Annotated in this window: 29 protein-coding genes (1 of these 29 cut by a window edge); 24 read left to right on the forward strand and 5 right to left on the reverse strand. The window is 71.4% G+C overall.

The annotated features are described in order from the left end of the window. The first annotated feature begins 182 nt into the window (after positions 1-182). Positions 183-947: a sulfite exporter TauE/SafE family protein gene (locus Aple_RS04090; protein WP_155343076.1), complete on the forward strand. Its 765-nt coding sequence runs from the start codon at positions 183-185 to the stop codon at positions 945-947. Positions 948-1,190: 243 nt separating this feature from the next. Here Aple_RS04090 and Aple_RS04095 read toward each other — a convergent pair whose 3' ends face one another. Then, complete coding sequence (locus tag Aple_RS04095) at positions 1,191-1,379, reverse strand: hypothetical protein (protein WP_155343077.1); 189 nt, start codon at positions 1,377-1,379, stop codon at positions 1,191-1,193. Positions 1,380-1,698: 319 nt separating this feature from the next. On the opposite strand from Aple_RS04095, the gene Aple_RS04100 reads away from it, so the two are divergent. The 21 genes from Aple_RS04100 to Aple_RS04200 all read left to right on the forward strand — a co-directional run bounded on the left by Aple_RS04100 (position 1,699) and on the right by Aple_RS04200 (position 25,231). After that, positions 1,699-2,460 (forward strand): DeoR/GlpR family DNA-binding transcription regulator, encoded by a 762-nt coding sequence (locus Aple_RS04100; protein WP_155343078.1) that lies wholly within the window; start codon positions 1,699-1,701, stop codon positions 2,458-2,460. Further along, positions 2,457-3,398, forward strand: coding sequence for a 1-phosphofructokinase (gene pfkB, locus Aple_RS04105; RefSeq protein ID WP_155343079.1), 942 nt, complete (start codon positions 2,457-2,459; stop codon positions 3,396-3,398). The genes Aple_RS04100 and pfkB overlap by 4 nt, the downstream gene beginning before the upstream one ends. Before the next feature lie 64 nt (positions 3,399-3,462). Next, a complete protein-coding gene (gene mtlA / locus Aple_RS04110; protein WP_155343080.1) occupies positions 3,463-4,557 on the forward strand; it encodes a mannitol-specific PTS transporter subunit IIC in 1,095 nt (364 codons plus the stop codon). 5 nt (positions 4,558-4,562) lie between these two features. Then, the gene (locus Aple_RS04115) at positions 4,563-4,871 is read left to right on the forward strand and encodes a PTS sugar transporter subunit IIBC family protein (protein ID WP_155343081.1); all 309 of its coding nucleotides are present in this window, start codon (positions 4,563-4,565) and stop codon (positions 4,869-4,871) included. After that, positions 4,864-5,328: a PTS mannitol transporter subunit IIA gene (locus tag Aple_RS04120; RefSeq protein WP_155343082.1), complete on the forward strand. Its 465-nt coding sequence runs from the start codon at positions 4,864-4,866 to the stop codon at positions 5,326-5,328. Before Aple_RS04115 ends, Aple_RS04120 begins: the two co-directional genes overlap by 8 nt. Next, complete coding sequence (locus tag Aple_RS04125) at positions 5,328-6,368, forward strand: zinc-dependent dehydrogenase (protein WP_155343083.1); 1,041 nt, start codon at positions 5,328-5,330, stop codon at positions 6,366-6,368. Before Aple_RS04120 ends, Aple_RS04125 begins: the two co-directional genes overlap by 1 nt. Positions 6,369-6,381: 13 nt before the next feature. Further along, a complete protein-coding gene (locus Aple_RS04130) occupies positions 6,382-6,666 on the forward strand; it encodes an HPr family phosphocarrier protein (protein ID WP_155343084.1) in 285 nt (94 codons plus the stop codon). Continuing rightward, positions 6,659-8,332 (forward strand): phosphoenolpyruvate--protein phosphotransferase, encoded by a 1,674-nt coding sequence (ptsP, locus tag Aple_RS04135; protein ID WP_155343085.1) that lies wholly within the window; start codon positions 6,659-6,661, stop codon positions 8,330-8,332. Before Aple_RS04130 ends, ptsP begins: the two co-directional genes overlap by 8 nt. Then, positions 8,329-10,929, forward strand: a complete 2,601-nt coding sequence (locus Aple_RS04140) for an AAA family ATPase (protein WP_155343086.1) — start codon at positions 8,329-8,331, stop codon at positions 10,927-10,929. Before ptsP ends, Aple_RS04140 begins: the two co-directional genes overlap by 4 nt. 90 nt (positions 10,930-11,019) lie before the next feature. Beyond that, positions 11,020-11,628: a DUF742 domain-containing protein gene (locus Aple_RS04145; RefSeq protein ID WP_155343087.1), complete on the forward strand. Its 609-nt coding sequence runs from the start codon at positions 11,020-11,022 to the stop codon at positions 11,626-11,628. A gap of 96 nt (positions 11,629-11,724) precedes the next feature. Next, positions 11,725-13,161 carry an acyl-CoA carboxylase subunit beta gene (locus Aple_RS04150; protein ID WP_174889786.1) on the forward strand — a complete coding sequence of 479 codons (1,437 nt, stop codon included), beginning with the start codon at positions 11,725-11,727 and terminating at the stop codon, positions 13,159-13,161. A 143-nt stretch (positions 13,162-13,304) separates the two neighbouring features. Next, the gene (locus tag Aple_RS04155; protein WP_155343088.1) at positions 13,305-15,914 is read left to right on the forward strand and encodes an AAA family ATPase; all 2,610 of its coding nucleotides are present in this window, start codon (positions 13,305-13,307) and stop codon (positions 15,912-15,914) included. Further along, positions 15,907-18,729, forward strand: coding sequence for an ATP-binding protein (locus Aple_RS04160; protein WP_155343089.1), 2,823 nt, complete (start codon positions 15,907-15,909; stop codon positions 18,727-18,729). The genes Aple_RS04155 and Aple_RS04160 overlap by 8 nt, the downstream gene beginning before the upstream one ends. 320 nt (positions 18,730-19,049) lie before the next feature. Continuing rightward, complete coding sequence (locus tag Aple_RS04165) at positions 19,050-19,742, forward strand: helix-turn-helix transcriptional regulator (protein WP_155343090.1); 693 nt, start codon at positions 19,050-19,052, stop codon at positions 19,740-19,742. Between the two features lie 189 nt (positions 19,743-19,931). Then, positions 19,932-20,135 carry a DUF5988 family protein gene (locus Aple_RS04170; RefSeq protein ID WP_218038103.1) on the forward strand — a complete coding sequence of 68 codons (204 nt, stop codon included), beginning with the start codon at positions 19,932-19,934 and terminating at the stop codon, positions 20,133-20,135. A gap of 149 nt (positions 20,136-20,284) precedes the next feature. Continuing rightward, positions 20,285-20,791: a cold-shock protein gene (locus Aple_RS04175; protein ID WP_155343092.1), complete on the forward strand. Its 507-nt coding sequence runs from the start codon at positions 20,285-20,287 to the stop codon at positions 20,789-20,791. 41 nt (positions 20,792-20,832) lie between these two features. After that, positions 20,833-21,861, forward strand: coding sequence for a GDP-mannose 4,6-dehydratase (locus tag Aple_RS04180; protein WP_155343093.1), 1,029 nt, complete (start codon positions 20,833-20,835; stop codon positions 21,859-21,861). Positions 21,862-21,888: 27 nt separating this feature from the next. Beyond that, positions 21,889-22,749, forward strand: coding sequence for a 3-hydroxyacyl-CoA dehydrogenase family protein (locus Aple_RS04185; RefSeq protein WP_155343094.1), 861 nt, complete (start codon positions 21,889-21,891; stop codon positions 22,747-22,749). After that, positions 22,746-23,015 (forward strand): acyl carrier protein, encoded by a 270-nt coding sequence (locus Aple_RS04190; protein ID WP_155343095.1) that lies wholly within the window; start codon positions 22,746-22,748, stop codon positions 23,013-23,015. The genes Aple_RS04185 and Aple_RS04190 overlap by 4 nt, the downstream gene beginning before the upstream one ends. Continuing rightward, positions 23,008-24,117: an acyl-CoA dehydrogenase family protein gene (locus tag Aple_RS04195; RefSeq protein WP_155343096.1), complete on the forward strand. Its 1,110-nt coding sequence runs from the start codon at positions 23,008-23,010 to the stop codon at positions 24,115-24,117. Before Aple_RS04190 ends, Aple_RS04195 begins: the two co-directional genes overlap by 8 nt. 19 nt (positions 24,118-24,136) lie before the next feature. Continuing rightward, positions 24,137-25,231 (forward strand): HAD-IIIC family phosphatase, encoded by a 1,095-nt coding sequence (locus Aple_RS04200; RefSeq protein WP_155343097.1) that lies wholly within the window; start codon positions 24,137-24,139, stop codon positions 25,229-25,231. On the opposite strand, the gene Aple_RS04205 is transcribed toward Aple_RS04200, so the two are convergent. After that, on the reverse strand, positions 25,228-25,896 hold the full coding sequence (locus tag Aple_RS04205) for an O-methyltransferase (protein ID WP_155343098.1): 669 nt from the start codon (positions 25,894-25,896) through the stop codon (positions 25,228-25,230). The two genes, Aple_RS04200 and Aple_RS04205, sit on opposite strands and share 4 nt — an antisense overlap. 131 nt (positions 25,897-26,027) lie before the next feature. Here Aple_RS04205 and Aple_RS04210 point away from each other — a divergent pair, with 131 nt between their 5' ends. Next, positions 26,028-54,176, forward strand: a complete 28,149-nt coding sequence (locus Aple_RS04210) for a type I polyketide synthase (RefSeq protein WP_155343099.1) — start codon at positions 26,028-26,030, stop codon at positions 54,174-54,176. Positions 54,177-54,237: 61 nt separating this feature from the next. Here the strand turns inward: Aple_RS04210 and Aple_RS04215 are convergent, their stop codons facing one another. Genes Aple_RS04215 through Aple_RS04225 form a run of 3 tightly spaced genes read right to left on the reverse strand, consistent with a single transcriptional unit; the run spans position 54,238 to position 57,011 of the window. Next, on the reverse strand, positions 54,238-54,435 hold the full coding sequence (locus Aple_RS04215; protein ID WP_246264117.1) for a ferredoxin: 198 nt from the start codon (positions 54,433-54,435) through the stop codon (positions 54,238-54,240). A 5-nt stretch (positions 54,436-54,440) separates the two neighbouring features. Continuing rightward, positions 54,441-55,616 carry a cytochrome P450 gene (locus Aple_RS04220; RefSeq protein ID WP_155343101.1) on the reverse strand — a complete coding sequence of 392 codons (1,176 nt, stop codon included), beginning with the start codon at positions 55,614-55,616 and terminating at the stop codon, positions 54,441-54,443. A gap of 33 nt (positions 55,617-55,649) precedes the next feature. Next, the gene (locus Aple_RS04225) at positions 55,650-57,011 is read right to left on the reverse strand and encodes a glycosyltransferase (RefSeq protein ID WP_155343102.1); all 1,362 of its coding nucleotides are present in this window, start codon (positions 57,009-57,011) and stop codon (positions 55,650-55,652) included. Positions 57,012-57,352: 341 nt separating this feature from the next. Between Aple_RS04225 and Aple_RS55440 the strand changes: the two genes are divergently transcribed. After that, positions 57,353-57,671, forward strand: part of the annotated coding region (locus tag Aple_RS55440) for a type I polyketide synthase (RefSeq protein ID WP_155343103.1) (this coding region is incomplete at its 3' end). The annotated region continues 21,087 nt past the right edge of the window; 319 of its 21,406 annotated nt are in view.

Here is a 57,671-nt window from a genome sequence, read left to right on the forward strand (position 1 = left end):
CCAGAGCCCTGGCGACGCTGATCACCCTGTGGGCCAAGAAAGTACGGCGAGTAGCGGCCCGACGTGCGAGAGCCCCGACGCTCAGTCTGCCCACCTTTCGGCTGGGCCGGACCACAGGGAGGTCCTTCCGTGAACCTCGTCACGGCCGTCAAGCTCATATCCGCAGCCCAGGCGGGCCGGTCATGACCGGCCTTGGCGACATCGCACTGCTGGTCGGCGCAGGGCTGCTCGCCGGGGTGGTCGGCACTGCGGGCGGCATCACCTCCTTGATCTCCTATCCCGCCCTTCTCGCGGTGGGTCTTCCCGCCCTGTCGGCGAACGTGGCCAACATCGTCGCGCTCGTCGCCTGCTGGCCTGGCTCGGCCCTCGCCTCTCAGCCCGAACTGGTCGGCCATGGACTATGGCTGCGCCGGTGGGTGCCGCTGTCGGCCCTGGGCGGGGCGGCGGGCTCGCTGTTGCTACTGTCCACACCGCCGGGCACCTTCGCCCGCGTCGTGCCGTTCTTGGTAGCCGCCGGTTCGGTGGCTCTGCTCGCCCAGCCCCGGCTTGCCGCCCGCAGGCACCGGCGCGGCCATCCTTCAGGAGCGGGCGGTGTGATCCTTCCGCTGGGACTGACCGCGATGTCGGTGTACAACGGCTACTTCGGCGCCGGGTCCGGCGTGATGATCCTCGCCCTCCTCCTGATCACCGCCGAGCCCCATCTGGCCACCGCCAATGCCCTGAAGAACATGGTCCTCGGCGCCGGGACGCTCATCTCCGCCGCCGCCCTCACCGTTTTCGGCCCCGTCGACTGGACGGCCGTCGCGCCCCTGGGACTGGGCATGTTCGTCGGCTCCACGCTCGGCCCCCGCATCGCACGCCGCCTACCGGCCACTCTGCTGCGCTGGCTGGTAGTCCTGATCGGCATTGGTCTGGCAATCCAGCTATGGATCAACCCAAACGGCTGATCACCTCCACGAGGGCTTGCAGGCCAGAACGACGGCTCTGCTTCGGTCGCCCCGGGGCACGGTCGAGGAGCTGGTCGGCAGCGAGCCCGGCGCCCTGTCGATCTGGGCGGCCGACGAGTTCGGGTTCACCTGCGCGGCCGGAGTCTCGTCTACCAGGCCGTCAACCCGCCGGAAGGCGCCGTGGAACTGCTCATCATGGTCTTCCCGGGCAAACCGACGGAACCGATCGTTCACAAGTAGCCGTCAGCCCTTGCGGTAGGCGTGCAGGACGTCCTGCCGCAGCAGGTATGCGAACCCGGCCTGGCTCAGGCGCGACCCGAGTTCGGGCGATGTCGATCCCGAGGGCGTCCGCCGTCCTGCCCAGATGCGCTTGAGCTCGCCCGCCGGTCGGATCCACCCGGTGATGGCACTCGTCTCGTCACGACCGTGCACGCTCTGCGCATGGCTGGACAGTAACGATTGCCAAGTAGTGAATTGCCTACTATTCAGCTGTTCGGTAGTGCCACTATCCATGTGCTGGTCGGTAGGTCGGAGGAGTCACGCCGCCTCCATGCCGGCAGCAACGATGTGCGCGGTGACCAGCATCGACAGGAACCAGATCCGGGAGCCGACCGCGCTTGCCGCCGCCGCCGACCTGCTGTCGGCCGGGGGTGGATGTCTCGAAAACTCGCGAGGAGGCTCCCTTGACTGGCAACATGCTCGGGTATAAAAACAAACGGAACAACATCGAAACGGCGGTGAATCAACAGCAATGTACGCCGAGGAACGGCAGCAGGAGATTCTGCGTGAAGCCCGGTCCGCGGGGCGGGTCAACGTGGTGAGCCTGGCGGAGCAGTTCGGCGTCACGACGGAGACGATCCGCAGGGACCTGACGGTTCTTGAGCGCGCGGGTGTGTTGCGGCGCGTGCACGGCGGGGCGATCCCGGTCGAGCGGCTTGGCTTCGAGCCCGCTCTCGCGGCGAGGGACGAGGTCATGACGGCGGAGAAGGAGCGCATCGCCAAGGCGGCGCTGTCCGAGTTGCCGCAGGATGGCGCCATCGTCATCGATGCGGGCACGACGACGGGCCGCCTTGTTCAGGCCATACCCGCCGATCGCGAGCTCACCGTCATCGTCAATTCGCCGCCCTTGGCGACCGCGCTGGCCGCGCGTGCCAATGTGACGGTGTTCATGCTGGGGGGCCGGGTCCGGGGGCGTACGCTCGCGACGGTCGAGGACTGGGCACTCCAGCAGCTCTCCCAACTGCATATCGACGTGGCCTTCATGGCGACCAACGGCTGTTCCGTAGCCAAGGGACTGACGACGCCCGACCCGGCAGAGGCGGCGATCAAGCGAGCCATGATCGCCTGCTCACAGCGGGCTGTGCTGCTGGCGGACCACACCAAGTTCTCCGACAACTACCTGACGCGCTTCGCGGCGTTGTCCGAGATCGATGTGATCATCACTGACACGCGGCTGGATCTCCAAATCGCCGGGGATGTGGCGGCTGCCGGACCAGAGGTTGTGCGCGTATGATCCTCACGCTGACGCTGAACCCAAGCCTGGACCGTACCATCGAGGTCGGCTCGCTGACCCGCGGAGCCGTCATCCGGGCGGCGGCCGCTCACCTTGACCCCGGAGGCAAGGGGGTCAACGTGTCACGCGCGCTGCTGGCCAACCAGGTGCGGTCGCGCGCCGTCATCCCGTTCGGCGGGGCCGAAGGGCAGCAGCTCGTGGCCCTGCTCGCCGCTGCGGGCATCGACATGATCTCCGTTCCGGTGGCAGGGTCGACCCGTTCCAATGTCACGCTGGCGGAACCCGACGGAACCGTCACCAAGATCAATGAGCCTGGCACGCCGCTGACGGCGGCCGAGCTCGACACGCTGGCGAGCGCGGTCCTCGACGCCGCCGGATCGGCCGACTGGGTCGTCGCCTCGGGCAGCCTGCCGCCCGGTGTGCCGACCGAGGTGTACGCCGTTCTGTGCGAGAGGTTCGTCAGCGCCGGCATCCAGGTCGCGGTCGACACGAGCGGACCGGCCCTGGTCTCCGCGCTTGCTGCCGGCCCCACGCTGATCAAACCCAACCGCGAGGAACTCGCGGAGGCGACCGGCACCCCGATCACCTGCCTCGGCGACGTCATCGACGCCGCGGGCAAGCTCAGGGCGATGGGCGCACGCTCGGTGCTGACCAGCCTCGGCGCCGATGGAGCCGTGCTCATCGAGGGCGACCAGGTCTGGTACGGCACGTGCCCCGTCGAGGAGCCGCGCAGCAGCGTGGGCGCGGGCGACTCCATGCTCGCGGGATTCCTGGCGGCGGGCGCACGCGGCGAATCGGCGCTGGCCGAGGGCCTCGCGTGGGCGAGCGCCGCCGTGGGACTGCCGGGCAGCCGCATGCCGAGCCCGGCCGACATCGATCGCACAGCTGTCCGGATCTGCACCGCTGATCCGGCCCTGCCGCTCATGCCCGGGGGATGAGCGGCGCATTCCCCCCACCAGGCGGCCCTCGCAAGGGTTCGCCCACCCCGAAGGAGTACATCAGTTGGCCACCCCATATACCCCCACGGTTCAGGGAACCGGAATCCGGGCCACGATCCAGCGTTTCGGCGGTCACCTCGCCGGGATGATCATGCCGAACATCGGCGCGTTCATCGCCTGGGGCCTGATCACCGCCCTGTTCATCCCCACCGGCTGGCTGCCCAACGAGACGCTGGCCGCCCTGGTCGGCCCGATCATCACCACGCTGCTCCCCATCCTGATCGGCTACACCGGCGGCCGGATGGTCCACGGCCAGCGCGGCGCCGTCGTCGGCGCCGTGGCCACCATGGGTGTCGTGGTCGGTGCGGACATCCCGATGTTCCTCGGCGCCATGATCATCGGACCGCTCGCCGCGTACGTGATCAAGCTGGTCGACAACTTCACCCAGCAGCGCACCCGCGCCGGCTTTGAGATGCTGGTGGACAACTTCACCGCCGGCATCGTCGGCGGCGGCATGGCCATCTTCGGCCTGTGGGGCGTCGGCCCGATCGTGAAGGTCGTCACCGACGCCGCCGGCGAGGCGGTGGAATACCTGGTCGGTCACAGCCTGCTGCCGCTGGCCTCGGTGCTGATCGAACCGGCCAAGGTGTTGTTCCTCAACAACGCGATCAACCACGGCGTGCTCGGCCCGCTCGGGGTGGCCGAGGCGGTCAAGTCCGGCCAGTCGATCCTGTTCATGCTGGAGTCCAACCCCGGCCCGGGTCTGGGTCTGCTGATCGCTTACATGCTGTTCGGGCCGCGTTCGCTGCGTCCTTCCACCCCGCCGGCGATGATCATCCACTTCCTGGGCGGCATCCACGAGATCTACTTCCCGTATGTGCTGATGAAGCCGCGCCTGATCCTGGCCGTGATCGCCGGCGGCGCCTCGGGGATCCTGACCTTCCTGGTCACCGGCGCCGGTCTGGTGGCCACGCCGTCGCCGGGCAGCATCTTCGCCTATCTGGCGGTGACCCCGAAGGGCGGCTGGTTCGGCGTCATTCTGGGGATCATCGTGGCGACCGCGGTGTCGTTCATCGTCGCGTCGGCGCTGCTGGGCTTCGGCCGCGGCTCCAATGACGAGGAGACGCCCAGCACCGAACCCGCAGCACAGGAGGCGTAAAGGCGATGGCCAGCATCGACAGCAAGGACGTCCGCAAGCTCGTGGTGGCCTGCGACGCGGGGATGGGCAGCAGCGTCATGCTGGCCAGCCAGCTCCGCAAGCAGTTGAAGGGCACCCAGGTCGAGGTGGTGCACACCCCGGTCAACTCGATCCCCGAGGACGCCGACGTGATCGTCAGCCATGTCGGGCTCGCGGCCCGGGCCCGGGTGAGCGCGCCGGGTGTGGTGCTCGTGCCGTTCCAGATCTTCATCGGTGATCCGGCGGTGACCAGGCTGGTGACGGTACTCAAGAACGGCGGCACCATCGATGGCTGACCTGGCGGACACGGCCCCGCTCCCGCTCGATCCTCGGGCCGTCCGCCTCACCGCCGTCGCGGACAGCCGCGACGACGCGATCCGCCAGTGCGGACAGGCCCTCGTCGACGTGGGCGCCGTGGGCGAGAGCTACATCGACGCCATGATCGAGCGAGAGCGCTCGATCTCCACGTACGTCGGTGAGGGTGTGGCCATCCCGCACGGCACCCTCGCGGCCAAGGACGCCGTCCACCATGACGCGATCTGCGTGCTGCGTTTCCCCGACGGCGTCGACTGGAACGGCGAGCAGGTCACCGTCTGCGTCGGCATCGCGGCGCGGGGCGACGGCCATGTGCGGCTCCTGGCCGAGCTCGCCCAGATCCTGCTCGATCCGGACAGCGCCCGCGCCCTGCGGGACGCGACGGAGATCTCCGAGGTCGTTGACCTGCTGCAACCCTCAAGAGAGGAAGCTCCCTAGTGAAGGTCGCCCGTTTCCACGCTCCCGGCGACATCCGCATCGAGGACGTTGCGGAGCCCACCGAGAGCGCCGGTGAGGTGAAGATCCGTGTCCGCAACTGCTCGACGTGCGGCACGGACGTCAAGATCTACAAGCACGGCCACCACCACATCAGGCCGCCCAGGGTCATGGGCCACGAGATCGCCGGCGAGATCGTCGCCGTCGGCGAGGGCGTGACCGGGTGGGAACCGGGCGACCGGGTGCAGGTGATCGCCGCGATCCCGTGCGGCCAGTGCGAGGAATGCCGCCGCGACCGCATGACGGTATGCCCGAACCAGGAGTCGATGGGCTACCACTACGAGGGCGGTTTCGCCCAGTACATGATCGTGCCGGCCAAGGTGCTCGCCGTGGGCGGTCTCAACCGCATCCCCGACGGGCTCGGCTTCGCCGAGGCCTCGGTGGCCGAGCCGCTGGCCTGCGTGCTGAACGGCCAGGAACTGGCCCGGGTCGGCGCGGGCGACGACGTGGTCGTCATGGGAGCGGGCCCCATCGGCTGCCTGCACGTGCGGCTGGCCCGCTCGCGCGGCGCCGGGAGGGTGATCCTCGCCGATCTCAACGCCGAGCGGCTCGCGATGGCGGCCGATCTGGTACGGCCGGACACCACGATCTGCGCCGGTGACACGGATGTCGTGGACGAGGTGCTGAAGCTGACCGGAGGCAGGGGAGCGGACGTCGTCATCACCGCCGCCGCCTCCGGAATCGCCCAGCAGCAGGCGCTGCAGATGGCGGCACGCCAGGGACGCATCAGCTTCTTCGGAGGCCTGCCCAAGGACGACCCGATCATCTCGGTCGACTCCAACCTGGTGCACTACCGAGAGCTGACGATCGTCGGCGCCAACGGGTCGAGCCCGGCACACAACGCGCGAGCGCTCCAGCTCATCGCCGAGGGCGCGGTGCCGGTGTCCGACCTGATCACGCATCGCCTCCCCCTCGCGGAGGTCCTGGACGCCATCGACATCGTGAGCCGTGGCGCCGCGATCAAGGTGACCATCGAGCCCTGAAAGGAGTCCGCAGATGCCGGAAAGAACAGTGGCCGTCGCCTCGCGGTCCGGTCTGCACGCGCGCCCCGCCAAGATCTTCGTGGAGGCGGTGGCGCGGCAGGGGATGGCCGTGCGCATCCGGGTGGGTGACGGCAAGCCGGTCCCCGCCAACAGCATGCTGGCCGTGCTGTCACTCGGCGCCGGGCACGGCACCAAGGTCACCCTCGACGCGGAGGGGCCGGGCGCGGACGCGGTGCTGGCGTCCCTCGCCGAGCTGCTCGCCCAGGACCTGGACGCCGAGGCGGTGCCCGATGCCTGAACCGGTGGCGGCCGTGCCGACCGCCGAGATGCTGCGCGGCCTGGGCATCAGCCCCGGCCGCGCCGCGGGCCGGGTGTACCGGATGGCGGGCCCGCCACTGCTGCCGAGCCCCGTCCCGGTCACGGACCCGGTGGCGGAGGTCGCCCGGGCGGTGCTGGGGCTGGAGACGGTCGCGGAGGAGCTGGCCCAACGGGCAGCGAAAGCGGCCGATCCCGCGGCCCGCGACATCCTGGAGGCGCAGGCCATGATCGCGGCCGACCCCATGCTGCGCGAGTCGGTCGATGAGCAGGTCAGAGCGGGGCTGGACGCCGCGCACGCGATCGACACCGCGTGCGCCCACCATCGCCAGATGCTGCTGTCCGCGGGCGGCTACTTCGCGGAACGCGCGAGCGATCTCGACGACATCAGGAACCGCGCCGTCGCGGCCGCCCTCGGCCTGCCGATGCCGGGCGTCCCTTCGCCGGGCCACCCGTTCATCCTGACGGCTGAGGATCTCGCGCCCGCCGACACCGTGAATCTCGATCCCGGCGTCGTGCTCGCCCTGGTCACGGAGAAGGGCGGGCCGACGAGCCACACCGCCATCCTCGCGCGCGCCCTGGGGCTGCCCGCGGTGGTGGCGTGCCATGGCGCCACCGGCATCGCCGACGGGACATGGGCGTCCGTCGACGGCGACACCGGCGAGGTCGGCGCCGGCATCGGCGAGGAGGCGGCCGGTGAGATCCAGCGGCGAGCGCTCGCCGAGCGCGACCGGCTGGGCGAGGCGAGCGGCCCTGGCCGCACCGCCGACGGGCATCCGGTCAAGTTGCTGCTGAACATCGGATCCGTGGCGGATCTCCAGGCCGGCGTGGCCGCGGAGGGCGTCGGTCTCTTCCGCACCGAGTTCCTCTTTCTCGACCGTCGCACGGCCCCCACGCATGAGGAGCAGACCAGCGCGTACGCGGCGGTCCTGCGAGCCTTTCCCGGCGCGCAGGTGGTCCTGCGGACCCTGGACGCCGGCACGGACAAGCCGCTGCCCTTCCTCGGCCTCGCCGACGAGATCAACCCGGCGCTGGGGGTCCGGGGGCTCCGCGTGGCGCGCCGCCAGCCGGACGTGCTCGACGCCCAGCTCGACGCCATCGCCGAGGCCGCCGCCGCGAGTGACGCCTCGCCGTGGGTGATGGCGCCCATGGTCACCACGCCAGGGGAGGCGGCCGACTTCGCGCGACGGGCCCGTTCCCGGGGACTCGCCAACGTCGGCGCCATGGTGGAGGTTCCGGCCGCGGCGCTGCACGCCCGTCGGCTGCTCGACGAGGTGGACTTCCTGAGCATCGGCACCAACGATCTCAGCCAGTACACCTTCGCCGCGGACCGCCAGCACGGCGACCTCGCCGACCTGCTCGACTCCTGGCAGCCGGCCCTGCTCTACCTGATCGCGCAGTGCGCCGAGGCGGGGCGTGCCGTGGGAAAGCCGGTGGGAGTCTGCGGAGAGGCGGCCGCCGACCCGTTGCTGGCCACCGTCCTGGTCGGGCTCGGCGTCACCAGCCTGTCCATGTCGGCCCGTAGCGTGCCCGCCGTACGGGATGCCCTCGCCCGTCACTCCATCGCGCAGTGCCGGCACAACGCCGAACTCGCCCTGGCGGCCCGTGACCCCGACGAAGCACGAAGGGCAGTGCGGGAGGGCTGGTGAGCGCCAGGCTGGTGGGCAGGGAAGCGGAGTTACGCGCGCTGCTGTCCGGGTTGGACAAGGCCGCACAAGGGCCGGCCCGCATGATCCTTATGCGCGGTCCGGCGGGATCCGGCAAGACCGTTTTGCTGGACGCCTTGGAGTGGCACGCCCGGCGCGCGGGAGCGACGATTCTGCGCGGCGCCTGCTCGCCCGCCGGGGCCCGCCGGCCCTGGCACGCCGCGCAAAGCCTGTTCGGCGGGGAGCCGCCGCACGCCGAGAGCACCGCTGTGCCGCTGTCACACCGGTTGCTCCGGCGGGTCACCAAGGCGACCGCGTCGGGGCCGGTGGCCATCATGCTCGACGACACGCAATGGTGTGACGAAGAGTCGCTGGCCTGGCTGGACTTCCTGATGAACCGCGGGCACCACCTTCCGCTGCTCGTCCTGCTCGCCCAGCACCGCTCCGGCCTGGTGAACTGGCGGCAGGCGGTGCCCGGTGTCGCCGCGCGCGGACACCGCACCATCGACCTCGGGGCACTGCTCGGGGAGGACGCGGGAGAGCTGGCCCGGCAGTGGTGGGACGCCGTACCGGAGAAGCCGTTCGTCCGGGTGTGCCACGGCGTCTGCCGCGGCAATCCATCACTTCTCGTACGATTGTTCGAACGTCTGAGCGAGAAGGGCGTGCCGGCTGATGCCCGGGGCGAGCTCAGGGCCCATGAGCTCGGCGCCGAACTCTTCGCGGGGCATCTGCTGGCCACGCTCGACCGGCAGCCCGAGTACGTGCGCAAGGTCGTGGAGGCTCTCGCCGTGCTGGGGCAGGCCGACGAGGAACTGGCGGGAATGCTGTGCGGGGTCTCGGAGCCGCTGGTAGCCGCCGCGATCGACATCCTGCGCGACGAGGGGATCATCGACGCCGGCCTGGCCGAGCTGAACGACGATCAGGTACGCACCAGGGTGCTGGGCGCCATGCCGGCCGGCAAACTCGACCGGTGGCGGAGCCGGGCCGCCCGGCTGCTCAACGACAGCGGCCGGCCGGTCGAGGAGGTCGGCGCGCAGCTGGTGCTGCTGCCCAGGCTTCCCGAGCCCTGGATGCGGGACGCGCTTCGTGCGGCGGCGCGCAGCGCCGAGCGGGACGGGTCGCTGGGGACGGCGGCGCGCTACCTGGGCCGGATGGTGGTGGCTGATCCCGCCGACATCGACGCGCAGGCCGACTTCGAGCGGCTGATCGGGCACGACGATCCAAACGACGGCCTGCCGGAACTCGACGGCGTGGTCGCCGACAATCACGAGCTGCGGAAGCTGGTCTGGTCGGCTCTGTCGATGGTCGGAGGCAGGCGCCGGTCCGGCAAGGTGATCTCCGAGCGCGTGCTGGCGATGGGGATGCCGGAAGCGCCCACCGCGGGCGAGCGCGAGTCGCTCGCCATGCGATCGATGATCTGGGCGATGTCCGGTTCCTCGGCCGAGGTCTGCGTCGCCCTGGCCCGCCAGGCACTGAGCGGTGGGGATGGCATTTGGGCGTTGGGCCCTGCCGCCTGCGTACTCTCGCTCGCCGACAAGGTCGAGGAAGCGGTTCAGGCCATGGACCCGATAATCGCGCGTGCCACCGAGCACGGCGACGATTGGGTCTGGATGATGGCCCTGTCCACGCGGTCGCGGATCCTGGGCGATGCGGGCGACCTCGACAGGGCCCTGACGGACGCGAGACGTGCCGCCGAGCTGGCGGATGAGCGGTCGTGGTCGAAAGGCGTCTCGGCGTCACGGGCGGCCCTGGCGGCGGTGCTCGCCCAGCGCGGCGACATCGACCAGGCCGCTTCCGTGCTGGGGCGGCTGCCCGCGCTGGACGTGACGGAGTCCTTCCTTGACTACCCATGGGTGCTGATGACGAGGTCGCACCTGGCGGTGTCGCGAGGTGACCTCGAAGGCGCGCTGTCGGCACTGACCGCCTGTGGCGCGCTGCTGGCCGACGCCGGCGTCAGGAATCCGAAATTCATGCCGTGGTGGCTGGACGCGGCCTGTGTGCTCGCCGACCTGGGCCGCCAGAAGGAGGCTGAGGAGTTCGTCGAGCATGGGGAGCGACTCGCCGCGGACTGGGGGGAGGCCTCCGGCCGGGGATTCGCGCTGCTGGCGAGGGGGGCGATCACTGAAGGGAGCGAGGGGGTGGAACTGCTCGCCGAGTCGGCGGAGACGCTGGCGGGCACCTCGGCGCGCTGGTACCGGGTTCGGGCCGAAATCCTGCTCGGCGAGGCGCTGCTGCGAAGAGACGATCGCGAAGGCGCCCGCAGGCATTTCCGCCAGGCCGTGTACCTGTCGTTGCGGTGCGGGTTCGGCGCGCTGGCCGCGCGGGCGCGCGATCGGCTGGTCGCCGCGGGCGGCTGGATGAACCAGGGGGTCGGCGGCGTCCAGGATGTGCTGACCACGGGAGAGCGGCGCGTCGCGGAACTCGCGGCGGCCGGCGCCACCAACCGGGAGATCGCCCACGCCCTGCGCATCGCGGTGCGCACCGTCGAGATCCACCTGACCAGCGTCTTCCGGAAGCTGGACGTGAGCGGCCGCACGGACCTGGGGCGGGCGCTGGACTTGCTCGGGAAAGCGGGCCGGAACACGCCGACAGCCAGGTGACGTGGATTCGCTGAAGACTGCGCAAACGCCTAGGAATTTGCGGAGACAATCAGCAGACTTGGCAGTGGCGAGAGCAGGTGAAATCCCCCGATGTCCGCCCACAGGAGGAGACGACGGCGAGGCGCCGACGGACCGAAGTTTCACCCACTCGCCTTCGGCGGCTGGGGTGACTACAAGACCTGGGCCGAGCACCAGTTCCTGCCCAGGCCCATCGAAGACGTGCCAGACGACGACGTGCTGCACGGCGAGGTGCTGGACGGCGAGGTGCCGGACGACGGGCGGGGTAGTGACGCCACCCCGGTCCTCGTGCAGCACCAGCAGCCGGTCGAACTGCAGCCGGTCGAGCTTCGGCCGATCGAACTGCGGCCGTACGTTCTCGCCCTCGCCGGGGGCGGCACCCAGCGTGATGCCCCGCTGCGCATCGACTCGCTGATCTCGCTGACGCCTGAGGGCGCCGTGACCGCCCACAGCTCCACGCTGTCTGAGGAATATCGCCAGATCTTCGACATGTGCCAGCGGCCCACGCCCGTAGTCGAGATCGCGGCTCGCCTCAGGGTGCCGCTCGGGGCGGCCCTCGTCCTGATCGGCGATGCGATCGGCTGGAACCTGCTCAAGGCGCCGCCTCCCCCAGAGATCGACGGTCAGCCCTCGCTTGAGTTGATCATACGTGTGCACGAAGGGCTGCGCCGGCTGGTCTGACGAGAGGCGCGGGCACCGGCCAAAACTAGGGATTTCCTCGGCACCGCTCCTGGTTCACTTGCGGCTCGGACAACGGGCGATTCGCAGAGGTGAGCGATGACACTTCCCACACTGGCCGTGATGGACCGAGACGAGCCGAGCCTTGATCACCGCGTGCCGGCGGTCCGGATGTCACGGTTGGTGGATCCCGGCTCACTTGAGATCATCCACCGGCGTGACGGCCTGGGGGTGGTGGTCGCCTATGGGCGGATCAACGGCGCGAAAGTGGTGGTCTACTGCACCGACGCCACCCTGAAGGGCGGCGCGATCGGGCTCGACGAGTGCCAACTGATCGTCAAGGCCATCGATCTCGCGGTACACGAACGCTGCCCGGTGATCGCCGTGTGGCACTCCGGTGGCGCGAAGCTCGGTGAAGGCGTCTCGGCGATGCACGGGATCGGGGAGATGTTCGCCGCGATGGTCCGCGCCTCGGGCGAGATCCCGCAGCTGTCGGTGATACTCGGCCCCGCGGCGGGCGGCGCGGCCTACGGCCCGGCGCTGACCGACATCGTGATCATGTCTGATGCCGCCCGCATGTTCGTCACCGGCCCGGACGTCGTACGGTCGGTGACCGGCGAGCAGATCGACATGGAAAGCCTGGGCGGGCCGGACGCGCACGGCCAGAAGTCCGGAGTGGCCCACATCGCCGCGGGTTCCGAGGAGGCCGCCTTCGCCCGCGCCCGCCAGCTCGTCACGCTGCTGGCGAAGCCGGGCTTCGTGGACGTGGATTCGGTGCGGGAGGAGAAGCCACTGCGCCACCTGCTCCCCGACTCGCCCAGGCGCGCGTATGACGTGCGCCCGCTGGTCAAGGCGATTCTGGACGAGGAGGATGGCGCCTCTGGATTCGTCGAGTTACAGCCCAAGTGGGCGCCGAACATGGTGATCGGGCTCGGCAGGCTCGCGGGGCGGACGGTAGGGGTGATCGCCAACAATCCGCTGCGCAAGGGCGGTTGCCTCGACTCGCTGTCTTCGGACAAGGCGTCCAGATTCGTCCGGATGTGCGACTCGTTCGGCGTGCCCTTGCTCGTGCTGGTCGACGTTCCCGGTTACCTGCCCGGCGTCGGCCAGGAATGGGAGGGCGTGATCCGCCGGGGCGCGAAGCTGTTGCACGCCTTCGCCGAGGCCAGCGTTCCGCGGGTCACGCTGGTCACGCGCAAGTCCTACGGTGGCGCCTACATCGCGATGAACTCCCGCTCTCTCGGCGCCACCGCCGTGCTCGCGTGGCCGGAGGCCGAGGTGGCGATCATGGGGGCGAAGGCGGCGGTGGAGATCCTGCACCGCAAGCAGCTCGCCGCCGTGGCGCCGCACGAGCGCGAGGAGCTGCTGTCCCGCCTGGCCGTTGAGCACGAAAGGAACGCGGGGGGCGTGGCCAGGGCGGTGAGCCTGGGCGTTGTCGACGACGTGATCGATCCGGCGTGGACCCGGTCGAGGCTCGGCGAGGTGCTGGCCGCCGCTCCGGCACGCCGAGGCCGCCACACCAACATCCCACTGTGAGCATCACAGGCAAACAAAGGAGACACCATACAAACCAACGCCCAAATGCTTGCAAACAAAACAGGAGATGATTAAAGTTTGCTCATTAGGCGATTGGGGTGCTTGAGCTTCAGGCGCATGCATCGTCGATTTGAGGTGCGGAAATGCCCAGCGGAAGTGGACATGCAGTCGGAATCGGGGTCACAACGGGGCCGTTCGAGCCGACGGGCACAACGCTTCTGCCCGTTCGCGGGGTTGACGCGGTCGTAACCGAGCTCTCCGAAGCACCGGAGTTCCTGGCCGAGCGGGAAGGTCAGATACATCAGCTGGGCAGGCACGTGGACGAGCTCCAGCTCGGACGGTCTGGCCTGGTGACCGTGCTCGGAGAGCCGGGCACGGGACGGAGCGCCCTGCTCAGGGCGGCTGTCGCACACGCCAGGGAGGCCGGATTGCCGGCCGTCCTGGCCCGCTGCTCGCCCGCTGAGGCCGATCTCCGCTTCGGTGTGGTCTCGCAGATCACCGCTGGGCTGGCCGGCGCCGGATATCTGGCCTCGTCGCGGCGATTATGGGCGGAAGAGCAGGCGGTCACCACCTTGATCCCGGCGCTGTGCGGGGCGTTCGCGGCGCTCGCCAGGAAGCACCCGCTGCTGATCGCCCTGGACGATGCTCAGTGGGCCGACGGGGAATCGAAGGCGTGGCTGGCGGCCATGGCACAACGGCTGCGCTATGTTCCGATACTCCTGATTCAGGCCAGCACACTCGCCGAAGGCGCCACCGAGCCCGGACCGGTGGCCCACAACGTTGTTCATGTGCCGCCGCTGTCCGAGCGCGGGGTCCGGGAGGTGATCGCCTCCCGGTGCGCCGGGCCTGTCGACGGAGCATTCGTGACCGCCGCCACCGAGGCCACGGCGGGCAGTCCGGCGGTCCTGCTCGCCGTACTCGACCATTTCGCGCTGGCCTCCCTGCCGCCTGTCGTACGGCATGCCCAGGTCCTGCTGGAGCGGGCCGCGGAGGTGACCGGCGATCGGGTGGCGGGCTCACTCTCCCGCCTGCCCGCAGACGCCCTCGCGCTGCTCCGCGTGATAGCGGTCTGTGAGGGGGGCCTCGGTTTCGACCTGCTCACGTCCCTGGCGGCACCGCGGACGATGTCTCCTGAGCAGGCGCTGTCCTTCCTCCTGCGACTGGATCTGGTGACCGGCGGAGAGCACCCGCGGCCGACCAGCCCCCTCATCACCGACATGGCGCTGGCCGGGATGGACGCCGGAGAGCGGCAGGCGCTGGCGACGCGCTCGGTCGAACTCGGGTACCGGGCGGTGATTCCGGAGGACCGGCTGGCCCGGTTGCTGCTCAATGCTCCGCCGGTCGGTGCCGGATGGGTGGTGAACCTGCTGCGCCGGGTGGCCAGGCGGCGCCGTCTCGATGATGATCACGAGGGTGCCGCCGCCCTGCTCGGCCGCGCGCTGCGGGAGCCGGTGGAGGGCGAGCAACGGCAGCGGCTGCTCATCGAGCTCGCGATGACGGAGGCGGGCCGCAGCCCCGCGACGAGCGACCGGCGATTACAGCAGGTGCTGCTGAACAGCGGACCCGAGGTGCCGGTCTCAGTGCTCGTGCAGGCGGCCGATCTGCTTCTCTCGAGGGGCGACGCGTCCGCCACCTACCGCGCCGTCGCGACGGCTTACGCGCGGCGGGAGGGCGTCGGGGCGGACGTCGGATCGCTGGCGGCCATCGGCTGGCTGGCGGAGAACGAGTGCACGACCGACCCGGTGCTGCCCGTGCGGTCGTTCCCGGACCCGGCTGGCCGGTCGGGAGATCCCGTGCCGGCGGGCGTCGCGGCCTGGATGCTGGCCGCCCGCGGCAGGCACCTGTCCCGGGCGCGGGAACTGGCCAGGACGGCCTTCCGGCGCAAGGGCGAGGACCAGCCGCTCGGCCCGAGGATTCAGGCCGCCGGGGCGCTGCTCCTGGCCGATGAGGTGGCCGAGGCGGTGATCGGTCTTGACGAGGTCGTGGCCGACGCCCGACGCTGTGGCGCACGGGCACCCGCCGCGCTGGCGCTGCTCCTGCGCAGCCGGTGCGAGATGCGGCGGGGCAACCTCGGGCAGGCGGTGGGTGACTTCGAGGCGGCACGGGCGGAGCTGCCGCTCACCTCGTGGCACCCGCGAGTGGTTCCGTACTTCATCTCGATGGAGGTGCGCCTGCGTCTGGCCGGCCAGGCGGTGGAGGAGGCCAAGCAGGCGCTGGCCCAGGAGCTGCCGGCGGGGGCGGACCAGGGCTCGGCCTGGGCGATGCTGCTGTACGCGCGGGCCAGCGTCCACATGGAACTGGCCGATCCGGAGGCCGCGCTGCGCGACATCAACGAGTGCGGGCGGGTCCTGCTGTCCAGGGGATGGACGAATCCCGCGGTGCTGTCCTGGCGAGGGGTGGCCGCCGCGGCGCACAGCGCCTGCGGGAACAGCGCGACCGCCAGCCGGCTGGCGGTGGAGGCCGTTGAGCGGGCGCGGGAGTGGGGCGCCCCCAGCACGCTGCGGAGGGCGCTGAGCCTGCTGGAGGCCACGAGGAAGATCCCGCCGCACCCGCTGACCGCTCAGGAGGAACGAATCGCCGTCCTTGCCGCCGCGGGCCGCTCCAACGCCTCCATCGCGGGCCTCCTGTCGGTGAGCGTGCGAACCGTGGAGCTGCGGCTGACCGGGATCTACCGCAAGCTCGCCGTCACCAGCCGCAACGAGCTCGGATCGCGCCTGGCCCCGATCCCGGCGGCGCGGAACGTGGGTGACTGATTCCATGCTGCTGGAACGCGGAAAGGAGCTGGCGCGCGCCGAACAGGCGCTCCGCCAGGCCGTGGCGGGCGACGGATCCATGATGGTGGTCATCGGTTCGCCCGGTGCCGGCAAGTCGGCCCTGCTGCGCTCCGTCGCCGACGCGGCCGCCCCGCACGCGCGGGTCCTTCGCGCCAGCGGCACGCTGGTCGAACAGGACTTCACCTTCGGCATCGCCCAGCAGCTGTTCGAACCGCTCGTGGCCGGAGCGCCGGAGGCCCTCTGGGCGGCCTGCTTCGGGGGCGGGGCGGGCATGGTGCGGGAGATGTTCTTCGGCGGGTCGTGGTCCATCGGCTCCAACCAGTCGCTCGGGCAAGAGGCGATCCTGCAGGGTCTGAACTCGCTCCTCGTCAATCTGAGCAAGGACCAAGCCCTGCTGATCATGGTCGACGACCTCCAGTGGGCGGACCCGCTGTCCCTGCGCTGGCTGGCGTACCTCGCCAAGCGTCTGGGCGGCGCCCGAGTCCTGGTCGCCGGAGCGTGGTCGGAGGAATGCGCGGTCTCCGACCACATGCTGCTCAGAGAGATCGCCGCCTCGGCGGCTCGCACGCTGTACCCGATGCCGCTGTCCACCGGGGGAGTGCGCCAGCTGATCGGCGAGGAGTTCGGGGAACCGTGCGACCCCGACTTCGCCCGGGCCTGTCACCAGGTGTCCGGTGGGAACCCCGCGTTACTGGCCGCGATGTTTCGCGGGCTGCGCGCGGCGGGCTTCCACCCGGTCGCGTCGCAGGCCGGTGAGCTGCCCGCCGCGAGCCAGCCGCTCCTGCGCGACCGGCGCATGTTCTGCCTCAGCATCCAACCCCCGATCGTCCGGGATCTCGCGCAGGCGATGGTGGTGTTCGGAGACCTGGCCGAGCCAGAGCTCGTCAGCGAACTCGCCGGCCTGGACAGCATCGACTACAAGTCCGCGATGCAGACCCTGGAGCGCCTCGGGCTGCTCGCCTCCGGTGACTCCCCGCGGTTCGTCCACCAGAGCGTGCGGCACGGCATCGAATCGGCGATGAGCGTCAACACGCGAACCTTGATGCACCGCCGGGCGGCGGCGCTGCTGCACAACGCCGGGCACCCGGCCGAGCATGTCGCCGACCAGCTCCTGCTGGTCACCTCCGGGTACGAGCCGTGGGAGATCGACACTCTGCGGGCGGCCGCCGGTACCGCGCTCGAACGCGGCCGCGCGCGCGAGGCGGTCCGTTATCTCCGGCACGCGCTGCTGCACAGCCCGCCCGACAGCGAGGTTCGGGGCCGGCGCCTGGTCGACCTGGCCGCCGCCGAGCGGGGGTTCGACCTCGCGTCCTCGGTCACGCACATCGCGCAGGCCGTGCCGATGCTCACCTCCGCGACGGAACGCGCGGCGGCGGCACTGTGGATCCCGCCCGCGCTCGCAGCGGTCAACCCGTCGTTGGACGCGCTCGTTCAGGACACGGAGCGCCGGCTGCACGACCTCGGATCGGCGTACGCCCGGGGCGATCTCGCCCTGCGACTGGAAGCCCGTACCCGCTACCTCCATCTCCAGGACCCCGCGCATCTCGGCGTGGCGGCCGACCGGTTGCGCGGGTTCGGCGCGGATGTGCCGGTCTCCACCGGTGCGGGGCGCGAACTGCTGGCCGTGCTCGCGTACGCGGCGGCCGTGGCCGGCGAGGTCACGGCCGGTGAGATCGCCGCCCTGGGCACCCGAATCCTGGAGCGCGAGGCGCCGCGCGCCGGGCACGCCTACACCGCCCTTTCCCTGCTGGTCCCGGCCCTTGTCCTCGCCGATGCGGCGGCACCCGTGGCCCAGTGGCTGGACGCGGTGCGGGACCAGGCTCAGTGCCAGGCACTCGACGGAGTCACCGCGCTGGTCAACGCGGAGCGGAGCGCGGTCCTTCGCGCGTCAGGACAGCCGGCCCAGGCGAAGAGCGCCGCGCTGAGCGTGATCGACAACGCCGACCCGGCCTGGCCGGAGGCCACGACGCTGTCCGTCTGGACGCTCGCCATGGTCGCGCTCGAAACACGGGACGTCGAACTGGGCGAGCGAGTGATCCAGACAAGTCCGGAGACCGGCGACCTCCGCGTGCTCGTCGCGCATCGCATGGTGCGGGGGATGCTGGACACGGTACGCGGTGATCTGCCTGCCGCGCTGGACAGGTTCCTCGACAGTGGCAAGCAGTTGTCGCGCTGCGGATGGACGAACACGGCGCTGTACCCCTGGCGGGTGTGGGCCGCGGCGGTGAGTCACCGGCTCGGGCGCACGCAGCTCGCGGCCGAGCTGGCCGACGAGGAGCATGTCTTCGCACGGGCCTGGGGCGCACCCGCGGCCCGCGGCCGCGCGCTGCGGCTGCGTGGCATGATCACCCCGGGTGGGGAGGGCGTCGATCTCCTTCGCCGGGCCGTCGACACGCTTCGCTGTTCTGAGGATCGGATCGAGCTGTCCCGGGCGCTCACGCTCCTCGGCAGAAGGCTGGCCGAAACAGGTTCTGACAGCGCGGATGAGTTCATCTCGGAGGGCCGGCGGATCGCTCAGGAACTGGGCGTTTCATGGGCCGAGGGCGACGAGGATTCGGAATTGAACGGCCCGGCGCTGCGGCTGGGCGCGCCGGAACGCGGTGATCTGACCAAGGCTGAGGAAACGGTCGTCGCCTTCGTGCTGCGAGGCTGGACGAACCAGCAGATCGCCGATTCTCTCGGCGTAACCCGCCGGGCCGTCGAAAAAAGTCTGACGAGCACCTATCGCAAGCTCGGGGTGAATGGCCGGGCGGCGCTCATCGAAGAGTTGAGCGCGCGGAACATCGGCGAATAGGCCGGTCGCCGGCCCTCCGCGATCTGGATTGCGGTAGTTCAATTTTGAATGGTCTGCCGGCCTGCTCCGGTGCCGTTTTTCCGCGGCGCGTCCGCGAACCGTCATGAGCTTCAGGAGTTCGGTGAGTTCGGTACCGAACACGACCGAGCGGCCGAACCGCAAGCTCCGAACCAACCGTCCTACATACCACAGTTTTTTACCGTTTGTACCGCATCTGTGTTGACTTGGTTTCGGGCGGGTTAATATCATGCAAATAGATCATTCGATCGTTGCTCCGAGCTACAGAGCATCGTCTGTCACCAGAGGAGAGTGGTCATCAGATGAGCATCGATGTCGGAGTCGCCCTCATTGATGAGGAACCGGTATTTCTGCCGGTTGGTCAAGAAGTCAATGACAGTATAGGTCAGTACCGTTCATTCCTCGACCAGCCGGGAATATGCGTGGCGAGCCTCGACCACGCGACCAGAGTAATCGAGGCGAATCTCGAATTCACCCGGCAGTTCGGGCGTTCCCTGGCGGACATCCGTGGACGGGCGTTCTGCGAGCTGCTGCATCCGAGCGTCCGCGACAAGATGGGACAGCAGTTCACCCGCCTGACGGACCACCACCGCCCCCGGTTCGAAGAGCGCGTACTCGCCGTACGGCCGGACCACACCGTGCTCGGGGGTGAGCTGACCGGCCTCGCGCTGCACGGAGACGCCGGCTATGTCGAGAGCGTCATGGTGCTGGTGCGGCCCGACCGGGAGCAGCGAGACGACCTGCTGATCGGCCGGAAGAAGTTGCTGAGCAACATGGAAGCACGCGTCATCGAAGGTGTCGCGGCGGGAGTGTCGACCGTGCAGCTCGCGTCGATGCTTTATCTCAGCCGCGGCGGTGTGGAATACCACGTGACGACGCTGCTGCGAAAGCTGAAGGCCAGCAATCGCCCGGCCCTGGTGTCCAAGGCATACTCCATGGGCATCTTCCGGCTCGGCTCCTGGCCGCCCCGGGTGCTGCCCGAGTTCGTGAAATAGGTCCATGCGGCCGACGTGACAGGCCATTGACCCGATGGCTTGATCTGAATTATCTGCGACATTCATCGTACTCTGGTGCGGCGATTCAGGCGGCACCAGACCGGATGGATCGGGCCGATTTCCATGGAAAACGCGCCGATCCCGATCACATTCTCTCCATAGGCCTGCCATTGTTAGGGAGGTGTCATCGTGACCAGTACAAGAATCGTGCTCGACGGTGGACCGGAGTTCAAATACGGCCACGTTCGGCCGACGGACGACGGTTCCGAGAAGGTGAAGATTCTCCTCGGCTCGGGGTATGAGCACTTCGTGCACAACGGTGAGTTCCTGGAGATCGACGGAGAGAATCTCCCGGTGTTCCAATGGTCCGCACGCACCAAAATAGCCGAGTAAGCGTAGCCGGTCGGTTCCCGAAACGAGCGGGACCCTATGTGTCGTGTCGTCGGCGGTCCGACTCACGGCCGAACTTCGAGCGGATCCCGGGGTGGTTCGCCTGGCAGGGCTCCTCATTTCGGGGAGCGTGGTTCTCGTGAGGTGTGGTCATGCCAAGTGGCAAGGTAATCAGCTTCGACGAATTCCGTGGCTTCGGCTTCATCGCCCCGGACGGAGGCGGCGAAGACGTCTTCATGCATGTCAACGACCTCGACAGCGACAAACGTCTTATCTCGGTCGATGCGCAGGTTGAATTCATGGTCGAGAACGGTGGCAAAGGGCTGAAGGCCTCGCACGTCCGCGTGCTCGACCGATCCGGCGCACCGAAGGTCACCCTGGTCTCGCCCCCTCCGCCGAGCCTCACACCGAAACTCACGCCGACGCCGCCGCCCGCACCGACACCCGCGACGATCGCGGCGATGGTGTCACCAGGACCGGCCGTCTCCACCCCCGCGAACGACACCGGTTTCTGCGACGTGCTGTCCGTCAAGGAATTCACGCGGGAAATCACGGAAGCCGTGCTCGCGGCCGTGCCGACGATGACCGCGCAGCAGATTCTGGGCGTCCGCGAATGCCTCGTCGGACTCGCGCAGACACACAGCTGGGTCGATGGATAGCCGTCACGGCTTCCCGCCGGCTCCGGGCGAAAGGAAAGTGTATGTCCAGGCGCGCGCTGATCACCGGTATCACCGGTCAAGACGGCTCCTATCTGGCTGAGCATCTGCTGTCCCTGGGATATCAGGTCTGGGGACTGATCAGAGGGCAGGCCAATCCCCGCAAGTCCCGCATCAGCCGCCTTGTCAGCGACGTGTCGTTCGTCAACGGCGACCTGCTGGACCAGGGCAGCCTGGTCGCGGCGGTGGACCTGGTGCAGCCCGACGAGGTGTACAACCTCGCGGCCATCTCCTTTGTCCCGATGTCGTGGCAGCAGGCCGAGTTGACCACCGACGTCAACGGCATGGGCGTGCTCCGGACGCTGGAGGCGATCCGCCTGGTGTGCGGGCTGGACAAGTCCCGCAGCAGCACCGGTCAGATCCGCTTCTACCAGGCGTCGTCTTCGGAGATGTTCGGCAAGGTGGTGGAGAGTCCGCAACACGAGATGACGAACTTCCACCCGCGCAGCCCCTATGGGGTGGCGAAGACCTACGGCCATTTCATCACCCGGAACTATCGTGAGTCGTTCAACATGTACGGCGTCTCCGGCATTCTGTTCAACCACGAGTCGCCCCGCCGGGGCGCGGAATTCGTGACGCGGAAGATTTCGCTGGCCGTCGCCCAGATCAAACTCGGCCGGCAGGACAAGCTGTATCTCGGCAACCTCGACGCGGTCCGTGACTGGGGGTTCGCCGGTGACTATGTCCGCGCGATGCATCTCATGCTGCAGCAGGACGAGCCCACCGACTACGTCGTGGGCACCGGTCGCACGCACTCGGTCTACGACGCCGTACGGATGGCCTTCGAGTACGTCGGGCTGAACTGGCGGGACCACGTCGTCATCGACCCGGGGCTCGTACGTCCCGCCGAGGTGGAGACCCTCTGCGCCGACCCCGGCCGGGCCAGAGACGAGCTGGGCTGGGAGCCGACCGTCAGCTTCGAGCAGCTCATCCACATGATGGTGGAGTCCGATCTCCTGAACGTCTCGCGCGAGCGGGAGCTGGGAGACCTCATCCTCGCATCGAGCTGGTGAGCACATCATTGGGACCAGGGATGAGCGATGAGTGAAGTGGCAGGCGCCCGGCTGGGAGTGCTGGGCGCCGGCGTGATGGGCACCGGGATCGCCACCCTGGCGATCGGCCACGGCATACCGGTGGTGCTCGTCGACGTGGCGGAGGACAGGCTCGCCACCGCCCGGCGTCGGGTCGACGCCCAGCTCCGGCATGCGCGGCTGATGGGCGCGGTGCCGGCGCGGGACCCGGCCGGTCTGACGACGGCCGCGGAACTCGCGGCCGTCGCCGGCGCCACCGCGGTCGTCGAGGCGGTCACCGAGGACGCTGAGATCAAGACGAAGGTGCTGGAAGAGGTGTCGAGCCTGGTCGCCGCCGGCACCCCGATCGTCTCCAACACCTCGGGCATCCCGATCGGGGAGCTGGGGAGGTTCGTCAGCCGCCCGGACGAACTGCTCGGCATCCATTTCATGAATCCGGCCTACCTGATCACGATGGTGGAGGTGATCAGGAGCGCGCGGACCAGCGACGAGACCATGGCCGCGGTCACCGGGTTGCTGGCGCGGATGGGACGCCGCGGGATCGTCGTCCGGGACGCCCCGGGGTTCGTCACGAGCAGGCTGCTCCACCCCATGATCAATGAGGCGGCCCGGATAGTCGGGGCCGGCGTGGCCACCGCCGAGTCGGTGGACGACCTCATGCGGGGCTGCCTCGGGCATCCCACCGGGCCCCTGCGCACGGCCGACCTCATCGGACTGGACAACCTGGTCGACGCGCTGTCGACCCTGTGGGAGCGCACGGGCGAAGCGAGTTTCCAGCCCTGCGAACTGCTGCGGCAGAAGGTGGCCGCAGGACACCTCGGACGCAAGTCCGGCAAGGGTTTCTACGATTACGAGAAGGTGCTGTCGTGAACACGGGATCAGAAGAGACGGTTCAGCGGCGGATCCGGGAGTTCCTCGAAGATCGGATCAAAACCAACATCGTCGTCGACAAGGATCTGTTCGCGTCCGGACTCGTCAACTCCATGTTCGCCATGGAACTGGTCGTCCACCTGGAGCAGGAGTTCGGCATCGCCATCGTCGGGGGGGACCTGAAGCTCGACAACTTCCGCACCGTCGAGCGGATGACGTCGCTGGTGTGCCGGCTGCGTGACGCGCCGGTGACGGACCATGACTGACTGGCGCGCCGATGCCGGGGAACGGGTCGCGCGGCTGGTCGGCGACCAGGCCGCGGCCTGGGACCTGGCCGGCGTCCTCCCCGTGGAGACGCTCAGAACCCTTGGCAAGGCGGGTCTGCTCTGCGCCGAGATGCCGGTCGAACACGGCGGCATCGGCGCGGGAAGCCTGGACAACGGCGACTTCACCGCCCAGGTGGGAAGTCTCTGCGGGTCCCTGCGCAGCGTGATGACGTCACAGGGAATGGCGGCGTGGACGATCCAGCGGCTCGGCGATGCCCGCCAGCGGCGGGAGTACCTGCCCAGGCTGACCGGCGGCGAGCTGGCCGCGGTCGCGTTCAGCGAGCCCGACGCCGGCAGCGACGTGACGGCGATGGCGACCGAGATACGCTCCGACGGCGACACGGTGGTGGTCGAGGGACGCAAGTCGTGGACCACGGCGGCCCGCTACGCCGACTTGATCGCCGTCTTCGGACGGTACGGGGACGGCGGTGGCGTCGTTCTCGTGCCCGCCGGCGCACCGGGGGTCACCATCCGGCCGGTGCCCAACCCGAGCGGCTGCCGAGCCGCCGGGCACGCCGACGTCGTCCTCGACGCCGTACGGCTGCCCGCGACCGCCGTGCTCGGCGGCGGCGGGCAGTCGCTCCAGCTGCTGGTCACCACGGCTTTGGCGTACGGCAGGATCTCGGTCGCCTGGGGTTGTGTCGGGATCCTGCGTGCGTGCCTTTCGGCCGCGGGCGCGCACGCGGGCGGGCGCCGGCAGTTCGGCCGGCCGCTGGCCGAGCACCAGCTCGTGGCCCGGCACCTGGCCGAGCTGGTGGTGGCCGAACAGGTGGCGACGCGGGTCTGCGAGCACGCGAGCCGGTGCTGGGACGCGAGATCGCCGGAAATGGTGATCGCCACGGTCCTGGCCAAGTACGTTAGCTCGACCGAGGCCGCACGCGGTGCGGCGACGGCCGTGCAGGTGCTGGCGTCAGCGGGAGCGCAGGACGGCCACGTCGTGGCGCGGGCCTACCGGGACGCCAAGCTCATGGAGCTCATCGAGGGCAGCACCGAGATCTGCCAGATCATTCTCGCCCAGCACGCTGTCGCCCAGGCGAGCTGAAGGAGACGAGGAGTAACACGTGACAGTGAAATGCCTGGTATGGGATCTGGACAACACGCTGTGGCAGGGCACGTTGCTGGAGGACGGCGAGGTACGCCTTCACCCCGGCGTACGCGAGCTCATCCAGGTCCTGGATTCCCGCGGCGTCCTGCAGTCCGTCGCGAGCAAGAACGACCACGACCACGCCTGGGCGAAGCTCGAGGAGTTGGGCGTCGCGGAGTACTTCGTGCTGCCGCACATCGGCTGGTCGCCCAAGTCCGGCTCGATCCGGAGCATCGCCGAGGAACTGCGGTTCGCCCACGGGGCGATGGCGTTCGTGGACGATCAGGCCGCCGAGCGCGCCGAGGTGGCGTTCCACCTGCCCGACGTGCGGTGCTACTCCGCCGATGAGGTCGCCGGGCTGGCCGCGCTGCCGGAGTTCAGCCCGAAGGTGGTGACCCAGGACGCCCGGCGCCGCCGAGAGATGTACCAGGCCGGTTTCCGGCGGGAGGCCGCGAAGTCGGACTTCACCGGTCCGGACGAGGAGTTCATCCGCTCCCTCGGCCTGGAGATGCGCATCGAGCACGCGACCGTGGATCACCTCGCCCGGGTCGAGGAGTTGACCCTGCGTACCAGCCAGATGAACGCGACCGGCGTGCACTATTCGCGGGAGGCGCTGGCCGGGCTGGTCCTCGACGACCACGGGCACCAGGTCCTGGTCACCTCGATGAGCGACCGGTTCGGGCCGCACGGCGCCGTCGGGGTGGTGCTGGTGGAGACGGGAGCCGACGTGTGGCACCTGAAGCTGCTCGCCACCTCCTGCCGGGTCGTGTCCTTCGGCGCGGGTTCGGTGATCCTGCGCTGGCTGACCGATCAGGCCGCGCGGGCCGGCGCGCACCTGGTGGCCGACTTCCGCAGGACCGAGCGCAACCGGATGATGGAGATCGCCTACCGGTTCAGCGGGTTCGCCGACGAGACCTGCCCGTGTCTCGCGAGCCTGCCCGCCGGCGAGGTCAGCGGCCTGCAACGGTTGCACCTCGTCCCCGCGCCGCAGGCCCCGCCCACCACGATGCGCCTCATCGCACCCGATCTCACGGCAGTGCCTGAGAACCGGTTCTCCGATGTCCTCCCTTAGAGCTCTTTCTTACGTACCAAAGTGATGCCGTCCGCCACCGGCAGCAGCGAGACGTCCACCCGGAGATCCTCCAGCAGCATGGCGTTGAACGCGCGAATCGCCTCGGTGTCCGCGTCCTGCGCCGCCGAGTCGGCGACCCTGCCGAGGAACAGCGTGTTGTCCACCACGATCAGGCCGTTCTCCCTGACCAACGCGAGAGCGGCCTCGTAGTACTTCGGGTAGCCGGGCTTGTCGGCGTCGATGAACACGAAGTCGACGGAGCCCGGCCCTTCCTCGCACAGCAGGGTGGCGAGGGTGTCCGACGCGTCGCCGATCCGCGAGTCGATCCGGTCGAGCACTCCGGACCTGCGCCAGTAAGGCACTCCGATATTGGGCCACCGGTCGGTGATGTCGCAGGTGATGACGCGGCCTCCGGGGGCGAGCGCGCGAGCCAGGCAGAGCGTGCTGTAGCCGGTGTAGGTGCCCACCTCCAGGACGGTGCGTGCGGAGGTGAGGCGGACCAGCAGCGCCAGGAGTTGCCCCTCCTCGGCCATGACCTGCATCGCCCCTCCCATGGGCAGGGCGGCGGTCTCTTCGCGCAGGGAGCGGAGGATCTCGTCCTCCCGTAACGACACCGCACGAACGTAGTCGGACAGGACTGATGTGATGTGGAGCTGACCGGCCATTGCGCGAGCGTATGGTCCGCGCGCTGGTCTTTTCCCCAGATTCGACGGCCGCGCGGTTCTAGTGATTTTCAGGGAGCCCGGGTTTGAGACTGGGCTCCGCGATCCGGCCGTCTAAAAAGGGTTGAGCTGAAATGGACAATGAGGCGAAACTCCGGGAATACCTCAAGCGAGCGACGGCCGATCTCCGGCGTACCCGGCAACGCGTCCACGACCTAGAAGAACAGAACCTGCAGCCGATCGCGATCGTCGGTATGAGCTGCCGGTACCCCGGAGGCGTGTCCTCGCCGGAGGACCTGTGGCGCCTGCTCGCCGAGGGCGGTGATCCGATATCCGAGCCGCCCGCCGAGCGCGGCTGGGACCTCGACAGGCTTCGGGATCAGCACGGCGACGCCGTGCCGCTGTCGCTGGCCGGTGGTTTCCTCAATGAAGCGGCGGACTTCGACGCCGGCTTCTTCGGCATCTCGCCGCGCGAGGCGCTGGGCATGGATCCGCAGCAGCGGCTGCTGCTGGAAGCGTCATGGGAGGCCGTCGAGCGGGCCGGAATCGACCCGATCGCGTTACGAGGCAGCCTGACCGGGGTGTTCGCCGGGGCGATGTCGTCCGACTACCGCGAGAGCCTGCCGCGCGACATCGACGCCTTCGGGCTCACCGGTACTGCCAACAGCGTGCTGTCCGGCCGGGTTTCGTACACGCTCGGCCTGGTCGGCCCGGCCGTGACGGTGGATACGGCCTGCTCGTCGTCGCTGGTCGCGTTGCACTGGGCCGTTCAGTCGCTGCGTACGGGCGAGTGCACGCTGGCGCTCGCCGGCGGGGTGACCGTCATGACGAGCCCCAGCACCTTCATCGAGTTCAACCGCCAGGGCGGCTTGTCGCCCGATGGGCGATGCAAGGCGTTCGCCGACGGCGCCAACGGCACGGGCTGGTCCGAGGGCGTAGGCGTCCTGGTGCTGGAGCGCCTGTCGGACGCGCAGCGCAACGGGCACCAGGTGCTCGCGGTGGTACGCGGGTCGGCCGTGAACCAGGACGGGGCGTCCAACGGTCTGACCGCGCCGAACGGGCCGTCGCAGCAGCGGGTGATTCGCGACGCCCTGGCCAACGCGCGGCTGTCGACGGCGGACATCGACGTGGTGGAGGCGCACGGGACGGGCACGGCGCTGGGCGACCCGATCGAAGCCGAGGCGTTGATCTCCACGTTCGGTGCGGACCGTGAGCGCCCGCTGTCGCTGGGGTCGATCAAGTCGAACATCGGTCACACGCAGGCGGCCGCCGGGGTGGCGGGGATCATCAAGATGGTCCTGGCGATGCGGCATGGGGTGCTCCCCAGGACGTTGCACGCGGACGCGCCGTCGTCGCGGGTGGACTGGGACTCGGGGGTGCTCGAGCTGCTGACCGGGGAACGGCCCTGGCCGGAGACCGGCCGTCCGCGCCGGGCGGGTGTGTCCTCGTTCGGAGTCAGCGGCACCAACGCTCATGTGGTGGTGGAGGAGGCGCCGCCGGCTGAGGTGGCGCCGCCCACGGCGGACATGCGTGTGCTGCCGGTGCTGGTGTCGGGACGGACAGGGGAGGCACTGTCCGCTCAGGCGGCGCGTCTGCTGGCGTACCTGGACGGTGTGCCCGAGACGTCTCTGGCCGACGTGGCCTTCTCGCTGGCGACGACACGGTCGGCCTTCGAGCATCGGGCGGCCGTTGTGGCCGCCGATCGTGCCGGGTTGCGCGAGGGTTTGGCGGCGCTGGCGGATGGGGGCGCCGCCGCCGGAGTGATCAAGGGCCATGGCAGGCAGGCCAAGCTCGCGATGGTGTTCACCGGTCAGGGGAGTCAGCGGGCGGGGATGGGCCGGGAGTTGTATGACCGGTTCCCGGTGTTCGCGGAGGCGTTGGATGAGGTGATCGGCGAGTTCGACCCGTTGCTGGATGGGTCGTTGCGTGAGGTCTTGTTCGCTGAGGCGGAGTTGCTGGATCAGACGGGGTGGGCGCAGCCGGCGTTGTTCGCGGTGGAGACGGCCCTGTTCCGGTTGGTTTCCTCGTGGGGTGTGCGACCGGATGCGCTGGTCGGGCACTCGATCGGGGAGATCACGGCGGCGCATGTGGCCGGGGTGCTCTCGCTGGCCGATGCGTGTGCGCTGGTGGCGGCTCGGGCGCGGTTGATGCAGGCGCTCCCTGCGGGTGGGGCGATGGTCGCGGTCCAGGCGTCCGAAGATCAGGTTGCTGATCTGCTGGTCGGGCGTGAGGGTGAGGTGTCGGTCGCGGCGGTCAACGAACCTGCCTCACTGGTGCTGTCCGGGGCCGAGGAGGCGGTCCTTGAGGTGGCGGCCGCGCTGGAATCTCAGGGGGTGCGGACGCGGCGGTTGCGGGTGTCGCATGCGTTCCATTCGCCGTTGATGGATCCGATGCTGGCGGATTTCCGGACGCTGGCGGGCAGGCTCGCCTACAACCCGCCGCGGGTTCCGATCGTGTCCACCCTGACGGGGGAGCCGGCTACGGCCGAGAGGTTGTGCTCGCCGGATTATTGGGTCGACCAGGTCCGTGGCGCGGTCCGTTTCGGTGACGCGGTGCGCGCTCTGCACGCTCAGGGGGTGCAGGCCTATCTGGAGCTGGGTCCGGATGGGGTGCTGACCGCCATGGCTGAGGATGTCCTCGCCGCTCACCCGGATGTGGTGGCGGTGCCGGTGCTGCGCAGGGACCGCGACGAGGAGTCCGCGGTCGTGTCGGCGCTGGGCGCCCTGCATGTGCGTGGCGTGGCGGTGGACTGGCGCTCGGTGTTCCCCGGCGCCGGCCAGGTTGAGCTGCCCACATATGCCTTCCAGCGGCAGCGGTACTGGCCGAGTCCCACCTCGGCCGGGGATGCCCGAGGGCTTGGCCTGACAGCGGCCCGGCATCCGCTGCTGGGGGCCTCCGTGGGGTTGGCGGACTCCGATGAGGCGCTGCTGACCGGAAGGTTGTCACTGGGGTCGCATCCGTGGCTGGCCGATCACGCCGTGGGCGGGATCGTGGTGTTCCCCGGCACCGGATTCCTGGAGCTGGCCATGCGGGCGGGCGACCAGGTCGGCTGCGATGTGGTGGCGGAGCTCACGCTCATCGCGCCGCTGGTGCTGGGCGAGCGGGACGCGGTCGCGGTTCAGGTGCGGGTGGGGCCCGCGGACGGCCAGGGCCGGCGTGAGCTGAGCATTCACGCCAGGCAGGACGATGCCGACGATTACGACGGCTGGGTACGGCACGCGGTCGGCGTCCTGGCGAGCACCGCTCAAGAGGAGCCCGGCATCGCGGACATGGCGGTGTGGCCGCCCTCGGGGGCGTCGATGATCGACGTCGAGGGGGTTTACGAGCGCCTGGCCGAGAGCGGGTTCCATTACGGACCGGCGTTCCAGGGGCTGCGGGCGGCCTGGCGGGGCGCGAGCGGTGAGGTCTTCGCCGAGGTCGCCCTGGGCGAGCAGGCGGCGTCGAACGCGGGCTTGTTCGGGGTCCATCCGGCTCTGCTGGACGCGGCGTTGCACGCGATGTCGTTCGTCGGGATGGAGGACGCGCAGCCCGGCCGGTTGCCGTTCTCCTGGGGCGGAGTGCGCCTGCACGCGGCCGGCGCGTCGGTGCTGCGCGTGCGGCTGGCCAAGGCGGGCGACGATTCGGTTTCGGTGAGCGCGGTGGACGCCGCCGGGCAGTCGGTGCTGTCGGCGAGGTCCCTGGTGCTGCGCCCGTTCTCGGCCGACGACCTTCCCGGCGGGAGCGGGCGGGACCCGCTGTTCGCCCTGGAGTGGACGGTGTCGCCGCAGCCGGCCCCGGCGGTGACCGGTGCGGTGGCGGTGCTGGGCGTGGGGGCTCTGGGTACGCTCTCGGCTTGGCGGCCCGGCGGGGATTTGCAGATCCACACGGATCTGGCGTCGCTGGTGGAGGCGGGGCCGGTGCCGGACGCGGTGCTGACGGAGGTGGTCTCGGATCCGGCGGCCGGGGTGGTGGAGTCGGCGCACGAGCTGGGCGCCCACGTTCTGGATCTGATGCAGCGGTGGCTGGCCGAGGAGCGATGCGGCGGCTCCCGCCTGGTGGTGCTCACCCGGGGTGCGGTGGTGGCGCGTGCGGAGGACTCGCTCACCGACCTGGCGGCTGCGACGGTGTGGGGTCTGGTCCGTGCCGCGCAGTCGGAGAATCCCGGCCGCTTTGTGCTGGTGGACGTGGACGAGGCGTCGGCGATGTCGGCGTTGCCCGGGGTGCTGGCCGGGACGGTGGCCGGGGTGCTGGCGTCGGCGGAACCGCAGGCGGCGATCCGCCACGGCGAGGTGCGGGTACCTCGCCTGACGCGGGTGGCGGCCGGCGGTGCCCAGGACGTATGGGACCCGGAACGGACAGTGTTGATCACCGGCGGCACCGGTGGCCTGGGGGCGTTGTTCGCCCGGCATCTGGTGGCCGAGCGCGGGGTACGGCATCTGCTGCTGGCCGGCCGCCGGGGCCTGGACGCGCCCGGCGCGGCGGAGTTGCGGGCCGACCTGATCGCCCAGGGCGCCGACGTCACGATCGCCGCCTGCGACATGGCCGACCGCGACCAGGTGGCGGCGCTGCTGGCGCGGGTGGACCCCGAGCACCCGCTGGGCGGGATCATCCACACCGCCGGCGTGCTGGACGACGGGACGATCCCGTCGCTCTCTCCTGCGCGGCTGGACGCGGTGCTGCGGCCGAAGGTGGACGCGGCCTGGCACCTGCACGAGCTCACCCGCGACCTGGATCTGGCCGCGTTCGTGCTGTTCTCGTCGGTGGCCGGCACCATGGGAGCTCCCGGCCAGGGCAACTACGCGGCGGCCAACACGTTCCTCGACGCGCTGGCCGGGCACCGGCGGGCCGAAGGACTGCCCGCGCTGTCGCTCGCGTGGGGGCCCTGGGCCCAGGACACCGGGATGACCGGCGCACTGGACGACGTCCAGGCACGGCGGATGACCCGCGCCGGGATGTTCGCGCTCACTCCGGACGAGGGCGTCGCGCTGTTCGGCGCGGCCCTCCGGGCGGGGGAGCCGGTCGTGGCCCCGGTCCGGATCGACCTCGCCGCGGTGCGGACGCATGGCGAGGTGCCGCACCTGCTCCGCGGGCTGGTACGAGCGCCGCGCCGGTCGGCGACGTCGCTGTCCGCGGCCGGTGGCAGCGCACTGGTACTCCGCCTGGCGGGAATGGAGCGCGCCGATCGTCTCCGGGTCGTGGTGGACCTGGTACGGGCCGAGGCGGCGCTGGTGCTGGCGCACGCCTCGCCGGAGACCGTGGACGTCCGGCGGGAGTTCCGCGAACTGGGCTTCGACAGCCTCACCGCGGTCGAACTGCGCAACCGGCTGAGCACGACGACGGGGTTGCGCCTGCCGGCCACGCTGGTGTTCGACCACCCCACGCCCGCCGTACTGGCGGAGTTCCTGCTGGACGAGGTGCTGGGCGAGCAGCACGACGTGGCCGTTCCCGCCGCCGTCACGCCGGTCGCCGACGACCCGATCGTGATCGTCGGGATGAGCTGCCGCTACCCGGGCGGCGTCGCCTCGCCGGAGGACCTGTGGCGGCTGGTGGCCGAGGGCCGTGACGCGATCACGGACTTTCCCGCCAATCGTGGCTGGGATCTGGCCGCGCTCTACCATCCGGACGCCGACCACGTGGGCGGCTCGTACACCAGACAGGGCGGTTTCCTGCACGCCGCGGCGGAATTCGACGCGGACTTCTTCGGGATGAGCCCGCGGGAGGCCATGGCGACCGACCCGCAGCAGCGGCTTCTGCTGGAGAGCTCGTGGGAAGCGGTCGAGCGGGCCGGAATCGACCCGGTCACGCTCCGGGGCAGCCGGACGGGCGTGTTCGCCGGGGTGATGTACACCGACTACAGCGGAATGCTCGGTGCGGCTGAGTTCGAGGGCTACCGGGGCACGGGCACCGCCGCGAGCGTCGTCTCCGGACGGGTGTCCTACACCCTGGGCCTGGTGGGCCCGGCGGTGACGGTCGACACCGCCTGCTCGTCCTCGCTGGTCGCGGTGCATCTGGCGACGCAGGCGCTGCTCTCGGGTGAATGCACGCTCGCGCTGGCCGGCGGGGTGACCGTGATGGCCACGCCCGGAGCGTTCGTGGAGTTCTCCCGGCAGCGGGGGCTGTCCCCGGACGGGCGGTGCAAGTCGTTCGCGGACCGTGCGGACGGGGTGAGCTGGGCCGAAGGCGTCGGGGTGCTGGTGCTCGAACGCCTGTCGGACGCCCGGCGCAACGGTCACCAGGTGCTCGCCGTGGTGCGCGGATCGGCGATCAACCAGGACGGAGCCTCCAACGGGCTGACCGCTCCGAACGGCCCCTCCCAGCGGCGGGTGATCCGCCAGGCCCTGGCCGGAGCGCGGCTCTCCCCGGCCGAGGTGGACGTGGTGGAGGGGCACGGGACCGGGACCACCCTGGGCGATCCGATCGAGGCGCAGGCGCTGCTGGCCACCTACGGCCGGGACCGGCCGGAGGGACCGCTGCTGCTCGGGTCGATCAAGTCGAACATCGGTCACACGCAGGCGGCTGCGGGTGTCGCGGGCGTGATCAAGATGATCATGGCCATGCGCCACGGCATCGTGCCCAAGACCCTGCACGTCGACGCGCCGTCCGCGCACGTGGACTGGTCCTCGGGCGCGGTGGAGCTGTTGACCGAGGCGCGGGAGTGGCCGGAGACGGGCCACCCCCGCCGGGCCGCCGTGTCGTCGTTCGGCTTCAGCGGCACCAACGCCCACCTCATCATCGAGCAGGACACCGGGCACGACGCCGTCGAGCGGACGCCGCCGATGGCAGGCCTGCCGCTACCGGTCTCGGGCAAGACGGAACAGGCGGTGCGGGAGCAGGCCGCGCGGCTGCTGTCCCACCTGGAAGGCCGTCCCGAGGCGGACCTGGCCGACGTGGCGTTCTCGCTGGCGACCACCCGTTCCCCGTTCGAGCACCGGGCCGCGGTGCTGGCCGGCGATCGTGCCGGGGCGCTGGCCGGGTTGCGGGCGCTGGCCACCGGCCAGGCGGCGCCGGGAGTCGTACGCGGCCGGGCCAAGGACGACCAGAAGACGGCGTTCCTGTTCACCGGCCAGGGCGCTCAGCGCGTGGGCATGGGCCTGGAGACGTACGAGCGGTTCCCGGTGTTCGCCGAGGCCCTTGACGGTGTGCTCGCGGCGCTGGCCCCTCATCTGGCTGTGGATCGTCCGCTGCGGGAGGTGCTGTTTTGTGACGCCGAGTTGCTGGACCGCACGGCGTACACGCAGCCGGCGCTGTTCGCCTTGGAGGTCGCGCTCTACCGGCTGGTGGAGTCGTGGGGTGTGCGGCCGGACGCGCTGGCGGGGCATTCGATCGGGGAACTCGTCGCTGCGCATGTGGCGGGGGTGTTGACCCTGGAGGACGCCTGCGCGCTGGTGGCCGCGCGGGGCCGGTTGATGCAGGCGCTCCCGGCCGGCGGCGCCATGGTCGCGATCCAGGCCGACGAGGAGGAGATCCTGGAGTCGCTGGCCGGGCGTGAGGACGAGGTGTCCATCGCGGCGGTCAACGGCCCGGCGTCGGTGGTGATCGCCGGAGTCGAGCCCGCGGTGCTGGAGGTCGCCGCGGGGTGGGCCGCCAGGGAACGCAGGACCAAGCGGCTGCGGGTGTCGCACGCGTTCCATTCACCGCTGATGGAGCCGATGCTCGCGGAGTTCCAGGCGGTCGCCGAGACGATCGCGTACGAACCCCCGCGGATCCCGGTGATCTCCAACGTGACCGGCGAGTTCGCCACGGACGAGCTGTGCTCACCGGCCTACTGGGTGCGGCACGTGCGGGAGGCGGTCCGGTTCCGCGACGGCGTGCGGGAGCTGCATCGGGCGGGCATGACCGCGTTCCTGGAGATCGGCCCTGACGGCGTGCTGACCGCGATGGCCCTGGACACCCTTCCCGCCGAGGCGGAGGCGCTGCTCCTTCCCCTGCTGCGCGGTGACCGCGACGAGAGCACCGCCCTCATGACCGCGCTGGCCGAACTGCAGGTGAACGGCGTACGCGTCGACTGGCCGGCCCTGCTTCGCGGAGCCCGCCGGGTGGACCTGCCGACGTACCCGTTCCAGCATGAGTCGTTCTGGCCAGAGATCCCCGCGAACGACACCGTCGCCGATCCGGCGGACGCGCGGCTCTGGGACGCGGTCGAGCGCGGCGACGCCGGGGACGTGGCCGCGATCCTCGGCCTGGGTAACGAGCACTCCTCCTCGCTGGACACCCTGCTCCCGGCCTTGTCGTCGTGGCGGCGGAGCCGGGGCGAGGCGTCGACGCTCGACTCCTGGCGCTACCTGGTCGAGTGGAAGCCCCGCCGTACGCCTCCGCTCGCCGTGCTGGCGGGCACCTGGCTGGTGGTGACCGCGGCCGGGATCGTGGACGGCGACGTGGTCGGCGCGCTGGACAGCCACGGAGCACACGTGGAGCGGCTCCTGTTGGAGGGGACGGACGTCGGCCGTGCCTCGCTCGCCGCCCGGCTCCGTGAGCTGGGCGAGATCTCCGGAGTGGTGTCGATGCTCGCGCCCGTCGCGGGCGGTGGCCCGGTGCCGAGCGGCCTCGCGCTCACGGTCACGCTCCTGCAGGCGCTCGGCGACGCGGAGATCGACGCACCGCTGTGGTGCCTCACCCGCGGCGCCGTGTCGGCCGCTCCCGGGGACAGGGTGACGAGCCCGGTCCAGGCGCAGGTGTGGGGCATGGGCCGGGTGGCCGCCTTGGAGCACCCGAAGCGGTGGGGCGGCCTGGTCGACCTGCCCGAGGTCGTCGCCGGGCGTGCCGCACTGGGCCTGGCGAGCGTGCTGGCGGGCCTGGACGGTGAGGACCAGGTGGCGGTGCGGGCGTCGGGCGTGTTCGGCCGGCGGCTGCGGCGTCATCCGGTCACCCCCGATCAGGTCGGCTGGGCAGCCGCGACCGGTGGGACCGTGCTTGTCACCGGTGGGACGGGTGCTCTCGGCGCGGCCACCGCGCGGTGGCTGGCGCGTGCTGGCGCCGCGCATCTCGTGCTGACCAGCCGGCGCGGCATGGCCGCCCCTGGCGCGGCGGAGCTGCGGGACGAGCTGCTCGCGCTGGGCGCCGAGGCGAGCATCGTCGCCTGCGACGTGGCCGATCGCGAGGCACTGGCCGGCGTGCTGGCCGCGATCCCGGCCGAACGCCCGCTCACCGGGGTCGTGCACGCGGCCGGCGTGGGCCAGGCCGTCGCGCCACTCGGGCAGGCGGACGCCGCCGAGTTCGCCGACGTGATGACGGCGAAGGCAGCCGGCGCCGCCAACCTGGACGGCCTGCTCGGAGACCGCGAGCTCGACTTCTTCGTGCTGTTCTCCTCGATAGCCGGGATGTGGGGCAGCGCGGGGCAGGGCGCCTACGCGGCCGCCAACGCCTACCTCGACGCGCTGGCCGAGCACCGGCGGGGGCGAGGTCTCGCCGCCACGTCGGTGGCCTGGGGCGCGTGGGCCGAAGCCGGCCTGGCCGTGGCGGACACCGTGGCGGACACCCCGGCGGACACCCCGGCGGACACCATGGCCGACTACCTGCTCAGACGTGGGCTGGCCCTGCTGCCGCCCGGCCTCGCGATCAGAGAGCTGAGCCGGGCGGTCAGCGGCCAAGACGCGGTGGTGACGGTCGCGGACGTCGACTGGGACCGGTTCTATCCGATCTTCACCTCGGCCCGGCCCAGCCACCTGTTCAGCGAGCTCCCTGAGGTCAGGGCACAACTCGCGAGCGCGGACAAAGCAGCGACCTCCGACGACCCCGAGTTCGTCGCGCGGCTGCGGCAGCTGACCGAGAAGGAGCAGCGGCGCGGGCTGCTGGATCTGGTGCGCACCGAGGTGGCGGCCGTGCTGCGGCACGCGTCGGCCGAGGCGGTTTCCGAGCGGCGCGCCTTCCGCGAGATGGGGTTCGACTCACTGACCGCGGTGGAGCTGAGAAAGCGGCTGGTCGCGACGACCGGCCTGGCGTTGCCGAGCACGCTGGTGTTCGATCACCCGAACCCGGCCGCGCTGGTGGAGTTCCTCCGGTCGCAGGTCGTGGGCTCGGCGGACGCGGACGTCGCCGGGGTCCCGATGGCGGCCCACACCGACGAACCGATCGCGATCATCGGGATGGCCTGCCGTTTCCCCGGCGGCGTGGGCTCTCCAGAACAGCTGTGGGAACTGGTGACCGGCGAGATCGACGCGATCTCCGGGTTCCCCGCCGACCGGGGCTGGGACGCGGGGGGGCTCTACGATCCCGACCCCGATCACTCCGGCACGACCTACTCCGTCGAGGGCGGGTTCCTGCACGACGCCGGTGACTTCGACCCCGGATTCTTCGGGATCTCCCCGCGCGAGGCGCTGACCATGGACCCGCAGCAGCGGCTGCTGCTGGAGACCGCATGGGAGGCCATCGAACGGGCCGGGATCGCCCCCTCGTCGCTGCACGGCAGCACGACCGGCACGTTCATCGGCTCCAGCTACCAGGAGTACGGCTCGGACGCCGCCGACGCCGAGGGACACCAGGTCACCGGCTCCAGCCCGAGCATCCTGTCCGGCCGGTTGTCGTACGTGCTCGGCCTGGAAGGGCCCGCGGTCACGGTCGACACGGCGTGCTCGTCGTCGCTGGTGGCGCTGCACCTGGCCTGCCAGTCGCTGCGCAACGGGGAGAGCTCCCTCGCCCTGGCGGGCGGCGCCACGGTGATGACCACCCCGGCCGCCTTTGTGGCGTTCAGCCGCCAGCGGGCCCTGGCCGCCGACGGCCGGTGCAAGGCGTTCTCCGACTCGGCCGACGGGATGAGCCTGGCGGAAGGGGTCGGCCTGCTCCTGGTGGAGCGGCTGTCCGACGCGCGGCGCAACGGCCACCCGATCCTCGCGGTGGTGCGTGGTTCCGCGGTGAACCAGGACGGCGCGTCCAACGGACTGACCGCGCCCAACGGCCCCTCCCAGCAGCGGGTGATCCGGCACGCGCTGGCGAGCGCGCGGCTGTCCCCGGCCGAGGTCGACGCGGTCGACGCGCACGGCACGGGTACGGCCCTGGGCGACCCCATCGAGGCCCAGGCCCTCCTCGCCACGTACGGGCAGGGCCGGGAGCGCCCGCTCCTGCTCGGATCGATCAAGTCGAACATCGGCCACACCCAGTCCGCGGCGGGCGTGGCGAGCGTCATCAAAATGGTCATGGCCCTGCGGCACGGCCTGCTGCCGAAGACGCTCGGGGTGGGCACGCCCTCGTCCCACGTGGACTGGACGGCGGGCGCGGTCGAACTGCTGACCGAGGCCACGCCGTGGCCGGAGACCGGACGGCCGCGCCGGGCCGCCGTGTCCTCCTTCGGGATCAGCGGCACGAACGCCCACACGATCCTCGAACAGGCGCCGACCGGCGACGTCGCGCTCGCCGGTCCCGGTGCCGATGCGGGTCCCGGCGCCGATGCCGCCACGTCCGGTGCCGGGATGGTGCCGTGGGTGGTGTCGGGCCGGACGGCGGAGGCGCTGCGCGGGCAGGCACGGCGGCTGGCCACCCGCGTAGCCGACCGCGGTGAGCTGGAACCGGCCGACGTGGGCTTCTCGCTGGCGACGTCGAGGTCGGTGTTCGAGCACCGCGCGGTCGCGGTGGGCGGTGACCGCGACGCGCTCCGCGCCGCCGTCCAGGCGGTGGCCGCGGGCGAGCCGGCGCCGGGCGTGGTCCAGGGCATGGCGGACGTCGAGGGCGCGACGGTCTTCGTGTTCCCGGGGCAGGGCGCGCAGTGGGCGGGCATGGGCGCTCGGCTGCTCGAGCAGTCCCCGGTGTTCGCCGAGCGCGTCGCCGAGTGCGGCCTGGCCCTGAGCCGGTACGTCGACTGGTCGCTGCTGGACGTGCTGCGCCAGGCGGAGGGCGCGCCGTCGCTGGACCGGGTGGACGTCGTACAGCCGGTGTCGTTCGCGGTGATGGTCGCGCTGGCGGCGATGTGGCGTGCTCATGGAGTCGAGCCCGACGCGGTGATCGGGCATTCCCAGGGCGAGATCGCCGCCGCCTGCGTGGCGGGCGCCCTGTCGCTGGACGACGCCGCCCGAGTGGTGGCGGTACGCAGCCAGGCCATCGCGCGGTCGCTGGCCGGCGCCGGCGGGATGCTGTCGATCTCGCTGCCGCCGCAGGACGTCGCCGAGCGGCTGCGGCCCTGGGACGAGCAGATCTCGATCGCGGCGGTGAACGGACCGCGCACGGTCGTGGTGGGCGGCGATCCCGGCGCGCTCGACGAGCTGTCGCGGCGGCTGACCGAGGAGGGCGTGCGGGCCCGGCGGGTCGCGGTCGACTACGCGTCGCACTCCGCCCACGTCGAGCCGCTCCAGCATGAGCTGCCCCAGTCCCTGTCGGCGATCCGGCCGCAGCGGGCCGAGGTGCCGTTCCTGTCCACGGTGACCGGGGACTGGCTGGACGGGACGGAGCTGGACGCGGACTACTGGTACCGCAACCTGCGGCGGACCGTCCGGTTCGAACCCGCGGTGCGCCGCCTGCTGGCCGCTGGGCACCAGGCGTTCATCGAGGTCAGCCCGCACCCGGTGCTGACCGGCGCGATCCAGGAGACGGCCGAGGACGCCGGTGGGAGCACGGTCGTCGCCGGGACGCTGCGCCGCGACCAGGGCGGCGCGGAGCGCTTCCTGACCTCCCTGGCGGAGGTGTTCGTGCGCGGTGTGCCGGTCGACTGGCGAGCCGCCTTCGACGGCACGGGCGCCCGCCCGGTGGAGCTGCCGACGTACGCCTTCCAGCGCGAGCGGCTCTGGATAAAGCGCGCCGAAGCGCCGGCGACGGGCGCGACGAACCCGGCGGACGAGCGGTTCTGGGCGGCGGTGGGGCAGGAGGACCTGGACTCGCTGGCCTCGGAGCTGGACGTGGCCGCACCGGCGCTGGCCGAGGTGGTCCCTGCGCTGTCCTCCTGGCGGCGCAGGCAACGGGCCCGGTTCACGGCCGACTCCTGGCGCTACCGCGTAGTGTGGCGACCGGTGACCGATCTCGTCGCCACCCCCCTGTCGGGCACGTGGCTGCTCGTCACCACCGACGGCGTCGCGGACGAGGACGTTAAGGAAGAGGATGTCGCCGACACGCTCACCGCGCACGGCGCAGAGGTCCGCAAGGTCGTGCTCGATGAGACGTGCCTCGATCGCGCTGTGCTGACCGGCATGCTGAGCCAGGAGGAGCACGTCTCCGGCGTCGTGTCCCTGCTGGCCCTGGCCGAACAGCCCACCGAACGGCACCCGGAGCTGGCCACCGGCCTGGCCCTGACCGTCGCGCTCGTCCAGGCCCTGGGCGACGCGGACATCGACGCGCCGCTGTGGTGCCTCACCCGTGGCGCGGTCTCCACCGGCCGGTCGGATCCGGTGACCAACCCCGTCCAGGCCCAGGTCCACGGCGTGGGCTGGACGGCCGCATTGGAGCACCCGCGACGGTGGGGCGGCCTGGTCGACCTCACCGGGACGCTCGACCAGCGCGCGGCGCGGCGCCTGGCGAGCGTCCTCGGGGGCGCCGGCGGCGGCGAGGACCAGCTGGCGATCCGGCCCTCCGGAGTGTTCGCCCGGCGCGTGGTGCCGGCCCCGTCGCCCGCCGACCCGGCGCCCGCCTGGACGCCACGCGGGACCATCTTGGTGACCGGGGGCACGGGAACGCTCGCCCCGCACGTGGCCCGCTGGCTCGCGGCCCAGGGAGCCGAGCAGCTGGTGCTGGTCAGCCGCCGCGGCATGGACGCCCCCGGCGCGGCCGAACTGCTGGCGGAGCTGACCGAGCTGGGCACGACCGCCACCGTGGCGGCCTGCGACGTGTCCGATCGCGACGCGCTCGCCAACCTGCTCGCGCGGTTGCGGGCGGAGGGCCACGCCGTCCGCACGGTGGTGCACGCCGCCGCCTCCATCCAGCTGCACGCACTGGAGGACACCAGTATCGAGGCGTTCGCCGAGGTGGTGCGGGCCAAGGTCGCCGGCGCCCGCCACCTGGACGAACTGCTGGACGCCGACGAGCTCGACGATTTCGTGCTGTTCTCCTCGACGGCGGGGATGTGGGGCAGCGGGCGGCACGCGGCGTACGTCGCGGCCAACGCCTACCTCGGCGCGCTGGCGGAGAACCGGCGCGCCCGCGGGCTGCCGGCCACCTCGATCTCGTGGGGCATCTGGTCGGACGACCGCGAGCTCGGGCGGGTCGATCCCGAGCAGATCCGGCGCAGCGGTCTGGTGTTCATGGAGCCGGACCTGGCGCTCGAAGGGTTCCGGCACGCGCTGGCCGGCGCGGAGCCCGTGCTGGCGATCGCCGACATCGACTGGGAGCGGTACTTCCCGGTCTTCACCTCCGTACGGCCGAGCCCGCTGTTCAGCGAGGTGCCTGCCGTACGGCGGCTGGCCGAGACCGCCGAGCGGCCGGTCGGCGCCGCGGGCGCGGGGGAGTTCGTCACCCGGCTACGCGGGCTGCCTGCGGCCGAGCGGGACCGCCTGCTGCTGGAGCTGGTGCGCGCCCAGGCGGCGACCGTGCTCGGGCACGCCTCAGCCGACGCCCTCGCCGAGCGGCGCGCGTTCCGCGACCTGGGCTTCGACTCGGTGACCGCGGTCGACCTGCGCAACCGGCTGGCGGCCGCCACGGGCCTGACCCTGCCGAGCACGCTGGTGTTCGACCACCCGAACCTGGCGGCGCTGGCGGAGTTCCTGCGCGCTGAGATCGCCGGGGCGCAGGCCGGACCGGCGGCCGTGGCAGGCCAGGGACGGGCCGGCTCGGACGAGCCGATCGCGATCATCGGGATGGCCTGCCGCTACCCGGGCGGGGTCCGATCGCCGGAGCAGCTGTGGCGGCTCGTGGCCGCCGGGGTCGACGCGATCTCCGAGTTCCCCGGCGACCGCGGCTGGGACGCCGAGGAACTCTACGACCCCGACCCGGACCGGACCGGGAAGACGTACTCCACGCGGGGCGGCTTCCTCTACGACACGGCGGAGTTCGACGCGGACTTCTTCGGGATCTCGCCCCGCGAGGCGCTGGCGATGGATCCGCAGCACCGGCTGGTGCTGGAGACGGCATGGGAAGCCGTCGAGCGGGCCGGGATCGCCCCGTCGTCGCTGCGCGGCAGCGTGACCGGCACCTTCATCGGCTCCAGTTACCAGGACTACGCTCTGGCGATGGCCGGCCAGGGGGAGGGCCTGGAAGGCCACCTGGTCACCGGCACCGTGCCGAGCGTGCTGTCCGGCCGGGTGGCGTACCTGTTCGGTCTTGAGGGCCCGGCCGTCACGCTGGACACGGCGTGCTCGTCGTCGCTGGTGGCGCTGCACCTGGCCTGCCAGTCGCTGCGCGACGGTGAGAGCTCGCTGGCGCTGGCCGGTGGGGTGACCGTGATGTCCACCCCCGACGCCTTCATCGGGTTCAGCCGGCAGCGGGCCATGGCCCCCGACGGCCGCTGCAAGGCGTACGCCGATTCGGCGGACGGGATGAGCCTGGCCGAAGGTGTCGGCCTGCTGCTGGTGGAGCGGCTGTCCGACGCCGAGCGCAACGGGCACCCGATCCTCGCGGTCATCCGCGGGTCGGCGATCAACCAGGACGGCGCGTCCAACGGGCTGACCGCGCCGAACGGGCCGGCGCAGCAGCGAGTGATCAGGCAGGCGCTGGCCAACGCCGGGGTCGCACCGGCGGAGGTCGACGCCGTGGAGGGGCACGGGACCGGCACGGCGCTGGGGGACCCGATCGAGGCGCAGGCGCTGCTCGCGACCTACGGCCAGGAGCGGGATCACCCGCTGTGGCTCGGCTCGGTCAAGTCCAACATCGGGCACACCCAGATGGCCTCCGGCCTCGCCGGAGTGATCAAGATGGTCATGGCCATGCGGCACGGCCTGCTGCCGAAGACGCTGCACGTGGACACGCCGTCGTCGCACGTGGACTGGTCCACGGGCGCCATCCAGCTGCTCACGGAGCCGAGGGAATGGGTGCGCGCCGGACGCCCGCGCCGGGCCGCGGTGTCGTCGTTCGGACTCAGCGGCACCAACGCCCACGCGGTGCTGGAGGAGGCGCCGCCCGCGGCCGCACGGGTGGGGCGGGCCGAGCCGGTCGTCGTCCCCGTGCTGGTGTCGGGCAAGGACGCGCGGGCCCTGGCCGCCCAGGCGGAACAGCTGCTGGCCCTGCTCGCGGAGTCCCCCGAGCTCCACCTCACCGACCTCGCGCACTCCCTGGCGACCACCCGGTCGCACCTCGACCAGCGCGCGGCGCTGGTCGGACGGGAACGCGAGGAGATCATCGTCGGGTTGCGGGCACTGGCCGAAGGCGCCGGCGTTCAGGAGGCCGTCGTCCACGGTTCCCTGGCCTTCATGTTCACCGGCCAGGGCGGCCAGCGCGCGGAGATGGGCCGCGAACTGTACGGTCGCTTCCCGGCGTTCGCCGACGCGCTCGACCAGGTGCTGTCCCACCTGGACGCGCACCTGGACCGCCCGCTGCGGGAGGTGCTGTTCGCCCCGGCGGGCACGGCGGACGCCGCCCTGCTGGACGAGACGGGCTACACGCAGCCGGCGCTGTTCGCCTTCCAGGTGGCCGTGTTCCGCCTGCTGGAGTCCTGGGGCGTCAGGCCCGGCCACCTCATGGGACATTCGGTCGGGGAGATCGCCGCGGCGCATGTCGCGGGCGTGCTGTCCCTGCCGGACGCCTGCGTCTTGGTGGCCGCCCGCGCCCGGCTGATGCAGGCGCTGCCCGCGGGCGGGGCGATGGCCGCCGTCCAGGCCGGCGAGGAGGAGGTGCTCCCGCTGCTGGCCGGGCGCGAGGAGCTGATGTCGATCGCGGCGGTCAACAGCCCGGTGTCGCTGGTCGTGTCCGGCGAGGAGGACGCCGTCCTGGAGATCGCCGCGCACTTCGCGGCCCAGGGGCGCATGACCAGGCGGCTGCGGGTCTCCCATGCCTTCCATTCCCCGCGGATGGACGCCATGCTCGAGGACTTCCGCCGGGTCGCGCGCGGCCTGTCGTACGCGCCGCCGGAGATCCCGATCGTGTCGAACGTGACCGGCGAGCCGGCGACCGCGGAGCTGCTCTGCTCCCCGGACTACTGGGTGGAGCACATCCGGCGGCCGGTCCGCTTCGGCGACGGCGTGCGCGGCCTGGCCGAGCAGGGCGTCGTCACGTTCCTCGAACTCGGCCCCGACGCCGTGCTCACGGCCATCGCCGCCGACTGTCTCACCGACCGCCCCGGCGTCCAGACGGTGCCCGTGGCGCGCCGGGACCGGGCCGAGGAGCAGGCCGTCACGGCGGCGGTGGCCCGGCTGCACGTCCGTGGCGTCGACGTGGATTGGCGCGGGTTCTTCGCCGGCACCGGCGCCGAGGCGGTCGACCTGCCGACGTACGCCTTCCAGCGCCGGCGGTTCTGGCCGGACGCCAAGGTGGCCGCCGTACCCGCGTCGTCCGATGCCGTGGACGGCTGGCGGTACCGGTCCGTCTGGAAGCCGCTGCCCCGGCCCGCGTTCACCACGCCGACGCCGGCCCGGCTGCTCATGGTGGTGCCCGCCGGGCAGGCGGGTGAGGAGTGGGTGACGTCGCTGGCGGGCGCGCTTGGCGCGGAGGCCGATCTGATCGAGGTCCGCGAACCCGATCGGGAGGCGCTGGCCGCGCGGATACGGGAGCTGTGCTCCGCCGGACCCCTGCCCACCGGGATCGTGTCGCTGCTGGCCCTGGACGAGCGGGACATGGCAGAGCATCCGGGGGTCCCCACCGGTCTGGCGCTGACGGTCGCGCTGGCGCAGGCGCTCGGCGACGCCGGGACCCCGGCGCCCTTGTGGTGCGTGACCCGCGGCGCGGTGTCGGTGGGGCGCTCGGAACAGGTGTCCCGGCCGGTGCAGGCCGCCGTGTGGGGTCTCGGCCGGTCCGTGGCGCTGGAGCAGCCGCGGCTGTGGGGCGGTCTCGTCGACCTGCCGGAGAACCTCGACTCCGTCACGATCTCCCGCCTGGTGGACGTGTTGTCCGGCCCTATGGGCGAGGACCAGATCGCCGTTCGCCCCTCGGGGGTCTTCGGCCGCCGCCTGGCGCACGCTCCGCTCGGCGCGGACACCGATGACGCCGAGCCGTTCGGTGCGGGCACCGTGCTGATCACAGGAGGCGCCGGTGGCCTCGGCTCGCAGGTCGCCCGCTGGGTGGCCGGCGCCGGTGCCGCGCACGTGCTGCTGGCCGGCCGCCGTGGACCCGACGCGCCGGGCGTGGCCGAACTGCGGGACGAGCTGGCCGCCCTCGGCGCCCATGTCAGCGTGGTGGCCTGCGACGTCGCGGATCGTGCGGCCGTGGCCGCGATGCTCGCCGGGATCCCGGGGGACCTGCCCCTGACCGCGGTCTTCCACGCGGCGGGTGTGGTCGACGACGGGGTGCTGGACGGGATCACGCCGGAGCGTCTCTCCTCGGTTCTGCGGTCGAAGGCGGTCGGCGCGCTCAACCTGCACGAGCTGACCGAGCACCTGGACCTGCGGGCGTTCGTGCTGTTCTCGTCCACGTCCGCCACCTTCGGCTCACCGGGGCAGGCCAACTACGCCGCCGCGAACGCCATGCTCGACGCGCTGGCGGAGCACCGGCGTGCCCGGGGGCTCGCGGCGACGTCGATCGCCTGGGGGCCGTGGGCCGGGTCCGGCATGGCGGCGGACGACGTCGTGGCGAACCGGCTGCGCCGGGCCGGCCTGCGGATGCTGCCCCCGGGCCTGGCGGTCCGCGCGCTGGAGCGGGCGATGGGGCACGGCGACACGACCGTGACCGTCGCCGACGTCGACTGGTCCCGATTCGTTGGCGCCTTCGGGGCGATCCGGAACAACCCGCTGGTGAGCGACCTGCCGGAGCTCGCCACCGTCGCCGGGCCGGACCTGGCCGGCACGGCGGAGCCGGCGTTCCGGCTGCGGCCGGCCGATCTGTCCCCCGCCGAGCAGGGCCGGGCCGTCCTGGACCTGCTGCGCGGCATGGTGGCCAAGGTGCTGGGACACGACGGCGCCGACGGCATCGCGCCGGACCGGCCGTTCCGGGATCTGGGCTTCGACTCGCTGACCACCGTCGAGCTGCGCAACGCGCTGGCGGCGGCGACGGGGCTGACCCTGCCCGCGACGCTGCTGTTCGACTATCCCACCCCGAGCGTGCTGGCGGACTTCCTGCTGGGCGAGCTGTCCGGCTCGACGCCGCGCACTGAGCCGGTGCCGGCCGTTCGGGCCCAGGCCGAGGACGGCGATCCCATCGTGATCGTCGGCATGAGCTGCCGGTTCCCCGGCGGGGTGAGCTCCCCCGAGGATCTGTGGCGGCTGCTGGCGGACGGTGGGGACGGCATCTCCTCCTTCCCCGACGACCGGGGATGGGACCTGGAGGCGCTCGCCGCGGGGATGTCGTCCACGAGCATGGGCGGGTTCCTCAGGGACGCGACCGAGTTCGACGCCGAGTTCTTCGGGATCTCCCCACGCGAGGCGCTGGCGATGGACCCGCAGCAGCGGCTGGTGCTCGAGGCGTCCTGGGAGGCGCTGGAACGGGCCGGCATCGACCCCGCGGGTCTGCGCGGCGGCGACGCCGGAGTCTTCGTGGGCACCAACGGCCAGGACTACGTCGCCGTGCTCAAGGGCTCTGACGCGGATGTGCAGGGCCACGTGGCCACCGGTACCACCGCGAGCGTCATCTCCGGGCGGCTGTCCTACACGCTGGGTCTTGAGGGCCCCGCCATCACCGTCGACACCGCGTGCTCGTCCTCCCTGGTCGCCCTGCACTGGGCCACGCAGGCCCTGCGCGGCGGCGAATGCTCGCTGGCGCTCGCGGGCGGTGTGTCGGTGATGTCGAGCCCGGACTCGTTCGTCGAGTTCAGCGTCCAGGGGGGTCTGGCCCCCGACGGGCGGTGCAAGGCGTTCTCCGACACGGCGGACGGCACGGGCTGGTCCGAAGGTGTCGGCATGTTCGTGCTCGAACGCCTGTCGGACGCCAGGACCAACGGCCATCCGATCCTCGCCGTCGTACGCGGGTCGGCGATCAACCAGGACGGCGCGTCCAACGGTCTCACCGCGCCGAACGGCCCGTCGCAGCAGCGGGTGATCCGGCAGGCACTGGCCGCGGCGGGGCTGGCACCGGCCGAGGTCGACGCGGTCGAGGCGCACGGCACCGGCACGGCGCTCGGCGACCCGATCGAGGCCCAGGCCCTGCTCGCGACCTACGGCCAGGAGCGGGATCACCCGCTGTGGCTGGGGTCGATCAAGTCCAACCTCGGCCACACGCAGGCGGCGGCGGGCGCCGCCGGTGTGATCAAGATGGTGCTCGCCATGCGGCACGGCATGCTGCCCAGGACGTTGCACCTCGAGGTGCCGTCGTCGCATGTGGACTGGACGTCCGGGGCCGTCGAGCCGCTGACCGAGCCCCGGGAGTGGTCGCGGAACGGCCGGCCGCTGCGGGCCGGCGTCTCCGCCTTCGGGATCAGCGGCACCAACGCCCACGTCATCATCGAGCAGGCGCTCCCGGACGAGCGGTCCGGCGAGCGCTCCGGGGATCGGACGCCTCCCGCGGTCGTGCCGTGGGTCGTCTCCGGCCGTACCCAGGAGGCGCTGCGAGCCCAGGTCGAGCAGGTCCTGGCCGCCACGCGCGACCTCGACCCGGTGGACGTCGGCTACTCGCTGACGAGCAGGTCGATGTTCCGGCACCGCGCGGTGCTGCTGGCCGGCGCCGACGGGGTGGCGGAGATCGCGCGTGGCGAGGCCGCCGTCGTCGCGGGCGGATCGGCGATGCTGTTCACCGGTCAGGGCTCCCAGCGCCCTGGCATGGGCCGGGAGCTGTATGACCGGTTCCCGGTGTTCGCACAGGCGCTGGACGCGGTGCTCGCGCAGCTCGACGTCGAGCTGGACCGCCCGCTGCGGACGATCCTGTTCGCCGCAGCGGGCTCGCCCGAGGCGGAGCTGATCGACCAGACGCAGTGGACGCAGCCCGCGCTGTTCGCGATCGAGGTGGCCCTGTTCCGCCTGGCGGAGTCGTGGGGGCTGCGGCCTGACCTGGTGGCCGGGCACTCGATCGGCGAGATCGCCGCGGCGCACGTCGCCGGTGTGCTGACGCTGGCGGACGCGTGCACTCTGGTCGCCGCCCGGGGCCGCCTGATGCAGGCGCTACCGGCCGGGGGCGCGATGGTCTCCGTACAGGCCACCGAGGACGAGGTACGCCCGATGCTCGCCGGGCGCGAGCACGAGGTGTCGATCGCCGCGGTCAACGGGCCGTCGGCCGTGGTGGTCGCGGGCGCGGAGGGGCCGGTCACCGAGGTCGCCGCCCGGTTCGCGGCCGAGGGTCGCAAGACCACCCGGCTGACCGTCAGCCACGCGTTCCATTCCCCCCTGATGGACCCCATGCTGGAGGAATTCCGGCAAGCCGTCCGAGGGCTGCGGTTCTCGCCGCCGGCCATCCCGCTCGTCTCCAACCTGACGGGCGAGCCGGTCGCCGTCGAGCGGATCTGCTCACCCGACTACTGGGTCGACCACGTCCGGGAGGCGGTCCGCTTCGGCGACTGCGTGCGCACCTTGCGCGGCAAGGGAGTGAGCACGTTCATCGAGCTCGGCCCGGACGGCGTGCTGTCCGCGATGACTCAGCACTGCCTCGCGGGTGACGGCACCGAGGCCGGGACGCTGGTGGTGCCGGTGCTGCGGAAGGACCGTGGCGAGGAGGAGTCGGTCGTGGACGCGCTGGCCCGGCTCCATGTGCACGGGCTGCCGGTGGACTGGGGATCCCTCTTCGCCGGGTACGGCGCACGCCGGGTCGACCTGCCCACGTACGCCTTCCAGCGGCGGCGGTTCTGGCCGGAGGCCGTCGCTCCGGCCGGCCTGGCGCAGGACCCGGTGGACGCCGAGTTCTGGGCCGCGATCCAGCGCGGCGACCTGGCGTCGGTAGCGGCCACGCTGGAGCTGGAGGCGGACTCGCTCTCGACGGTGGTGCCCGCGCTGTCCACTTGGCGTCGCTCGCGCCGGGAGCGCACGCTCGTCGACTCCTGGCGGTACCGGGTGGCGTGGAAACCCCTGGCCGCCTTGCCGCCCGGCAGCCCGTCCGGGAGATGGCTGGTGGCCGTCCCGGCCGGTGGGTTCGAGGACGGGCAGTGGGCGGAGGTGCTCGAGGCCGTGGGCGCCGCCCTTCCGGGCCCCGATGCGCTGGTGCGTTTCGACGTCACGGATGCCGATCGCGCGGGGCTGGCTGTACAGCTCGCCGAACTGCTCAGCGAGTCGGACACGGACGGAGGGGCGCCGGTCGGCGTGATCTCACTGCTGGCGCTCGCCGAGACGGACACGGCCGGCCTGTCCGAGCTGTCCGGAGTGGCGTTGACGACCGCGCTCGTGCAGGCGCTGGGCGACGCCGGCGTGCACGCGCCGCTGTGGTGCCTCACCCGAGGCGCGGTGTCCGTTGGCCGCTCCGATTCGCGACCGAACCCGGGACAGGCCGCCGTTTGGGGCCTTGGCCGGGTGGCCGCGCTGGAGCATCCGCAGCGCTGGGGCGGCATGATCGACCTGCCGGGGACGATCGACCGGCGGGCCGTCGCCCGGCTGGCCGCGATGCTGGCCGGCGGACCTGACGGCGAGAGCGAGATCGCTCTGCGCCCCTCCGGAGTGTTCGGCCGCCGGCTCGTCCCGGCCCCGGCAGGGGATGCCGGCCGGTCGTGGCGGCCGCGCGGTACGGTGCTGGTCGCCGGGGACACGGGAATCGCCGGCGAGCGCATCGCCCGATGGCTGGCCGACGCGGGCGCCGAGCGGGTGGTGCTGGCCGGGCGCCCCGGCTCGGCGGAGTCCGCGAATACGGAGTCTGCGGATACGGAGTCTGCGGACCCGGATTCCCGTGTGACGATCAGGCACTGCGACCTGGCGGATCGGGAGGCGCTGTCCGCCCTACTCGTGGAGTACCCGCCGGACGCGGTCGTCTACGCCGACGAACCGCCGGCCGCCGCCCCCCTGGACGGAGCCGAGCCCGCGGACCTGGCCGCGGCCGCCGCGGCGCACGTCGCGGGCGCGGCGAACCTGAACTCCTTGCTGGGGGACTGGGAACTGGACGCGTTCGTCGTGTTCTGCTCGCTGGCCGGCGTCTGGGGCGTCGCCGGCCGTGCGGTCGCGGCCGCCGCGGAGGAGGTCAGGAACGCGTTGGTCGAGGCGCGCCGCGCGCGAGGCACGGCGGGGACGACCGTGTCCTGGTCGGCATGGGCGGACAGCGGCGTGACCACCGATAAGGGAATGGACCTGCACCTGCGGCTGAACGGGCTGCCCGCCCTGGCGCCGGAGCTCGCGCTCAGCGCCCTGGGCCGGGTCGTCGCGAGCGGAGAGAGCGCGGTGACGGTCGCCGACGTGGCATGGGACGTGTTCACCCCGGCCTTCCTCGCGCTGCGCCCGACCCCCCTGCTGGACGAGCTGCCGCAGGCCCGGCAGGCGAAGGCGGCGGCGAACGGTGGCGCACACGACGGCGAGCCCGCGCTCCGGGAACGTCTGCTCGGGCTGCCGGCGGCCGAGCGAACAGGAGTCGTCCTCGAGCTGGTGACGACCAAGGCCGCCGCCGTTCTCGGGCACGCGGACGGCGGCGCGATCGAGGCCAACCGGGCCTTCCGCGACTTCGGCTTCGACTCGCTCACCGCGGTCGACCTGCGCAACCAGCTCAAGGCCGCGACCGGGCTCGCCCTGCCGGCCACGCTCGTCTTCGACCACCCGACACCGGAGGAACTCGCCGAACACCTGGCGGGACAGCTGCTCGGCGAGGCGGGCCCGCGCGAGGAGACCGGGGCGGGCACGCGGGCGCCCGTTCCTGCCGTGCTCTCCGACGACCCGATCGTCATCGTCGGCATGAGCTGCCGGTATCCGGGCGGCGTCCGCTCGCCGGAGGACCTGTGGCGGCTGGTCGGCGACGAGGTGGACGTGGTCGGCCCGTTCCCCGTGGACCGGCACTGGGATCTCGCCCTCCAGTCCGGCGGCCGCAGCTCGTACACAAGCCAGGGCGGGTTCCTCTACGACGTCGCCGACTTCGACCCGGGTTTCTTCGGCATCTCGCCTCGTGAGGCGATGGTGATGGACCCGCAGCAGCGGCTGGTCCTGGAGGCGGCCTGGGAGGCGTTCGAACGCGCCGGTGTCGACCCGGCCGGCCTGCGGGGCGGCGACGTGGGCGTCTACGTCGGCGGCACCAGCGGCGACTACCAACCGCCCCGGGACCATCAGGGTCACGCGCAGACGGCTCAGGCGGCCAGCGTGATCTCCGGTCGGCTGTCCTACGCCTTCGGCCTGGTGGGGCCGGCGGTGACCGTGGACACCGCCTGCTCCTCGTCGCTGGTGGCGTTGCATCTGGCGGCCCAGGCGCTGCGGTCCGGTGAGTGCTCGCTGGCCCTCGCGGGCGGGGTCACCGTGATGTCCACCCCGGTGGGATTCGTCGAGTTCGGTGAGCTGGGGGCGCTGTCCCCGGACGGCCGGTGCAAGGCGTTCTCCGACGCCGCCGACGGCACGGGCTGGGCGGAGGGCGTCGGCATGCTCGTGGTCGAACGGCTGTCGGACGCCCGGCGCAACGGCCATCGCGTGCTCGCGATCCTGCGCGGTTCCGCCGTCAACCAGGACGGCGCGTCCAACGGATTCACCGCGCCGAGCGGTCCCTCGCAGCGCAGGGTGATCCACCGCGCCCTCGCCGCCGCCGGTCTCGCCCCCGCGGACGTGGACGTGGTGGAGGCGCACGGCACGGGTACGAAGCTGGGCGACCCGATCGAGGCCCAAGCCCTGCTGGAGACCTACGGTCAGAACCGCGAGCGGCCGGTGCTGCTCGGGTCGGTCAAGTCCAACATCGGTCATACGCAGGCGGCGGCGGGAGTCGCCGGAGTGATCAAGATGGTCATGGCGATCAGGCACGGTGTCGCGCCGAAGACGCTGCACGTGCACGAACCGTCGTCGCATGTGGACTGGTCGGCGGGCGCGGTGGAGCTGCTCACCGAGGCCAGGCCGTGGCCTGACGCCGGACGCCCGCGCCGTGCCGGGATCTCGTCCTTCGGAGCCACCGGCACGAACTCCCATGTGATCATCGAGGAGGCGCAGCCCGCCGATGCCGCCGTACCGGCGGCATCGGGCCCGGGCCTCCTGCCGGTCCCGCTGTCGGCCAAGACCCCGGACGCGGTGCGGGCGCAGGCGCGACGCCTGCTCGACCACCTCGCCGAGCACCCAGAGCTCGGCTTGGCCGATCTCGCGTTCTCCCTGGCCACCACCCGGTCGAGCTTCCGGGAGCGGCTCGCCGTACTGGCCGGGAGCCGAGAGGAACTGGTGGACGGCCTGACCGCGGCGGCGGACGGCGGCCCGGCGCCCCACGTGATCGAGGGCCGGGCAGGACGATCGGGCAAGACGGCGTTCCTGTTCACCGGCCAGGGCGCCCAGCGGGCGGGGATGGGCCGCGAGCTCTACGACCGGTTCCCGGTCTTCGCCGACGCGCTCGACGCCGTGCTGGCACATCTGGACGTGCGGCTGGACCGGCCGCTTCGGGAGATCTTGTTCGCCTCGGCGGACGCGCCCGAGGCCGGGCTGCTCGACCAGACCGGATGGACCCAGCCGGCGCTGTTCGCAATCGAGGTGGCCCTGTTCCGCCTGCTCGAGTCGTGGCATCTCACCCCTGACGTGCTGATCGGGCACTCGGTCGGCGAGCTGGCCGCGGCGCACGTCGCGGGCGTGCTGTCACTGGAAGACGCCTGCGCGCTGGTGGCGGCCCGGGGCGCGCTCATGCAACGGCTTCCCGCCGGTGGCGCGATGGTCGCCGTCCAGGCCGCCGAGGAGGAGGTCGCGGGACTCCTGGCCGGGCGCGAGCACGAGGTCTCCCTCGCCGCGGTCAACGGCCCGGAGTCGGTGGTGATCGCGGGGGCGGAGCAGGCGGTGCTGGACGTGGCGGACGCGCTGGAGAAGCGCGGGCGCAAGACGAGGCGGCTGCGGGTCTCCCACGCGTTCCATTCACCGCTCATGGACCCGATGCTGGAGGAATTCCGGGCGGTCGCAGAACGGCTCGCCTACGCGCCGCCGCGCATCCCCGTGATCTCGAACGTGACCGGCGCACCCGCCACGGACGAGCTGCACTCGCCCGGCTACTGGGTGGAGCACGTGCGCAGGACCGTCCGGTTCGCCGACGGGATCCGCTCGGCGCACGAGGCCGGGGTGACCCGCTACGTCGAGATCGGCCCCGACGGCACGCTGGCCGCGATGGCCGGCGACATCCTCCCCCCGGAGGACGAGGTCGAGCTGGTCCCCCTGCTGCGCAGGCACCGCGACGAGCACGAGGCGGTCGTCACCGCACTCGCTGGGCTGCACGTCCACGGGATGAGCCCGGACTGGACCGCCGTCTTCGCCGGCACCGGTGCCAGGCCCGTGGACCTGCCGACGTACGCGTTCCAGCACGAGCGGTTCTGGCCGACTCCGGCGCTGTCGTCGTGGCACGGCGAGGGGGCCCTAAGGTCCGCCATCGACGGCTGGCGGTACCGGATCGCCTGGCAGCCCTTCGCCGGCGCGGAGACGCCCGGCCGGGTCGCGGCGATCGGCCCCTGGCTGGTCGTGCTTCCCGAGGAACAGGCGGCGGACGCCTGGACGGACGCGGCGATCGACGCGATCGCCGCCCTGGGCGCGGACGTCGTACGCCTGGAGCTGCCCGGCCTCACCGGCACGCCCGAAGACCGGGCCGCTCTGGCCGAGCGCCTGCGCGCACACGCCGCAGCCGCGCCGTACAGCGGAGTGGTGTCGCTGCTGGCTCTGCGGGAATCTTCTGCTCACGCGGAAGTGCCCACCGGGCTCGTCCTGACGACGCTCCTCCTCCAGGCGCTGGGCGATGCCGGTGTCGACGCGCCGCTGTGGTGCCTCACCCGAGGCGCGGTCGCGGCCGGTCCCGGTGATGTTCTGGGCAGCCCCGCGCAGGCCGCCGTCTGGGGCCTCGGCCGGGTCGTCGCGCTGGAGCAGCCGCAGCGGTGGGGCGGCCTGATCGATCTGCCAGACAGCGTCGATCGTGGCGCGGTGCGACGGTTGGCGAGTGTGCTGTCCGGGGTGTCAGGTGAGGATCAGGTCGCCATCCGGCCTTCTGGCGCCTACGTCCGGCGGCTCGTGCAGGCTCTTCCCGGTCGGACCGGCGAGTGGGAGCCGCGGGGGACCGTACTGATCACCGGTGGCACCGGTGCGCTCGGCGGGCACCTGGCCCGCTGGCTGGCTACGAACGGCGCCGAGCACCTGCTGCTGGTCAGCCGGCGGGGGATGGACGCCGACGGCGCCGCCGAGTTGCGGGACGAGCTGGCAGGCCTGGGAGCCCAGGTGACCGTGGCCGCATGTGACGCGGCCGACCGGGACGCGCTGGCCGCCGAGCTGGCCGGCATTCCTGCGGAGTTCCCGCTCACCGCGGTGGTGCACGCCGCGGGCGTGCTCGACGACGGTGTGGTGGACGGTCTGACCCACGAGCGGTTCGAGACGGTGTTCCGCGCCAAGGTGAGTTCGGCGGTGGTGCTGGACGAGCTGACCCAGGATCTGGATCTGCCGGTGTTCGTGCTGTTCTCGTCCGCCGCCGGCACGCTCGGCAGTCTGGGCCAGGGCAACTACGCCGCCGCCAACGCGGTGCTCGACGCGCTGGCCGAGCGGCGGCGCGAGCGCGGGCTCGCGGCCACCTCGGTGGCGTGGGGCGCCTGGGCCGGCGGCGGCATGGCGGACGTGGCCGCGGCGCAGGAGGCGTCCCGGCGCATGGGGGTGCGGCCGATGGACCCCGCGCTGGCCGTCTCCGCCCTGAGCGGCCTCGTCGCGGGCGGTGAACCGGTCGGGGTGGTCGCCGACATCGATCACGAGAGGTTCCTCCGGTCGTACACTGCGGGCCGGCCCAGCCGGTTGCTGCGTGAGCTGCCGAACTACCGGGAGCTGGCCGAGCTGAACGGCTCGGTGAACGAGCAGCCGGTGTCCGCACTGCGGGACAGACTGACCGGTCTGCCCGACACCGAACGGCCTGGCGTGGTGCTCGACCTGCTGCGCGACCAGGTCGCGATAGTCCTCGGGCATGCTTCCCGGCGGGCGATCGGCGCCGACCAGGCGTTCCGGGACCTCGGGTTCGACTCGCTCAGCGCGATCGAGCTGCGCAACCGGCTCATGGCGGCGACGGCGCTGAAGCTGCCGCCCACGCTCGTCTTCGACTACCCGACTCCAGAGGCCCTCGCCGGTCACCTGATCGCCCAGCTCGTGCCGGAGACGGCCGGGATCTCGGGCGTCGACGAGGAGGAGGCGCGGGTCCGGGCGCTGTTCGCGTCGCTGTCCATGGCCCGGCTGCGGGAGATCGGCGTGCTGGACGCGCTGCTGCACCTGACCGATGGCCCTGCGACGGCGACCAGCGAGGAGGACGCGCTCGACTCGATGGGGCTCGACGAGTTGGTGCGGGCGGCCCTCAACGGCGGAGCCCAATAAGCTCGACCCGGCCGGGTGGACACACCCGGCCGGGTCGGATTCGTACGGTCAGACCGTGGTTTCAGCCTTCGGTCAGCGAGATGGACTGGGAAGGGCAGGCACGGACGGCCTCCCGCACGACCCCCTGGGCCGAGCCGTCCACGGTATCGGCCAAAACCGTGACGGTTCCCTCATCGGTCTGGTCGAAGACCTCCGGGGCGATGAGCACGCACTGGCCGGCGCCGACGCAGCGCTGGGCGTTCACATTGATACGCGTCACATTCATCACCAACGGACCGGTAGCGCGTGCAGCCCGAACAGCACGCCGTCGTACTTGAACGGCAGGTCCTCGACCGCCTGATCGAGCTCAAGGGTCGGAATCCGCCGGAACAGGGTCCCGAAGACGGTGTCCATCTCGATCCTGACGAGGTTCTGCCCGAGACACTGGTGCACGCCGTACCCGAACGCGACGTGGTGGCGGGCCGAGCGGCTCGGGTCGAACTGCTCGGCGTGCCCGAACGTGCCCTCGTCGTGGTTGGCCGCGGCGCCGAGCGGCACGATGCCCTCGCCGGCCCTGATGAGCTGCCCGCCGATCTCGACGTCCTCCACCGCCACGCGCAGCGCCACCCGGTCGGCCACGGACAGGTAGCGCAGCACCTCCTCGACCACCCCGGGTGCGTTGATCCACTGCCGGTTCAGCATCAGCATGACCGCGCCGAGCGCGATGTTGTTCGCCGTCGTCTCGTGCCCGGCGATCAGCAGCAGCAGGGCGACGCCGGAGATCTCCTTGGGGGTCAGCACCCCGGCACGCAGCAACCGGCTGATCAGATCCCTGCCGGGGAAGCGCTGCTTCATGGCGATCAGCTTGTTGATGTAGAGCAGCAGGTCCTGGGCCGCGGCATCGCGTTCGTCGTCGGTCGAGGTGAAGGTCACCAGAATCTGCGTCCTGGACTCGAAAAGCTCGCGGTCCGTGCGCGGCACGCCGAGCAGTTCGCAGATGATCAGCGACGGCACCGGCAGCGCGAACGCGGCCACCAGGTCGGCGGTGGTGCCACCGGCGAGCATGGCGTCGATGCGGCCGTCGACGATCCGCTGGACCGCCGGGCGCAGCTCGCCCACCCGCCGTACGGTGAACTCCGGGATCAGAGCCTTGCGGAACCGGGTGTGGTCCGGCGGGTCGTAGGCGACGAACCAACCGGGGATCTGGTCGGGGTGCGGCACCGTCCCGTTGCGCCCGATGGACGGAAACCCCGGGTGCGTTGGGCTGGCACTGATCCGCGGGTCGGTGAGCACGGTGCGCACATCCTCGTGGCGCGTGACCAGCCACACGGTGCTGCCGTTGGGCAGCGCCGACTTGACCAGGCCCGGGCGCGCCCGCAGTTCGGCGTACTCGTCCGGGGGAGAGAGTTGCCCGCGCCGTCGCGTCGGGAACTCGATGGAGATCGGATCGCTACTTGGCATGCTGTCGCCACGTCCTTCGCAGGTCCTGTCAGATCATTTCAGCGCCGGACTGCCCAGGATCAGATCGGCGGCGGCGTGGACGCCCCCCGCCTCTCGCATCGCCTTGGAGAAATGCTCGGCGCGTTCACGGAATGTGGGATTGTCGAGCACCTGGGTGATCTTGCCGACCCAGTCCTCGACATCGATGGTCTGCGGGTCGTCCACCGTGAGACTGACCCCGCTGTCCACGCCGCGCACCGCCTGGTCGTAGCAGTCGACCCACAGCGGCCGGATGACCTGCGGCTTGCCGAAATACAGTCCCTCGTGGAACGCGTTTCCGCCGGCATGGTTGACGAAGAGCTTGACGTTGGGATGGGCCAGCACATCGAGCTGAGAGGGGACCCAGCTCTCGATCCTGAGGTTCCCCGGCAACTCGTCGCTCGGCGGCAGCAGGTGTTGCTGCTCCTTCGGGAGCTTCCACAGCACGGAGTGCCGGCCGTCCAACCGGCGGGCGATCTCCGTCACCGCGTGGACTTCGGGGCCGGTCAGCCGGGTGATGGTGCCGAATCCCATGTAGACGACGGAGGGGTTGGCGTCCAGCCACTTCGAAAGGTCGTGGTCGCCCGGCGCCTCCGGCAATGGCGGGATGACCGCGCCGACCAGGTGGACGTGCTCGGGAAGGGGGATCGGGTAGTCCAGTCCTGGCACGGTGCAGCACACGATGCGCTCGGCGAAATCGGTTTTAGCCGTGGGGCGGAGGAGCTCCTTCGGGAGGTCCAGTTCCTTCGCGGTGGCCAGGACGTGCCGAACGATTCTCAGCATCCTCGGGTGCAGGAACATCAGCAGGGCCCGGGTCTTGAAGTAGGTGTTGTAGACCCGCTGCTGGAACGTCATGTTCAGGGGCAGCCCGGAGTGCAGCATCGGGTAGCCGCGTGGCGTCTCCATCGCGAGCAGGTTGCTCGGGAAGAAAGGCGAGATGAGGATGAACGGAATCTTCCGCTTGACGGCCACCGTCATCGCGATGGGGTTGACGGTGTCGAAGACCATGAGGGCGGGGTTGATCTCGTCGACCAGGGAGTCGACCATCGGGTAATTCTTCTGCGTCGGCACCACGCTGAATATCTGCCGTATCACCGCGTGGTGCGCCTTCCATCGGGAGCGCTGGGTGACCTTGCGGTACACCTCGTCGTCCCAGCAGTTGGGGGTGATTTCCGGGAGGGGGTCACCGAGGGAGACGAAGTTCAGGCCGTTTCCCTCTTTGATGTTCTCGATGTCCGCCTGGAACTCCTGCTCCGCCGCGAACCACAGGTCTTCCGTGCCACGCCGGGCGACTTCGGCGGCGATGACGCGCAACGGATTGAAAATTCCGTGCCCCGTGGAACTGACGAACAGCACCCGCTTGCGGCTCTCGCTCATCGTGCACACCTCCATGGCGGGAGCCGGACCGCCGGAAAGTGAGTGACACGCCGGCGTCTGCTCCGGTGGCGGATCCGTCATCGCCGCGAACGTCTCTAAGTGGCCGGACGTCGGCGTGCCCGCAAGGTACCGCGGCGAAATTAGGGGGATCACTAGTTTCTCCGGGAGCCGGCCTCGTGGGCGCTGCCGGCTGGGCGGGCCGTGCAAAGACTAGGCGTTTGCCGGGTCGCCACCGGGTTCACTTCTCCAACGGATGGCATGCTCGGCGACTTCTTCCTGCGAGGTACGGCCGGGGTCCCCCTCCCTCCCCTGGCCGCCCCGCTCGATGCACGGAGGTTGTGATGGATACGCCCAGTGAGCAGGTGGTTCAGGCGCTCCGGACGTCCATGAAGGAGGCGGAACGGCTGCGGCGCCAGTACCAGAAGCTGGTCGCGGTCACCACCGAGCCGATCGCCATCGTGGCGATGAGCTGCCGGTTCCCCGGAGGTCTTGCTTCGCCTGAGGATCTGTGGCGGCTCGTCGCCGAAGGCGGGGACGCCATTTCGGGCTTCCCGTCCGACCGCGACTGGGATCTGGACCTGCTGTCCGGTGGTGGTTCGGACGGCCGGGCTCGAAGCGACGCGCGCGAGGGTGGTTTCATCCACGATGTCGCGGGCTTCG

Origin of the sequence: Acrocarpospora pleiomorpha, assembly GCF_009687885.1 — a bacterium.
GTDB classification, from domain to species: Bacteria; Actinomycetota; Actinomycetes; order Streptosporangiales; family Streptosporangiaceae; genus Acrocarpospora; species Acrocarpospora pleiomorpha.

What these genes read in the sequence shown, in the direction of transcription:
- Aple_RS04220 (WP_155343101.1), bottom strand. Translation starts at nt 55,616, where the DNA reads ATGCCAAGTAGCGATCCGATCTCCATCGAGTTCCCGACGCGACGGCGC.
- Aple_RS04205 (WP_155343098.1), bottom strand. Translation starts at nt 25,896, where the DNA reads ATGGCCGGTCAGCTCCACATCACATCAGTCCTGTCCGACTACGTTCGT.
- Aple_RS04175 (WP_155343092.1), top strand. Translation starts at nt 20,285, where the DNA reads ATGCCAAGTGGCAAGGTAATCAGCTTCGACGAATTCCGTGGCTTCGGC.
- pfkB (WP_155343079.1), top strand. Translation starts at nt 2,457, where the DNA reads ATGATCCTCACGCTGACGCTGAACCCAAGCCTGGACCGTACCATCGAG.
- Aple_RS04100 (WP_155343078.1), top strand. Translation starts at nt 1,699, where the DNA reads ATGTACGCCGAGGAACGGCAGCAGGAGATTCTGCGTGAAGCCCGGTCC.
- Aple_RS04165 (WP_155343090.1), top strand. Translation starts at nt 19,050, where the DNA reads ATGAGCATCGATGTCGGAGTCGCCCTCATTGATGAGGAACCGGTATTT.
- Aple_RS04150 (WP_174889786.1), top strand. Translation starts at nt 11,725, where the DNA reads ATGACACTTCCCACACTGGCCGTGATGGACCGAGACGAGCCGAGCCTT.
- Aple_RS04090 (WP_155343076.1), top strand. Translation starts at nt 183, where the DNA reads ATGACCGGCCTTGGCGACATCGCACTGCTGGTCGGCGCAGGGCTGCTC.
- Aple_RS04130 (WP_155343084.1), top strand. Translation starts at nt 6,382, where the DNA reads ATGCCGGAAAGAACAGTGGCCGTCGCCTCGCGGTCCGGTCTGCACGCG.
- Aple_RS04120 (WP_155343082.1), top strand. Translation starts at nt 4,864, where the DNA reads ATGGCTGACCTGGCGGACACGGCCCCGCTCCCGCTCGATCCTCGGGCC.
- Aple_RS04145 (WP_155343087.1), top strand. Translation starts at nt 11,020, where the DNA reads ATGTCCGCCCACAGGAGGAGACGACGGCGAGGCGCCGACGGACCGAAG.
- Aple_RS04155 (WP_155343088.1), top strand. Translation starts at nt 13,305, where the DNA reads ATGCCCAGCGGAAGTGGACATGCAGTCGGAATCGGGGTCACAACGGGG.
- Aple_RS04185 (WP_155343094.1), top strand. Translation starts at nt 21,889, where the DNA reads ATGAGTGAAGTGGCAGGCGCCCGGCTGGGAGTGCTGGGCGCCGGCGTG.
- Aple_RS04195 (WP_155343096.1), top strand. Translation starts at nt 23,008, where the DNA reads ATGACTGACTGGCGCGCCGATGCCGGGGAACGGGTCGCGCGGCTGGTC.
- Aple_RS04210 (WP_155343099.1), top strand. Translation starts at nt 26,028, where the DNA reads ATGGACAATGAGGCGAAACTCCGGGAATACCTCAAGCGAGCGACGGCC.
- Aple_RS04180 (WP_155343093.1), top strand. Translation starts at nt 20,833, where the DNA reads ATGTCCAGGCGCGCGCTGATCACCGGTATCACCGGTCAAGACGGCTCC.
- Aple_RS04115 (WP_155343081.1), top strand. Translation starts at nt 4,563, where the DNA reads ATGGCCAGCATCGACAGCAAGGACGTCCGCAAGCTCGTGGTGGCCTGC.
- Aple_RS04225 (WP_155343102.1), bottom strand. Translation starts at nt 57,011, where the DNA reads ATGAGCGAGAGCCGCAAGCGGGTGCTGTTCGTCAGTTCCACGGGGCAC.
- ptsP (WP_155343085.1), top strand. Translation starts at nt 6,659, where the DNA reads ATGCCTGAACCGGTGGCGGCCGTGCCGACCGCCGAGATGCTGCGCGGC.